Raw genomic sequence first — 57,671 nt, forward strand, 5'->3', positions numbered from 1 at the left:
GCAGCGACAGCACCACCGTGTCACTGCCCTCCAGCTCCGGGACGTAGATCCGGCCCAGCGCGCCGTACACCGCCGGCAGCAGGTAGAAGGCACCGAGCAGCGACAGGACCACCAGCGTCGTACGGCGCGCCGCCCGGCCGTCGGGGTTGGTGTAGAAGCGCACCAGCACGTGCGGCAACCCCATGGTGCCCAGGAACGTGGCCAGGATCAGCGAGTAGGTCGAGTAGAGGCCGTACTCCCTGCCGCTCGCCAGCGGCAGCGCCCACGTGGCCGCGTCCAGCGCGCTCAGCCCCGGGGCGCCGCCGTCACGCCACGCCAGCAGCAGGAACACCAGCGGCACGGCCAGCGCGGTGAGCTTCAGCCAGTACTGGAAGGCCTGCACGAACGTGATCGACCGCATGCCGCCCGACATCACGTTCACCGCGACCACGGCCGCCACCAGCAGGCCCCCCGCCCACTCGGGGGCCCCGGTGATGGCCCGCAGGACCAGGCCCGCGCTCTGGAACTGCGGCATCAGGTACAGCCAGCCGATCAGCACGACCAGCACCCCCGCCATCCGCCGCACCGCCATCGACTCCAGCCGCGCCTCGGCGAAGTCGGGCAGCGTGTACGCGCCCGAGCGGCGCAGCGGCGCGGAGACCAGCACGAGCAGCACCAGATAGCCGCCCGTCCAGCCGACCGGCAGCCACAGCATGTCGGCCCCGTAGGTGAGGATCAGCCCCGCGATGCCCAGGAAACTCGCGGCCGACAGATACTCCCCGCCGATGGCGGAGGCGTTCCACAGCGGGGAGACCGTGCGGGAGGCGACGTAGAAGTCGGAGGTGGTCCGCGACAGCCTGATCCCGAACGCCCCGATCAGCACCGCCGCCAGCACCACCAGCACGACCGCCGTCACACCGTACGCGGTGCTCATCCGACGCCTCCCCCGACGCCTTCCATGCCGTCCCCCGTGACGTCTTTTCCGAGCTCTCCCGCCGTGGGGACCTCGGGCTCCGGCCCCGGGACGGTCCGTCGCCCGGTCAACGGGCCCTGTCCACCAGCTCGGCGAAGTGACGCTCGTTGCGTTCCGCCTGCCGGACGTAAAGCCAGGCGCCGACCACGAACGCCGGGTAGATCAGACCCCCCAGCACCGCCCAGGGCAGCGGGATCCCCAGCACGTGGACCGCGCGCAGCTCCGGCATCAGCAGGAACAACAGGGGCAGCCCCACGACCACACAACCCAGCACCGTGCAGACGAACAGGGCCAGGCGGAACTGGGTGCGAACCAGCGAGCGCATGTAGACCTCGCCCAGACGGGTCTGCTCGTCGATCTCGCGGGTGACCGGATAACGGGGATGGCGAGGGGCCATCGTGCGAGGACTCGTCACCACCTCGCGCCGCGGACGCTCATCCCTGCGCGGCCGCTCGGCCTCCCTGCGCGACCGGTCGACGTCCTTACGCGGCCTCTCGGCGTCCCTGCGCGACCGGTCGGCGTCCTTGTCCCTGCGCGGCCGCTCCGCATCCCTGCGCGAACGGTCAGCCTCCCTGCGCGGCCGCTCGGTCTCCCTGCGCGACCGGTCGGCGATCCACCGGCGCGGCTCGGCCCCCTCCCCGGCCCCGGCGTCACGGCTCATTCGGACCTGCCCCGACGCGCCCTGCGGACCAGCAGGTCGCGCAGCTCGCGGGTGTGACGGCGGCTCACCGGGATCTCGGTCTCGCCGATGCGGACCACACACCGGCCCGAGTCGATGTGTAGCTCGTCGATGTGCTTGACCGCGACCAGATGGCTGCGATGCACCCGCACGAACCCCGCCGAGGACCAGCGCTCCTCCAACGTGGCCAGCGAGATGCGCACGAGATGGCTGCCACCCGCGGTGTGCAGGCGGGCGTAGTCGCCCTGCGCCTCCACGTACCGGACCTCGGTACTGGCCACGAACCGGGTCACACCGCCGAGCTCCACCGGAATGGTGTCGGGGTCGGCCCGGCCTGGACCCTCGATCTCCGGCAGCTCCGCGGAGACGAACACCCTGCGGATCGCCTCGGCCAGCCGCTCCGGCCGTACCGGCTTGAGCAGATAGTCCTCGGCCTTGATCTCGAAGGCGTCGACCGCGTGCTCCTCGTAGGCCGTCACGAAGACCACCCGGGGCGGGTTCGCGAACTGCGAGAGCAACCGGCCGAGCACCACGCCGTCCAGGCCGCGCATCCGGATGTCGAGGAAGACCGCGTCGATCGGCCGCCCGTCGGCGATCGCCCGATCCAGGACACGCAACGCGGCGGCCCCGTCCCTGGCCAGGAAGACCTCTCCGATGCGAGGGTCGTCCCGGAGCAGATAGGCCAGGTCCTCCAGCGCGGGAAGCTCGTCGTCCACCGCAAGGACGCGCAGGCCGGTCACGGTCACTCCTCCAGATCGTTCACGAGGGAATTTCTAGAGGGTGATGAATCAGACATCGCCTGTCAACTTTTCGGTAGGGGGAAGGTCCGGCTCAGGCGCGGGCTCAACGGGCGGAGACACCCGGATGGTACTTGGGCAGACGGACGCTGACCTTCGTTCCCGCCCCCTTGGCCGTCTCCGCCACCAGGCCGTACTCGTCACCGTAGACCTGGCGCAACCGCTCGTCCACGTTGACCAGCCCCACTCCCCCGGCCCCCGAACGCTCGTCGGCGTCACCGGCCAGGATGCGGCGCAGGCGCTCGGGCTCCATGCCCACGCCGTCGTCCTCCACGCTGATCCGGCACTCGGCCCCGGCGTCCTCGGCGACGATCGAGATCCGCCCGACCCCGGGCTTGCTCTCCAGCCCGTGCTGGACCGCGTTCTCCACCAGGGGCTGCAGGCACAGGAACGGCACCGCGACCGCGAGCACCTCCGGAGCGATGCGCAACGTCACCTGGAGCTGGTCGCCGAAGCGGGCCCGCTCCAGCGTGAGGTAGCGGTCGATGGACCGCAGCTCCTCGGCCAGCGTGGTGAACTCCCCGTGCCGCCGGAAGGAGTAACGGGTGAAGTCGGCGAACTCCAGCAGCAGCTCACGGGACCGGTCGGGGTCGGAACGGACGAAGCTCGCGATGGTCGTCAACGAGTTGTAGATGAAGTGCGGGGAGATCTGCGCGCGCAGCGCCCGGACCTCGGCCTCCATCAGCCGCGTTCGCGACCGGTCCAGCTCGGCCAGCTCCAGCTGCGAGTCGACCCAGTTCGCGACCTCGTGGGCGGCCCTGACCAGACCGGCGGAGGCGTGCCCGCCGTACGAGGCGAGGGAGCCCACCACCCTGCCGTCGGTGGTGAGCGGCACCACCACGGCGAACCTGATCGGGCACTCGGGAAGGTCGCACGAGACCACCTCGGGACCCAGGACCCGGGTCCGGCCCCCGGAGAGCGTCTTGGCGGCGTGGGCGAACGCCTCGCGGGCGTGGTGGTCGCCCTCGCCGTCGTAGACCAGCAGCCGCTCCTCGTCGGTGATCGCCAGCGCAGGGGAGCCCAGCAGCTCCCGGAGGTACCGCGACGCCTTCTGCGCCCCCGCCTCCGTCAGCCCCGCCCGCAGCGGCGGCGCGGCCAGCGACGCGGTGTGCAGGGTCTCGAACGTGGCCCGCTCCGCGGGACTGCTGCCCAGCTCCCTGCGTCCGCGCAGCACCCGCCACAGCACCAGGGCGGGTACGCCGACCAGGGCGGCGACCAGCAACACGGCAACGAGGGGTTCCACGCTCCGGACCTTATACGCCCGGCCACGCCCGTGCCTCGTCCATGGAGATCGCGCGAGATCACATCGGTGTGTTCACCCCGAAACCACCGGTCACACGTGCGGATCGGCGGCCGGTTCGCCGGAGTCCTTCCGGAACGTGAACGTCGACCGGCCCGGCGCTTTTACAATGTAGATCAAAAGCGGTCCGCGAGGGACGGCCGGCTGTCTCAGAGGGCTTCGCGGACGCGGCGGGCGTAGGACTCGGCCTCGGCGGGGTCCTCGTACTTCGTACGGGGCCAGAAGAAACCACGCAGGCCGTCCTTGCGGTTGCGGGGGACGACGTGGGTGTGCAGGTGCGGAACGCTCTGACTGATCCGGTTGTTCATCGCGACGAACGTACCGGCCGCCTCCAGGCCCCGCTCGACGGCGACGGAGAGGGCGCGGACGCGCTCGAAGAACGGGCCGATCATCGGCGTCGGCAGGTCCGCGAGCGTCTCGACATGGACCGGCGGGACCACGAGGACGTGGCCCTTGAAGACCGGCCGCGTGTCCAGGAAGGCGACGGCCACATCGTCGGCGAGGACGACGTGGGCCGGCCGCTCCCCCGCCGCGATGGCACAGAACAGACAGTCCTCACCTGGCACCCCATCAGAAACCGGCACCGCACCAGGATAGGAGGCGCCGGGCGGGCCGTACGCCCCCTCGGCGGCACGGGAGCGGGCCGCGCCACCGGGGGCGCGTCATTGGAGGCGCGTCATTTGGAAGGCGTCATTGGGGCGCGTCACTGGGGGCGCGTCACCAGCCGAGTTTGGCCGCGCCCGAGATGAGGGACCTCGCGATCACCATCCGCTGGATGTCGTTGGTGCCCTCGCCGATGGCCATCAGGGGCGCGTCCCGGTAGAGGCGTTCGAGGACGAACTCCTGCGAGTAGCCGTAGCCGCCGTGGATCCGCATCGCCTCCGTGGTGGCGCGCAACGCGACCTCGGAGGCGAAGTACTTGGCCATCGCGGCCTCGGAGTTCACCGCGCCGCCCTCGGAGCGGACCGCCGCCCAGTAGGTCAGCAGCCGGGCCGCCTGGATGTCGGTGGCCATGTCGGCGAGCTTGAGCTGGATGGCCTGGAAGTCCGCGATGGGCTGCCCGAAGGCGTGGCGCTCGCGCGAGTAGCTCAGCGCGGCGTCGTAGGCGCACTGGGACAGGCCGACCGCGCGGGCGGCGATGTTGATCCGGCCGAGCTCCAGGGCCGACAGGGCCTGCTGCATGCCCCGTCCCTCGGTCCCGCCGAGCAGCGCCGACACCGGGACGCGCACGTCCTGCAGCACGATCTCGCAGGTCTCCGGACCCTTGTAGCCGAGCTTGGGCAGGTCGCGGCTCACGGTGTACCCGGGGGTCCCGGCCTCGACGAGGAGCAGGGACATGCCGCGGTGCGCGGGGTCGGTGACGGAGGTCTTGACCAGGACGGGCATCGGGTCGGCGTGCCGGGCGTTGGTGATCCACGTCTTGGTGCCGTTGATCACGTAGTGGTCGCCGTCGCGGACGGCCCGCGTCTGGATGCCCTGAAGGTCGGTGCCCGCCGCGGGCTCGGTCAGCGCGATGCCGGTACGGCGGGCGCCGGTGGCCAGGTCCGGCAGGTAGGCGTCCTTCTGCTCCTCGGTGCCGTACCTGGCGATCATCCAGGCGGCCAGGGAGTGCGAGCCGAGCACTCCGGCCACGCCCATCCACCCGCGCGCGATCTCCTCGAAGACCAGGGCGAACGACACCCGGTCCAGGGCGAGGCCGCCGTACTCCTCGGGGATCGTGATCCCGAACAGCCCCATCTCCTTGAAGCCCTCGACGATCTCCGTGGGGTAGCGGCCGGCCCGCTCCCACTCGGAGGCGACCGGCACGATCTCCTTGTCGACGAACTCCCGCAGGGTCCGGCGGAACAGCTGCTGCTCCTCGTTGAGCTCGAAGTCCATCGCGAGGTCCTTTCCGCGAAACGGCCGTCAGGGGGTGGGCGGGCCGGTCCCGGCCCGCGGGGAGGAGGCGGCCCTCAAGGGGTGAGCGGGCCGGTTTTGGCCCGCGGGAAGTAGTTCTTGTCCTGTGGCGCGTCGCGGCGGTAGACCATCACCGCGCGGCGCCAGGACATGACCTCGTCGCCGTCCTGGTTGAGGCCGCGGGTCTTGCAGGTGACGATCCCGGCGTAGGGCCGCGACCGCGACTCCCGCTTGTCCAGCACGATCGACTCCGCGTACAGGGTGTCGCCCAGGAAGACCGGGTGGGTCAGCCTGATCTCGTCCCAGCCGAGGTTCATCAGGGCGGTCTGGCTGACGTCGATCACCGAGATGCCGAGCACGATCGCCACGGACAGGCCGGAGTTGACGATGATCTTCCCGACCGGGGCGCGCTCGGCGAAGTGGGCGTTGAAGTGGTTCTGGTTGGTGTTCATCGTCAGCAGGGTGAACCAGGTGTTGTCGGCCTCGCTGATCGTGCGGCCGAGCGGGTGCTGGTAGACGTCGCCGACGACGAAGTCCTCGTAGTACCGGCCGAGGCCGGGTTCGTGCACGGTCACGGTCTCTCCCCTGGACGCCGGGACCCCGACGCTAATCGTCCGGTGTTTAGGCGGTCAATGATCCGCTCCCCCGATCTGCTCCGCCGATCCGCTCCCCCGATCCGCTCCCCCGATCCGCGACGGCGCGACGGCGCGGATCGGCGGCGGGTGCCCGGTGGGCGGTCGCCCGGTGATCGTGAAAAGCCGCCCGGTGATCGTGGAGGAACGCCTCCGCCGGGGCGGGAACCCGGCCGTCACGGGGGAACGCCGCCGGGGCCGGAGCCCGGTGACCGCGAGGGAAGACCACCGTCAGGGCGGGCGACCGGCGATCGCGGGCGAAGGCCACCGTCAGGGCAGGCGCCCGCGCAGGAACGCCGCCGCGACCTCCACCACCCGCCTGGCCTGGAAGGCCATCGCCTCCAGCTGTACGTCGCCGGGCGGGATCGTGCCGCTGTCGGAGGTGTGGCTGGTGCCGTACGGGTTGCCGGAGCGGAACTGGACGGGGTCCGCGTAGCCGGGCGGCACGATGATCGCACCCCAGTGGTAGAAGGTGTTGTTCATCGCGAGGATCGTGCTCTCCTGCCCGCCGTGGGCCGTCGAGCTCGCGGTGAAGGACGACACGACCTTGTCTACCAGCAGGCCCCTGGCCCACAGCGGGCCGGTGGTGTCGATGAACTGCCTCATCTGGGCGGTGGGGTTGCCGTAGCGGGTGGGCGTGCCGAACAGGAGCACGTCGGCCCACTCCAGGTCCTTCAGCGAGGCCTCCACGACGTACTGGGTGGCCGCGGCGTGGGCGGCCCAGCCCTCGCTGGACGCGATGGCCTCGGTCGGCGCGAGTTCCCTGACCTTGCGCAGGCGGACCTCGGCACCGGCTTTCTCCGCGGCGGCCGCGGCCGCCTTGGCCAGCGCGAAGACCGTTCCCGTGGCCGAGTAGTAGACGACGACGGCGTTGACGACGGGTTCGGTCACGTCCTCCTGGTTCACGGCTTCCTGGGTGACGGCCTCCTGGCTCACGACCTCACATCCCTCCGGGTGCCCTTTCGGGATCGTCCTGCCGGAACGTGCCCGACGATCCCCAGAAGAACCCGTCCTGACCTGCAAAGTCTCCTTGACCTGGACGATCACGGGATGCGCGGGACCACCGCGCGCCGGGACGGCGGGGCTAGCATTCACGCTGATCGAGAAGCCCGGAACCCCAGAAGCCCGAACAACCCAGAAACCCGGACAGCCGAGATGCCCGGATCGCGAGGAGAGGCCCCGTGGAGCAGATCCCCTATGACGAGTGGCGCGCGAGTGCCGTCGATCCCGCCTTCAGCGAGTGGATGCGCTCGCTGAGCGAGCCGGAGTGGACGGCGGTGGTGAACCACCCGTTCGCCGCGTCGATCACCCGGGGTGACGTCCCCGACGACGACATGCGCCGCTACCTGATCCAGGACTTCCAGTTCGTCGACTCCTTCACCGCCCTGCTCGGGGCGGCCGTGGCCTGCGCGGACAGCTTCGAGTCGCGGGTGCCGTTCGGCCAGTTCCTGGGTGAGATCGCCACCACCGAGGAGCTGACCTACTTCCACCGGGCCCTCGCCGCCCTCGGCGCCACCCCCGCCGACATGACCTCCCCCGAGCTGGAGCCGGTCACGGCGGACTTCCGCGCCCTGATGGACGAGGCGAGGACCAGCCTGGACTACCCGCTCGTCCTGGCGGTGCTGTGCGTGGCCGAGTGGTCCTACCTGGGCTGGGCCTCCCGCGCCGAGGAGCCGCTTCCCGACAACTTCGTGTACCGCGAGTGGGTCGAGCTGCACGAGGGTCCGGCCTTCCGCGCCTGGGTGCACTTCCTGCGCGACGAGCTGGACCGGCTGGGCCCCGCGATGGACGAGGAGGGGCGGGCGCGCGTGCTCGACTTCTTCCGCCGCGCCGTACGGCTGGAGCTGCGCTTCTTCGACATGGCCGCCGGTTCCTGACCCCTCGCGCCCCCGGCCGGGAACGTCGGGCGACCGCCCCGGCGGGAGAGGGACCTCCCGGTCCTGGTCCCGCCCGAGGGGCGGGGGCCTGGCCTGGGCGGACGCCCCAGTCCCGATCCCGCCCAGGGCTGGGGCTCGGACCCGCTGGACGGCCGCAGTCCCGATCCCGCCCGAGGGCGGGGGCTCGGTGAACGGCCTCGGCCCCGATCGCCCGGGAGCGGAGGCTCAGGGCCCGGTGAACGGCCTCAGTCCTGGTCCCGCCCAGGGGCGGGCTCGCGCCCGGTGGACGACGGCCTCAGTCCCGATCCCGCCCGGGGGCGGGGGCGGGCTCCGGGGCCTGGCCCTGGTAGACGCCTCCGGAGCCCACCTGGGCGGCGTGGACCTCCTCGTCCGGGGCGTACAGGCGGATCTGGACGCCGTCGGGGTCGGTGAAGCCCATCGCGTGGCCCGCGGAGGCCCGGAAGACCGGGCCGTGCGGGACGCCGAGACCGTCGAGACGGGCGACCCAGGCGTCGAGCCCCTCACGGGTGACCTGGAGCGCGAAGGGGTCGGCGTCGAAGAGCGCCCTGGCCAGGTCGGGGTTCTCGCGCAGCGCGATCTGGAAGGCCGCGCCGGGGACCGTGAAGCTCATGCCCCTGACCACGCCGTCCTCGTCCTGGAAGCTGGTGTGGTGCTCCAGCCCAAGGACCCGTTCGTACCAGGAGCGGCTCCGCTCCAGGTCGCTCACCCAGATCTTGAGGTGGTGCACACCGGTCAGTACGGCGTTCAACTCGTCTCCTCAGGGGGCCAGGGGCCTATGGGGCCTGCGTCGTCGTGACGGTCGTGGTGAAACGGTGCTCGCAGAATCCCTCCCGCGCCTGCGTCCGGCTGAGGCGGCGCGCGGACTCCTCCCGGTCGAGCCCTTCGAAGCTGTCGAAGCCGAGCCTGGCCGCGGTCCTGGCCTCGGTGCCGGGCGCGAGGCGGGCCGTGAAGACGACCCTCCCCCGGTGCGGGACGTGGCTTCCGGCGGCGCACCAGACGCCGTCGGAGTGCTCGCGGCAGCGCAGGACGGCGACCCGCTCGCCGGCGTCGTCGAGCAGCACCGCCCGGGCGGGGCCCCGCGCGCCCTTGGGGAAGCGGCCTCCCACCCAGAAGGCGCCCCAGTAGGGGGCGAAGGAGGGCGTCCAGGTCATGGAGTAGTCGAGGGTGTAGGAGATCCGGCCCTTCGAGTCCGGGCTGGGCACGGCCCCGCCCTTCACCTCGATGCCGATCAGCGGGGCGCCCTGGCACTTCCTGGCGGCGGTGACGCAACTGGCCTGGGCCTGCGGCAGCGGTGACAGGGCGGCCGCGATGAGGGCGAGGCCCGCGGTGATCCCGAGAACACGGCGCATGAGACCTCCTGTGTGTCCTTGCCCCGAGAATCGTGTCCTGCCCGAGAACATCGTGTCCTGCCGAAGAACGCTACATGCGCCCGGCTCTCCGCGCGCCCGAGATCAGCATAGTTCGCCGTTCCGAGCCGCAAACGGGCACCTGACGGGACATCGGGCACGGGAGGGCACGGGAAGGCCCGGGCGGGCGGAGAGGAGGGGGTCCGCCGCCCACCCGGAAACGGTCAGATTACCCCGACAGACATGAGTTTGGCTCGCTTGCGCGCGCGGGTCTGGGTCGGAGGTGTTCCGCCGGGGGCCCGGGTCAGCGTTCGCCGGGACCGGGCAGGGGGCCGTCCTCGTCCTTCGCCTCGTCCCTGGCCTCGGCATACGGCTCGCTCTCGGGCGGATGGCCCGCGGCGATCCGGCGTTCCCGCATGAGTTCGGCGTCGAACTCCGCGCCCAGCAGGATGGCCATGTTGGACAGCCACAGCCAGACCAGGAACACCACGGCGGCGCCCAGCGTGCCGTAGGTCTTGTCGTAGGAGCCGAAATTGGCGACGTAGGCCGCGAACCCCGCGGAGACGACGACCCAGAGCAGCACCGCCAGCAGCCCGCCGGGGCTGATCCAGCGGAATCCCGGCTGGCGGACGTTGGGCGCGGCCCAGTAGAGGAGCATCACCAGGCCCGCGGCGATCAGCACCAGGACCGGCCACTTGGCGTACCCCCAGACGGTGACCGCGGTCTGCCCGACTCCCAGGGCCTCGCCCGCCAGCTCGGCGAGCCTTCCCGTGAAGGTGACGGCCACCGCGGCGGCGGCCATCAGGACGACGAACACCAGCGTCAGCCCGATCCGGAGCGGGGTCAGCTTCCACAGGGGGCGCCCCTCCCGGATGTCGTAGATCGCGTTCCCGGCCCTGACGAAGGCGGCGATGTAGCCGGAGGCCGACCAGAGCGCCACCAGCAGACCGGCGATCGCGAGGAAACCCCGCGCGCTGCCGCTGCCGCGTACCTGGTTGACCTGGTCCTCCACCAGCTTCGTGACGTCGCCGGGAGCGAGTGCCGCGACCTGGGACAGGATGGTGGAGATCACGTCCTGGCCGACCAGGCCGAGCACGGACACCAGCACGATCAGGCCGGGGAAGATCGACAGCACCGCGTAGTAGGTGAGGGCCGCGGCCCAGTCGGGCAGGCCGTCCCGCTGGAACTCCAGGACGGTCCTCCTGAGGACCCCCCACCAGGCTCGCCGAGACAGTTGCGAGGGGGTGTCGGGGACAAGGGCGAGCCGCCCCCGCGAATCGCCGGGGGCGGCCCTGTCGATGCTGCCGGGCATCTACTTCTTCTTGCCTCGCCGCAGGACACGCAGGACGACGAGGGCGATCGCGGCGACGACCGCGATCGTCGCGACGGGTCGCTTGCCCGCCTCGGTGGTGACCCGGCCCGCCGCGTCCTTGATCTCGACGGGGGTCGCCTCCTTGACCCTGCCGACGACCTCGGGAGCCGCCTCCTTGACCCGCCCGACCATCTCAGGTGCGGCGACCTTGACCCGCTCCACCATCTCGGTGGCCGTGGTGGCGGTCGCCGCCCCCACCTTGCGCAGGTCGTCGCCCACCTGAGCGGCGGTCTCCTGCAAACGGCCCTTGACGTCGGTCTTGTGCACCAGTGCCTCCACTGTGTCGCCCAGTTCGCGGCGGGCGTCCTCGATGTCCCGCCGCACGGTCTCCGTGTCCTTCCCGTCGTCTCCGACGGTCTTGCCGTCCCCCGTCACGCCGCCGACGGTGGCGCCGGTGTTGGCGTACGGGGTGGTCGCCGCCGTGGTGTCCGGGACGGCGGCGAGTGCCGCGTCTCCCGGGAGCCGGGGCGTGCCGTCGCGCTCGGACTCGGCGACGCCGAGGTCCTCGCGGGGCGTGCCGTCCGGCTGGTTCGGCGGGATGTTCAGCGATCCGCTCTCGTCCGGCGTGACGGGCTCGTCGACGCCCTTCCTGCGGGATCCGGTGGTTCCGGCCACGGCCCGGGGCCGCTCGGCTCCGCCCGGGTCAGTCTCAGTCATCGGTGCGCCCTCTCTTTCACCGCGTCGATGTCGTCCTTGACGCTCTCGATGGTCCGTTCGGGGGTCGGCGGGCCGGCCTCGGCGACCTGGCGCTTGCCGAAGAACCCCAGCGCGCCGGCCACGACCAACAGCACCCCGCCCACGAGCGCGGCGGCCGCCCACGGGGGCATGACCTGCGCGAGGAACAGGATCACCGCGGCGACCAGGGCGCCGCCCCCGAACAGGGCCACCACTCCCGCTCCGCCGAACAACCCCACGCCGATTCCCGCGTGCCTGCCCTTCTCCGTCAGCTCCGCCCTGGCCAGGCGCAGCTCGTCCTTGACGAGCCGCGAGACCTGCTCGGACATCTGCCTGATCAGCTCGGACGTCGGCAGTGATTCCTTGGTATTGATCATGGGCTGCCTCCTCCCCTACAGGAAAGGACGTCTACCCTCCCCTCCCCAGGCAAACATGCGCCGGGCTGCGATGATCACTCGGGGTACGGGGACGACACCGTGCCGTGCCGCACGGCAAACTACTCCCCGGCCCGCGTTTTTCCGCGCGCTCGGCGCCGGGAGGCTCACGACCGGCCACCGGGCGTTCCGCGCCGGCCCGTCCCCGGCCACCGTCCCACCGACCACTCGCGAGGCGACCATGACGAACATCGTGCTCACCGGCGGCACCCGGGGCATCGGCCTCGGCATGGCCAGGGCCTTCCTGGAGCGCGGTCACCGCGTCGCGCTGTGCGGCAGCCGCGCCGACTCGGTGGAGAGGGCCCTGTCAGAACTGTCCGGCCTGGCCGGACCAGCCAAATCAGCCGAACCGGCCGAAACAGCCGGATCAGCCGGATCAGCCGGATCAGCCGGGCGGGACGTCCTGGCGATGGTCGCCGACGTCGCCGACCGGAGCCAGGTCCAGGCGTTGTGGGACGCGGCGGCCGGGAGGTTCGGGCGGGTGGACGTGTGGATCAACAACGCGGGGGTCTCCCACCGCAGGCAGCCGCTGTGGAGACTGCCGGAGGACGAGGTCAGGACGGTCGTCGACGTGAACCTGGCCGGTGCGCTGAACGGCACGGCGGTGGCGGTGACCGGGATGGCCGTCCAGGGCTCCGGGCACGTGTGGAACATGGAGGGGCTGGGCAGCGACGGCCGTACGGTCCCCGGGCTGGGCGTCTACGGCGCGACCAAGCGGGCGCTCACCTACCTGACGCGAGCGGCGGCCAAGGAGATGCCCCCGGGCGTGTCGATCGGGCTGCTCAGCCCGGGGATGGTGGTGACCGACCTGCTCACCCACGACTACGACCCGCAGGAACTGCGGCGGGCGAGGAAGACGTTCAACATCCTGGCCGACCGGGTGGAGACGGTCGCCCCCTGGCTGGCCGAGCGGGCCGTGTCCCGGGCCCGCAACGGCGCCCACGTCCGATGGCTGACGACCGGCAAGATCCTGCACCGGTTCGCCACGGCGCCGTTCAGCGGGAGGGACGTGTTCGGCGAGAGCTGAGCCCACGCCCCGTACGGGCGCGGACCCCGTGCCTTCCACACGGGCTCCGTGCCTTCGCGAGCCTCCGCGCGCGCCTCCTCGGAGGCGAGTACGCCCGCGGTCCCCGGCGAGGGACACTCGCGACTCTGGCGAGGACGCTCACGACCCTGGCGAGGGCGGGGCGATCGTCGTGGACCGGCCGCAGCCCCCGTCCGCCTCGACCGGGCGACCGGCCGAGGCCGCGCCGCCCCCGTGTGTCCGGCGTGCCGGGGAAGTCGATCACTCTCACGGCCGGGATACGTCATGATCATAGGGAGGCTCGCGTGTCCAGTGGTGGAAAAGTAGAGGTACGGGCGAAGATGAGCCTCTTGGGATACTGCGTGGCACGATGAGCGCGATCAGGAAGGCGGCACGCTAGAGATGGCACAGATCGTCGGCGGCGGAAGCCCGGTCAACGACGCCGAGCGACGGGTCATCGCGCACCTGCGGGACAACGCGCCGGACGACTGGCTGCTGCTGCACAACATCGAGGTGCCCCGCGGAGACGACACCTTCGAGGTGGACGTGATCGTCCTGACCGGCCACTCGCTCTGCGTCATCGACGTCAAGGGCACCCGCGGCCGGATCGAGGTCGCCGGAACCCGCTGGTTCCCGCAGCGGCGGGAGGCGTTCGGCTCCCCCGTCGCCAAGCTGCGCGGCAACGGCCGCGCGCTCAAGGGGCTGCTCACCCAGGAGCGCCGCGAGCTGGACCGCGTCTACGTCGACAGCCTCGTGGTGCTCACCGGGACCGACGCGGAGCTGGTCGACCCGGCCGGCCGCGACTCCCGGCACGTCACCGACCTCGCCGGGCTGATCGGCACGCTGAGCGACGTCTCCCGCGTCAGGCGCGGCCACACCACGGACACCGCGCCGTACGGCACCGCGATCATCGAGGCGCTCAACGGGAGCGTGCGGCGCTCCACGGCGCCGCCGCGCTTCGGCAGCTGGGAGGTGGAGGAGCAGCTGGGCGGCGACACCAGGGTCACCGAGTACCGGGCGATCAACGCGACGGTCCCGGGCAGCGAGACGGTCCTGCTGCGCGTCTACCGGGCCGACCCGCTGGCCGAGGAGGAGCCGAGGGCGGCCGAGCGACGGCTGATCACCAACGCCTACCAGGCCCTCACCAGGATTCCCCCGCACCCGTGCGTGGTGCGCGCCCGCGACTTCTTCGCCATCGACGACGAGAGCCGGTTCGTGCTCGTCCTCGACGACGTGCACGGCCAGGCGCTGCACCTGCACCTCACCGCCCCCATGTCCACGCTCTCCGCCGCCGCCCGGCTGGACGTGGTGGAGGACATGCTGCTGGGTCTCGCCCACGTGCACGCCAACAACGTGATCCACCGGGCGCTCAGCCCCGCGTGCGTGCTGGTGACGGAGGAGGGCCGGGCCATGCTCACCGGGTTCGACTACGCCAAGCCGGGACCCCGCGCGCACACCGTGGCCAACGAGCTGCCCAACGTCCTCGACACCCATTACGCGGCTCCCGAGTGCCAGGCCATGCCGGAGCGGATGACGGCCGCCTCCGACGTGTACGCGGCCGGGGTGATCGCCTTCCAGCTGCTGACCGGGAAGCTCCCCCCGGCCACCCCCGACGCCGAGCCCGCCCCCGGCGGGGCGCCCGTGGAGGTGATGGACCTGCTGCGGCGGATGCGCGACCACGCGACGGGCAAGCGTCCCGGCGCGGCCGAGGCCCTGGAGGAGCTGCGGCGCGCCCGGCGGCCCCGCCCCCCGGATCCCGCCACGCGGCACTCCGGCGTACCGGATCCCCGTCCCCAGGACCTTCGTTCCCCCGACGCCCCGCCCCACGACGCCCCGCCTCACAACGCCTCGGCCCAGGATTTCCGCCCCCAGAGGATCAACCCCCCTTCGGCCCGGGCCCTCGGGGACCCCGTCCCCGAGCCTCCCGGCGCGGCGGGTGCGGCCGATGTCGAGCGGCCGGAGGAGCGCGGGCCGGAACACCACCCGCGGGACGCCCGCGTCCAGGCGCCCTCGCAGCATGGGGACGAGCCCCACGAGGGCCTGCCGGCGCAGGAGCCGCTGTTCGAAAGGCTCAGGACGAGGTTCCGGCGTATCACCGGAAAGCAGCCGTAGAGCCGTAGGGCTACAGAGCCGCGGAAGCGGATCGCCCGCGCGCCGGGGCCGGGACGTGACCCGTACGAGAGCCGGGCCCGGGCTACCGGCCGGGGCCCGGACTCCCCGCCGGGCGGGCGGGGTCAGCGGCGGGTGTGACCGCCCCGGAAGCGGTCGAGGAGCCCGCGCAGCTTCTGCTGGTTGCGCGGGTCGCGGGCCATCGCCTTGGCCTTCTCCATGTTCCGCTGCCCCTGCGGGGTGCGCAGGTAGCTTCGGACCCGGTCGATCAGCGATGCCATGGTTTCCTCCATCTGTCGGAAACCTCCGACTACCCGGTGAGGCGGGTTCCAATCACCAGCCGCACCGGGCTCCACCACGCTCCATGAGGCTCTCTGAGACCCTATGAGCCTCCAGAGACCCGGTAAGCCCTGTGGGGGCGCCGCCGGGCTCAGGAGTCGACGAAGTCGTCGGGGACCATCACCCGCAGGCCGTTGGGGACGGTCCGGATCATGATGGGGGTCATCAGGCGGACCTCGCCGTCGACGTCGGCGGCCATCGGCGGGTCGGTCTCCAGATACATCTCGCGGCCCACCACGAAGGGACCTCCCGCCAGGCTGCGCCAGCGGCCGCTGCCGGCGCGGACCATGGTCTCCAGCAGCAGGCGCAGGCGCTTGCCCGAGCCGAGCTGGTACGCGACCAGGCGGCCGTTGTCGATGCTGATGTCCCTGGCGACCTGCCAGCCGCCGTGGAAGCGGCCGTTGGCGATGTTGAGCTGGTGGGTGAGCAGCTCGTGGCGGCGCCCGTCCACGGTGAGGAAGGCCCGGAACGGCTGGTGGCGCGGGAGGATCGTCAGGGCCGTGAGCGGGTAGGCCGCGCGGCCCAGGAGGCGCTTCACCCCGTGCCGCACCTTGCCCGCCACCTCCACGGAGACCCCGAAACTGGCCAGGTTGGCGAACTCGCGGTCACCGGCGACGCCCAGGTCGATGTCGGCGACCTTCCCGGTGCGCAGGACCCGGATGGCCCCGGCGAGGTCGAGGGGGACGCCGAGGCTGCGGACGAAGTTGTTGGTGGTGCCCAGGGGCAGCACGCCGAGGGCGACGTCGCGGTGGGCGACGTGCTTGACGGCGGCGCTGAGCGTGCCGTCGCCGCCGCCCACGACGAGCAGGTCGGGCTCGTCGGCCAGGGCCTCCTCCAGGGTGGCGCGCAGGCGTTTGGGGTCGACCACCGGGAGGAAGCGGATCGAGTCGAACCCCTCGGCCCGCAGCGCGCGGACCACCGCCGGGTAGTGGCGCCGGCCGCGGCGCGAGCGCGTGTTCACGACCACGCAGACCCTGCCCTTGGTCCGGATGGCCTCGGTGTGCTCGGCCTTGCTTCGAAGCTCTCCCACGCTGCCCCTATCCGATCGGGTGAGTGCCCGTTCAAATGGTAGGGCCCCGCCGTCGGTGACGGCGGGGCCCCGGTGCCCATGGGCGTTCGTTCGCCCGTCGGGCGAGACGATCTGTTTCTCAGGCGGGGTGACTACTGCTTGGGCGGGGTGACCTGCACGATCGCGCCGAGGTTGCCCGGGAACGGGGTGATCAGCTTGAGCTTCACGCCCAGCGCCTTGCCCTCGTCACCGGGGTTGCCGGAGCCGAGGACGTGGCCGTTGCCCATGTCGGTCCCGTACAGCGCGGTGGCCGGGGTGCCGTCGGCGTTGACGATCCGGGTGCTGTAGAGCTGGTCGCCCTTGGAGGGGACGACCGTCGAGGCGTCGAAGTCGCGGTAGAACAGGCTGGTGCCGCGGGCCTCGAAGCCCGGGTACCACGTCTTGGCGTCGGTGAACTCCGAGACGCCCTTCTGCGCGGCCACCTTGGTGCAGTACTCGCTGAAGGGCTCGCCCGGCCCCTCGAAGCACTCGGTGAAGGGGTAGGTCTTGTCGAAGGAGAAGGCGGCGTTCGAGGTCTGGACGCGGCCGTTCATGTTCTTGAGCGTGGTGGTGTCCTTCGCGGCCGCCTCGCCGGTCCGCCGCAGCGGGTCGAAGTGGGAGTCGACGAGGAGCAGGCTGCCCTTGGAACCGATGCTCGGCGCCAGTTCGAGGTTGTTGGCCACCGAGTTGTTGGTGTAGTTCGAGTCGCGGAACCAGACGAGCAGGCCGGGGGCGTTGTACTTGACCTTCTCCACCTTCCACGCGCCCTCACGCGAGTAGTTGGTGGTGTAGGTGTACTGCAGGCCCTTGTCGAACCCGTCGAAGTTGCGCCACTCGGCCAGGTAGAACCGGGAGACCTCGCGCTTGCCGTCGTTGAGGACCCAGCCCTGGCCGTGGGTGCCGTTGAAGGTGCCGCCGGTGGCCGTCCAGCCGTTGAGCCCGGCCTCCAGGTCGTCGCTCCAGACGGTCTGGGTGCCGTTGGTGAGCGAGAAGTCGTCGGCGTGCCAGCCGCGCGGGGTGAAGGCCGCGTCGGTGTTGTACGTCAGGCGCACCTTGATCGTCTTACCGGCGAAGGGGGTGAGGTCGACGTAGTCGTGACGCCAGCCGTCGGTGTTGCCGGTGAGGCCGTACTTCTTGCCGCCGAACGCCGCGAGGTTCTTGTTGGGGTCGGCGTAGCCGTCGTCGGTCGAGACCAGGGCGCCGCCCTCGGTGTAGACCTTCTGCTGGGTCCAGGTGGTGCCGCCGTCGACGGAGGTCTCGATGAAGCCGAAGTCCCAGTCCTCCTCGATCTCGTAGTTGTTCCAGACCCAGAACTTCAGGTCGGTCCCGGCGGGCACCTGCACGTCGCGGGCGACCTTGACGTTGGCCCACTCCTGGTCGAAGTTCGACCAGAGCGTCTTGGTGCCGCTGTGCGGCTCGACCATCGTGACCGGGGGGCTGGTCAGGTTGACGCGGACGCCGTCCTGGGTGAGCTTGGGCGTGCGCGAGGCCTGGCCGATCGTCACCAGGTCGGTGCGGTCACCGGGGTTGAAGACCTTCGGGTTGGCCCAGCCGAGGATCCACTTGCTCCAGATGCTCATGTGGGCGGGCAGCGACTGGAAGATCGGGCCGCTGTGCGAGCCGCTGGACATGAGGTCCCAGAAGTCGACGGCCGAGGAGGCCTGGCCGCTGGTGTCGTAGAGGTCCGGCAGGCCCAGGTCGTGGCCGTACTCGTGCGCGAAGACACCGACGCCGGAGTCCTCGGGCTGCACGATGTAGTTGGAGATCTTCACGTTCTTGCCGGGCACCTGGTAGCCGCCGGCCACCGCGCTGGAGTGCGCCCAGATCGCGTAGGTGCCCTCGGCGCCGCCGTCGGAGGACTTGTCCTTGCCCGCGTGGACCAGGACCAGGTGGTCGACCACGCCGTCGGGCTCGGCGAAGTTGCCGTCGCCGTCGGCGTCACCGACGTCCTCGATGTCGTAGTCGGCCCAGGGGAAGTTCGGGTCGCTCGCGACCAGGGCGTCGACCGCGTCGATGGCGAGCTGGCCGGCCCCGCGGGGGTTGTCCGGGTGGCCGCTCATGTCCTGCACCGGCTGGCCGCAGGCGCGCGCGCCGTAGTAGGCCTCGGAGTGCGGGACCTTGATCCACGGGCTCGCCTGCCCGGTGACCGTGTAGGCGCCCTTGGACATCTCCTCGTACATGTTCTTCATGGTGGAGCCGGAGATGTCGATGCCCTTGCGGCCGTCCCGGGGGTCGGTCAGGTCGGTGCGGACGCGCTGGGTGATGCCCTGCTTGGTGTAGAGCATCTTGTTGAAGTGGTCAGGGCTGAAGTCGGGCACCCAGAAGCTGTTGTTGTCCTTGTGGGACAGCGTGGCCGGGTTGGGGATCTTGTTGTGCAGCGGGCCGTTGAGCAGGGTGCCCGCCGGCTCGGTGACGCACTCGGCCGGGTCCTCGCTGTCGACGTCCAGGGGCCGGGAGAAGCCGGAGAAGTCGTCGTTGGCCTTGTCGTTGAACTCCACCAGCAGCGTGAGGAGCTTCGCCGTCTTGACGGTCTTCGACTTCTTGAAGATGAAGTCCGCGGGGTTGGTCCGCGTCCTGATCGCCTGGGCCTCACGGTCGGCCAGCACCCGCGCGGCGACGGGGTTGCCCGCGGAGTACTTCTCGGCGAGCTTCTTGGACGGGCTGACCTTGCGCGCCTTCGCCGACGGCACGGCCGGGTCGTCGACCTCGGGCTCGTCCCTGGGGGGCGCGTAGTTGATGTAGTAGTCGGCCGCGGTCGGCTGGTACCGCGCGACCGAGGTGTCGCTCTCGGCCGACGCACCGCCCACAGCCAGTCCCGCGACGGCCAGGCCGAGCACGGGGACTATCGCGAGGAGGCGCCGGGGAGCGCCTCCGCTGCTGACTCTGCCGGACAACGTGTCCCCTTTCCCTGCGTCCGGGTTGACCGGACGCGTCCATCACCGGCCCGCCGTATGAGCGCGCCGACGGGGAGATTAGACGAGAAGGTAAAGTTAGAGTCAAGCCGCCAAATGATGTTGCGAAAATGCAATAAAGCACGTTTTGTCCGGAGGGGGCATGTTGGTACAGGCCGTAAAGTCCAACGTGTGACCGTTATCTCCGAACTCGTCGCGGCGCTCGCACCGGAGAAGGTGCTGACCGATCCCGACGTGACCGACTCCTACGCGCGGGACCGGACCTTCCTGGAGCCGGGGAGACCGCTCGCCGTGGTGCTGGCGCACACCAGGGACGACGTGGTCGCCGTGATGAGGTGGGCCACCGAGCACCGGGTGCCGGTGGTGCCCAGGGGCGCCGGGACCGGCCTGGCGGGCGGGGCGACCGCCGTCGAGGGATGCGTCGTGCTGGCGCTGCACAAGATGACGGCCATCAGGGAGCTGTCCCCCGCCGACGAGACGGCCGTGGTCGAGCCGGGCGTCATCACCGCCGACCTGGACCGGGCCGCCCGCGAGCACGGGCTCATGTACGCCCCCGACCCCTCCTCGTACGAGATCTCCACCATCGGCGGCAACCTCGCCACCAACGCGGGCGGGCTGCGGTGCGTGAAGTACGGGGTGACCCGCGACTCGGCGATGGGCCTGGAGGTCGTGCTCGCGGACGGACGGGTGATCAACACCGGCAGGCGCACCGTGAAGGGCGTGACGGGCTACGACCTGACCGGGCTGTTCGTCGGCTCCGAGGGGACGCTCGGGGTCATCACCGCGGCGACGGTGCGCCTGCGCAGGGCCCCGTCGGTCTACCCGGCGACGATCGCGGCCGAGTTCACCTCCCTAAGGGATGCCGCCTCCGCCGTCTCGGCGATCATCGCGGCCGGCTGCCAGCCGTCGCTGATGGAGATGCTCGACCGCAACACGCTCAAGGCCATCGACGACTGGCGCAACATCGGGCTGGAGGACTCGACCCGGGCGATGCTGATCGCGCAGTCGGACGCGGTGGACGGCCCCGCGGTCTCCGAGCGGATGGCCGAGCTCTGCACCGCCAACGGCGCGGCCTTCGTCGCGGTGTCGTCGTCGGCGCAGGAGGCCGAGGAGCTGATCGGGGTCCGGCGGATGGCCTACCAGGCCAAGGAGCGGCTGGGCAAGTGCCTGGTGGAGGACGTGTGCGTGCCGCGTTCCCTGCTGCCGGACATGATCGAGAAGATCGAGGCGATCGCGGTCAAGTACGACGTGCTGATCACCACGGTCGCCCACGCGGGCGACGGCAACCTGCACCCGGTCTTCATCTTCGACCACGCCCTGACCGAGCCGCCGCCGCAGGTGTGGGCGGCGGCCGACGAGCTCTTCAGGGAGACCCTGAGGATGGGCGGCACGCTCACCGGCGAGCACGGCGTCGGGCTGCTGAAGCGGCGCTGGCTGGCGCTGGAGACCGGCCCGGTCACCGAGGAGATCCACCACGGGATCAAGCGGGTCTTCGACCCTCTCGGCATCCTCAACCCGGGCAAGGCCATCTGAACGGGTTTTCACACCGCCCCTCCCGGACTTTCCGGACTTTCCGCCCTTCCTGGCCTTCCTGGCCTTCCAGGTACGAGATCACGAGGACCTGGGGACGCGACGTCACAGGATCCCGGAACATCCGGAGCAGGAGTCGCACCGGAGCGAATCTTCATCCCCGCTCACGCTGGTAGCGTTCTGCCCCACATAAAGTATTTTTCGGGGTTTGTTCGGGGGAACTTCATGACAGAGCCGCTCACCGGGGAGGATCCACCGCGGCTGGGCGCGTTCGAGCTGGTCGGGCGGCTCGGCGAGGGAGGCCAGGGGATCGTCTACCTCGGGCGGGGGCCCGGGGGCGAGCAGGTCGCCGTCAAGCTCCTCCATCACGGGCTGGCCGGGGATCCCGAGGCCAGGGCCCGCTTCCTGCGCGAGGTGTCGGTCGCGCAGCGGGTGGCCAGGTTCTGCACCGCGGCCGTGCTGCACGCCGACCTCGCCGGCAGCCGCCCGTACATCGTGAGCGAGTACGTCCCCGGGCCGTCCCTGCGCCTGCTGGTCGACCGGGAGGGGCCCCGGCGCGGCGCCTCCCTGGAACGCCTCGCCGTCAGCACGGCCACCGCGCTGTCGGCGATCCACCGCGCGGGCATCCTGCACCGCGACTTCAAGCCCGCCAACGTGCTGATGGGCCCCGAGGGCCCGGTGGTGATCGACTTCGGCATCGCCAGGGCGCTGGACTCGCCGGGGATGACGGCGACCGGGGTGGCGATGGGGACCCCGTCCTACCTCGCGCCCGAGCAGCTCGGCTCCGGCGAGGTGACACCCGCGGCCGACGTGTTCGCCTGGGGCGTCACGATGGTCTTCGCCGCGACCGGTACGCCCGCGTTCGGCCAGGACTCCATCGCCGTCGTGATCAACCGGATCCTGAACGCGCAGCCGGAGCTGGGCGCGCTGGAGGGGCCGCTGCGCGACCTGATCGCGGCCTGCCTGTCCAAGGACCCGGCCCTGCGCCCCACCGCCGAGCAACTCGTCAGCCACCTGATGGGCGCGGCCCCCACCACCCCGGTCCCCCGCCCGGCCGTCTCCCCCACTCCCGGCCCCATGGCCGCCCCCGGGCCCGTACCCGGGATGACCACGGGGCAGGCCGGACCACCGGCGGCCGGGCACGGTGCGCAGGGGCGGCCCGGACCGTGGCAGGGCGGCCCTGAGCAGAACGGGCCAGGACGGGACAAGCCGGAACCGGACCCGAGAAAGGCGCCTCGGCCCGTGGGGCTCCTGCTCGCCGGGGTGGCGGTCGTGGCCGCGCTCGGCGCGACCGCCGGGGCCGTGGCGTTCCTCCAGGACGACGGGAAGGCGGCGACGACACGACCGGCGGCGACCCCCACCGTGTCGAAGAGCGTGGAGCAGAAGCCGACGCTCGTCCCCGAGGTCCCGAAGAAGTCTCCCAAGTCAAAGGAGACGGCTTCGGAGCCGCCCTGGGAGCCGGAGGAGGAATCGGAGCCCTCCTGGGAGCCGGAGGAGGACTGGGAGCCGCCTTCGGAGCCGCCCTGGGAACCGGAGGAGAACACCGAGGAGGCGACCTCCGCCGCGGAGAAGCCGACACGGAAGCCCAGCAGATCCCCCTCGCCGGCTGCTCCCAAGCCGACGGCCTCGCCGCGGCCGAGTGGAACTCCCAAGCCCTCGTCGTCCCCCAAGCCGACGGCCGGGCCCACCACCGCGAAACCGACGGTGAAGCCCACCGTCACCGTCACCGTCAAGCCGAGCCCGAAGCCCACCCCCCAGAAGCCCAACCCCTACACGGCGACCGGCGTCTGCGGGAGCGGCTACAAGGTGGTCGACTCCAGGGCCCTGGGCAGTGCGGCGACCGTCTATCTCCTCTACAACACCGCCCAGGGCAGGAACTGCGTCGTCACCATGTCCAGGTACGTCTTCCCCTCCAAGATCGCGATGAACGCGATCCTCCAGGTGAAGGGCGGCGCAGCCGCGAGCAACCCCGGCAGGTTCACCGTCTACGCGGGCCCCGTACGCCTGCCCGCCGCCAAGAAGTGCGTCATCTGGGGCGGCTCGCACGGGTCACTGTCCTGGAAGAGCGGCTGGAGCCACTGCGGCTGAGCAGAGGACGACCAGTTGCGCTCCGCCAGAAACGCCTCGCATCCGGCGATCCTTGTACCGCAACTCACGAAGGAAAGCCGCTGTTCAGGACGAAATGGCTCTTATCGTGTCGGCGGGTGCTGCGAGCATGACGGGATGACCACAGCTCCTGACGACTACTCCTGGTTTTCCCCGGAGCGCTTCCCCGGCCTGGCGGACGCCTACTGCTTCACCTACGTCCGCGGCCTGACGCTTGAGGAAGTGGTGACTCGGCTCGGCGTCCGGGTCGAAGACTGCTCTCGCGTGACGCTTGAAAAGCTGATCCGGTGGCAGACCTTCGGTGCCGTCGCCGTCGGAGACTGGGTACTCCTCGTCGAGGCCTGCAGCGGGCTTGGCATCACCGAAGAGATCATCATGCCGCTGTCGGCGGGCACCCGTCTCGTCTCCCACTTCTACCTCGACGTCGACGGCATGGACTACTTCTACTGGATCGACGACGGAAAGATCCGGTTCGAGTTCGCGTACCAGGAAGGCTATTCCCACTGGATCGAAGACGGGAAGATCCAGTTCATGTTCAGGCCTCATGAAAGCTACTCGGAGGAGATGCCGGACGAGCTCGCAGAGACCATGAAGCGGATCGGCTCCACCTACCCACCGCACACCGATCCCCACAAAGGGCCGGCGTTCCTCATGGCCGAGCGCCTCACCGGGATCACGATGACGCCGCGGCTGCTGGAGGAGTCCACCTATCTGGGCGGAGTCGTTCCCGGATCGAGGTGAGCGGAACCCGCCGTCCACGGCCCCCGCGGGTTGGCCGCGGACGGTGGATCACTTCGCCGCGCGTTCCCGCGGTATAGAAGAGCGACTGGAGCCGTTGCGGCTGAGCACAGAGGAACTGCGTGTTTCGCAGGTTCTCCTCGGCACCGTCGCTGTTTCGGCGTCCGGTGCGGCAGCGACGGAACCAAGGAAGTACCCCGCGCTGCCGGCGACCGAGCCGGTCCCCGGCTCCCTCACCCCGCTCCTCGACTGGATAACCGCCAATCTCGACCGGCCGCTGCCCCGGAGGACATGGCGGCCCGGTCGGGGATGTCGGCGCGTACCCAGCCGCCCCTGCCTGCCCCTGTCCAGGATTCGCTGTCATGTTCCCGCCCGCACACCGGAGACCGGATCGATCTCGTCGGCCGGCGGGCTCGATCCGGTCGCCTTGGCTGGTCGCCCGGAACGTTCCGTCAAGCGCTCGGCCAACGTGGCTACGGCGTTCGCCAGGTCAGCAGGTTCCTGGTCGAGGTCCAGGACGTGTACGTGCACCCTGATATCCGAGTTCTCGATCTGGTACGGCTCCGCTGACGGCGTCCCGGAGGCGTACACGAGGTGCCCCTCGGTGAGACCGAGAGCGGTGCAGTAGGAGATCAGTTGAAACAGATGTCCGGTCGGCGGAACACCGTCCAGCGTCCGGTATTTCGCGTCGACGACCGCTTGGGGCCGCCCGTCACGATGGACGAGGATGTCGGGCCGGAAGAGCACTCGCTTCTGCCGGTCCAGCCGGTGCCCCTGCTGGGCGGCACAGCGCAAGCCGTACGGCGGGAGCGCGGTGGTGAGTTCCCGGGTGAGGAAGCGTTCGAAGATCTGGGCCATGTTCAGGACGAACCCGTCGATCTGTATCGCCCGCGTCCCCTCCTGCTGAAGTGAGGCTCCGGAAAGGAGGAGTTCGGCCAGCCGGAGCGCGGGGACATATCGCTCGTTGAGCCGGGTCGGTCGCCACGGCGGCAGCGGTGCTCCGGGGCGGACGGGGGCGACGCCGACCAGCCGCGCGCTCAGATGTCGCAGCAGCGCGCGAGTGGTGCCCGCGACGTCAGGCAAGGCTTGGGCGAGTTCGATCGCGCCGAGCAGGATCCGGTTTTCGGGGATGTCGGCCAGGTAGTCGTCGTAGGCGACCTCGATCGCGGTGGGCAGCCCCATTCGGCGGCTCAGTTGAGCGCTGGTACGTATCCGGCCTCGCACGACGGTGAGAGCGTCCTCGCGGTGGACATAACCGTGCAGAACCCCGCCGCGAAGCACGCGCTCCGTGGCACGGGCGAACACGGTGGTCAGCGCGGGGACGAGTAGGTCGTCGGTGGCGGCGGTGATCTGGCGGTTCTGCCAGATGTCGTCGTGTTCGAGCAGGCCGAGCAGCCGCCGAACAGGCAGTTTCGGCCGGACGCGCATCTCGACGGCTCCGTCGCCGTGGCCCAGCCGTACGGTCCCGACCCGCTGGCGTCCGGCGAGTCGCCACAGCCCACCCCCGGTCGGGGTGATGGTGACCAGGTCGGGAACTGTGGCCAGCGTGGCGACCTGCGCCGGAGTCAAGGCGCGGGGCGGCTCGACCGTGGCCTCTTCGAGGTGGAGACGCAAAGTCACGGCAGGGTGTGGCCGAGCGCGGCGAGCAGGACCGGCAGGCCGTACTCGGTCTCGATGTCGTCGATCTTGCCGTAGAGCTGGTCCTCCAGCAGGGGCAGGATCTCAGCCGCCCAGATGAGCTCCAGTCCGCGCCGGGTGGCCACGTTCGGCGTCATCAGGTAGGAGGGGCCGACGGCGCGGTCCGGGTCGTTCAGGCGGCGGTTGACCTCCTCCAGCAAGAGCGCGGGCAGGACGGGGAGGCGCTCGCGTTCCAGCCAGCGGCGTAGCAGCCCGTCGACCGGGGGCCGGTCAGGGGTCAGGGCTCGGAAGACGAACCGACGGCGCATCGCCGCGTCGATCAGCGCCACCGAGCGGTCGACGGTGTTCATCGTGCCGATGACGAAGACGTTCTTGGGCAGTTTGAACGGCTCGTCCGGCGAGTACTGCAGGGTGATCTCGTGGTTCCGGTATTCCAGCAAGAAGTACAGCTCGCCGAACACCTTGGCCAGGTTGGCGCGGTTGATCTCATCGATGACCAGGACGTACGGCCGATCCGGCTCCTTCTCGGCGGCCTCCACGGCGTTCTTGAACGGGCCGGGCACCAGGTCGAAGCCGATCGTGCCGTTCTCGCCGAGCCGGGGGCGGAAGCCTTCGATGAAGTCCTCGTACCCGTAGGAAGGATGGAACTGCACCAGGCTGGTGCGATCAGGACCGGCCAGAGCCTCGCCGAGCTTGGTGGCCAGGTAGGTCTTGCCGGTGCCGGGCGGGCCGTACAGGATCATCTGTCGTTTGGTGGTCAGCAGGTCGGCGGTCTCCCGCAGCCAGCCGAGCGGCATGAGCAGGTCGTCGGCGAACATCCGGGTGAGTGCCGGGACGATCAGGTCGCGGGTCTCGTCCCGGGCCAGCACCTCGTCGGTGAGCTGTTCCTCCAGTCCGGCGCCGGTGGCCAACGCCGCGATCACGCTGGTCAGCTCGCAGATCGTCATCGTGGTCTTGAGCTTGGCCTGGGCTTCCTCGGGGAGGGCCTGGCGGCTCAGGGCGACGGGGTTCCACTCGACCGCGCGGCGGCGAGCCAGGCCACGGTCGGCGGATTCGTCGTAATAAGCGTCACCGGTGACGGTACCGACATAGACGGCGTCACCGTCGACGGTCGCGACGAGATCACCAGGTTGGAAGCCGCTGAGGAAACGCCACAGCTGCCCGGTCGCGGCATCCTTCGCGCCTTGTTTGGCGTCGGGTAGTCCGGCGGCGACAGCCTCCTTGACCTGCTGCCGGGACGCACCGGCCGGTAGTCGTTCGATGTCCGCGAAGCTGACCGAGCAGAAGCCCTCACTCAACCACAGCGGGATCGCGTTGACGCCGTCGACGTTGGCCCCGCGCACCAGCCAGCCCTTCTGCGGCCGTGGTGGCGAAGGCGGCTCCCAGCGAGACCGCCAGGGCTCCTCGTAGAAGCTGAACTGTCCGCCGTGTTCCGCTTCGATCCGCTGGCGAATGGCGTAGATGTCTCGGTCGAGATCCCCGGTCGGCTCGGCAAGCCGGTCGGTGAAGGCGTCACGGATGAGTTGCTTGTTGCGCTCGACCGAGACGGGGGCGAACACATCGGGGAACAGCAGGAACAGCAGCACGTGGAACTGGGCGCGAGCCCGCGACTTGCCGTCGTAGTCGGTGAGCACCGATTCGGCCAGTTCCCGGAAGCGCCACGGATCCCGCAGAGCAGATTCCCGTTCCTCGGGCGGTAGCTTCACCAGCAGCCGCGTGAGGCGGATGAGGAACGCGAACTGGGCCCAGCGGTAGTTGAGGAACGCCTGGCCCCCCTTCATGTAACCCGGTGAGGCCGCAGCGGCCAGCTCCTCGGGCACCCTCACCGGGAAGGACGCCCACGAAAGCACGCTGCCCAGGATCTCGAATTTACGATTGACACCGATCGTGGCCGGGCTCAGCGGCATGACGTTGAGATAGAGCAGTTCGGCGGCGAGCACGATCGCCTCGTCGCTGCCTTCGGCGATCTGCCGTTCGAGCTTGACCAGGAACTCGTCGGAGGACTCGTCGAAGTTCTCCACGAACCGGCGGAACAACTCGTCCGCCACCTCGGGGGTCCAGGCGCGCAGGCCGGGAGCGAACGACGACTCCCCGGTCAGAACACCGTTGTCGACCACCTGGCGTGCCGCACGGCACACGACCACGCCCTGCTTCCGATCCACATGAGCCCCTTCCGCGTGACCTCGTCCCCTACACATCCTCAGGTGTCCCGCATGACGTTACGCAGAGTTGATCAAAAAGTGTTTTCATCCCCCTCTGCTGCTTTTGGCCAGCGGGCTCTACCTCCACCCGAACCGACCTGACCGGTGGAGATCCTTCCCCTCGACACAACAATCGAACGATTGTGCTAAAACACCACAATTGGGCGTTTCGGCCGAACGCTCGAATATGACGAAATATCATATTCAAAGCTGCGGCACCCATGCCGCAAAGACCAAAATCCCCTTTGCCTCATTTGCTTACTTGGTCGCCAAAAGCCCCCTTACTCCCGTGAGGGATTTCGGCCTGCCGAGTGACGTTAATCCGGCCCATCTCGACAATATTTTCGAATACGTTCGACAGAACCGGCTTTTCAAAAATGTCAGAGTATCTGCATAACGTAGGCGGATACTCTTCGGCGAGTAGCGACTTGTGCCGATCACACACGAGATGGGTGGGACATGGAGCTGGACGACGCGAAGGATTTTCCAGCGGAGGCACGAGCGCGACTGGACCTTTATCGGTACGCGACCGCCGACAAGCACGCCCATGAGTACGTAGCGCTGATGCGGCTCTTCACCAACACCTTGCTCACGGATTTGTCAGCCACGGAGGCCGTCGCGCTGCTGGAGGAAGCCGGGATCACGCTGTCGGCGGACGACGTCGAAGACCGATGCCGACGACTCGAATCATGGGGAAATCTGGTCCGGTCGGTGCGCGACGCCCGGGTGGCGACCGTATCCGAGTGGCTGCGCTCCCGTTCCCGATATCAGATCTCGAAACTCGGCGGCAGGGCACACCGGCAGGTCGAGGAGCTGCTCTCCGCGACCGACGGAGCACGGGAGGTGGCCCGTGAGCTGCTCGGGAGCACAGCCGAGATCCTCGACCACATCTTGGCGCGGCTCTCGGACGGCCGGCGGATGGACGCCGAAGCGCTGGCCGCCGATGTGACCACCGTCTTCAACAACCAGCGATTTTTCACCGAAAGCGTGCGAGATTTCTACGCTTATCTGCATCAGGTCATGTCCCGATATGACCTGGCGGGAGCTGAGTACGCGGCGTTCAAGACCCTGCTCCTCGAATACGTCGACCTCATATCAGCCGATGTCGCCCGGCACGCGCCCGCGGTCGCCGACCGGCTGGACAGAATACTTCCCGATCTTGACCGGCTTCTCGCGGTGCTCGCCGCGCTTCCTGGACTGACCGGTCCTGATGGCAGCCCGGCCGAGCGCTCGCCCGGCCGGACTGCCGCCGAGTGGGTCGAGCTGGCCGCGTGGTACGGCAGGGACGGCCGCTCGGGGCCCGCTCAGCTGCGTGCGGCGGCGGAGCAGGCACTCGGCCAGCTCCTCGCGAACGCGAAGCGCATGCTGGCCGCCGCGGGCACCGGAGTGTCCAGGCGTGCCGATCTCCTTCGTCTCGCGACATGGTTTGCCGAGGCCGATACCAAGGAGGCGCACCGTATCTTCGCGGCGGCGTTCGGCGCTTACCCTTCCCGGCACCTGCTCATGGGCCCTGACGAGGTCGGCGGCCGGGCCACGGCGAGCACTTCGTGGTGGGACGCCGGCCCGGTCGACGTACCGGTATCGCTGCGGGAACGTGGTGATCGCGCGGCGCGGGGGCGCACGGCACGCGTTCCCGACCCGGGTCTCGACCGTGAGCGGCTGTTGGCGGAAGCGGACGAGGAGGTCGCCCGCAAGGCCGGGGCGGCGGCCGAGCTCATCGCCGTGGGAGACCTGAGCGAGGCCAGGATCACCCGTGCGGCCTGCGAGCTGTTGCTGGACAAACTCTCCGATCTGCTGGCCGTCACGCCGGATCTGACCGGTCTGGTCACGTCCGTGGACGCAGACCTGGACCTGGCTCTGGTCGTCGTGCCCCGCCCGGGAGGCATGACCCGCGTGTACTCCGATGACGGCCGGCTCGCCGTTCATGATCTGGGCCTGAGCGTCACCTCGCTCACCGACGTCGCCATGGCCGATGACGACCAGACGGGGACTGAAGGATGACGATCGCAGCCCACGACGCCGACGAGCGACGCATCGCCGCCCGTGCTCTTCTCGCCGACCCCGTACTCACCTCGCATCGGCACCCTGAGCAGCTCGCCCTCGTACGCAAACACTCCGGCGCGCTCAAGTCGACCTTCGCCAGATTGCTGGGCTATGCCCTGGTGGTCGAGACCGGTTTCGCCCGGCTGGTCAAGACACCGCTGACACCCGACGCCCCGGTCCGTCCCGCTCGTCGCCCCTCCGGCAGCGAGTTCACGCCACGGACCTACGCCTATCTCGCCCTGGTCTGTGCCGGCCTGCTGGCGTCGGATGTAGGAGAACAGGTCCTGGTGTCGCAGCTCGTGGAGCAGATCCGGGCGGACGCCGCCGCCACGGGCATCACGATCGACGACACACTCGCCGAACGACGCGACCTCGTCGCCGCGATCGACTTCCTGCTCGCCTGGGGTGTGCTGACGGAAACGGACGGAAGCGTGGTGGCATGGGGTGAGCGCCGCGAAGAGGCGTTGCTGACCGTCAACCGGAGCCTGCTGCCGCACCTGGTCGCGCGCCCCCTCTACCCACTCGCGCGTCCCGAACTCCTGTGGGCCGACGATCCGAACCTGCCCGACCAGCCCCGTCGTTCCCTCCGTCGCAAGCTGGTGGAGAACCCGGTGGTGCATCGCGGGGATCTCAGCGAAGCCGAGCGCGACGTGCTGAGCAGGGAGCGCACCGAACTCACTCGCGTTCTGGACGAGAGTTTCGGCCTGGGTCTCGAAGTCAGAGCGGAGGGCGCCCTCGCGTACGACGCGGACGAACGACTCACCGATGTCGCCTTCCCCGGCACCGGAACCGTGCGGCAGGCCGCGCTGCTTCTCCTCGACGCACTCATCGAGGTCCTCGAACCGAAGACCGCCGGGCAGGTGATCCTCGACGGCCGGACCATGACGGGCGTGCTCGCGCCGTGGCCGGTCGTCGACGACAGACTGAGCGATCTCGCGCTTCGCCACGCTAAAGCATGGCGAAGCGACATCGTGAACGATCCGACCCGCTTCCGGGACGAGGTCGTTCACCTGCTGGCGTCCGTGGGCCTGGCCACCGTCGTGACCGAGGGAGTGGTCGTCCATCCGGCCGCCGCCCGTTACCGGCCCAGCGTACGAGACGTGTCGGCCACGACACGCGCCAGGCGGCGGCTCGGCACCGATCCGCAGGAGACACAGGACCCGTTGTTCACCGACGAGACCGGAGAGACGGCATGACCACCATGGATCGTACGAGTCCGATCTCCGTGATCGACAGGTCCACAGGCCTTGAGCAGACCCCGCCACAACACCATCCGCATCGGTGGCGCCTGCATCGGGCAGGCATGATCAACGTCTGGCACTACTACGAGACCGAATTCGCCTTCTCGGGTGGACGTCTGGTGCTGCGAGGCACCAACGGTTCGGGGAAGTCCAGGGCTCTGGAAATGCTCCTGCCCTTCCTCCTCGACGGTGACCGCCGCAGGATGGACGCGACCGGATCCGGCCGCGTGCGCCTCGAGGACCTGATGCGCGCCGGTGGGCAGGAGCAGCCCAACCGGCTTGGCTACCTCTGGCTGGAACTCATCCGCCACGGAGACGGCGGGGAAACCTCGGACGGGACGACAGAGCCGGAGTACATCACGCTGGGGGCACTTGTCCGGTTCGCGAGATCCACCGGTGAGGCGAAAGCGTGGTACTTCACCACACCATGTCGAGTCGGACACAACCTGATCCTGCTCGGCGACGACCGGGCCCCGCTGTCGCGTGAGGGGCTGGCCGAGGCGATAGGCGCGGACCGCATCGCCGACTCACCGGATGTCCATCGTGAGCGCGTCCGCGCCACGGTCTTCGGGCTGACGGGCGATTCCGGCAAGGAGCGTTTCGCCGGTCTGCTCCAGTTGCTGCGGACACTTCGGGCCCCGGATGTCGGTAATCGGATCGATGAGGGCAGGCTGCCGCAGATCCTGGCCGACGCGTTGCCGCCGCCCAGTGAGGCCGCACTGTCACGAGCGGGCGAGCAACTCGACGGTCTCTCCGAGACGCGCGCCGCTCAGCAGAGACTGGAGGCGGCGTACCGGGTGGTCTCCGGATTCCTCGACATCTATCGACGGTACGCCGTGGGTGTCCTGAGCGAGACCGCCGACGCCGCCCAGGCAGCCGCCACCGCCGTCCGGAAGGTCGAACGGCGTGCTGGAAAGCTGCACGACGAGCATGTGCTTTTGGCCGAGCAGCACATGCAGGCCGAGGCCAAGACGGCGGAGCTGGCGACTGACGAGGAGGAGTTGCGCAGGAGCGCCGAGGGCATCCGCGCCTCGAAGGCGTACGGCACCGTCCGTGATCTCGACGAGCGGGAGCGCAAGGTCCAGGCGCTCGGGAGTACCGCCGAGTTGGCGATCCGGATGGCGACCGCCGCCCGGATCGACGAGGCGGGCAAGGTGGCGGGAGCCGACGAGCGGGCCCGCGAGGCCGTCGAGGCGGCCCGCATCGCCGCGGAGGCCATCGAGGAGACGCGGGATCCGTTGCTGGGCGCCGGTGTACGCGCCACCATGCCCGGTGTCGCCTGCGTCATGACCGACGGCGAAGCGGGTGCCATGGAAATGGTCAGGCTCGGTCTACACACCGAACCCGAGCCGCTCACCCGCCCGGTCCCGGCGCGCCTGGAGACGACCCCCTCGGACCTGGGCGGCGCTGTCGACCAGGTGAACAAGATCTCCCAAACGGCGACACAACGTGGTAAGCACGCGGGCACGCGCCTGGAGCAGGCGCGCCGTCTCGACAAACAGGCACGCGATGTGGAATCGGCCGACAGGAAAGCCTCCGAGGCCGAACAGCGGCTGACCGACGCCGTGACGGAGGCGGAGGGGGAGGAAAGGGCCAGAGACGCCGCCGCGCTCGCTCTCGCGCGTGACTGGACGGCTTGGATAACCGGTGAGCGGACCCGGACGTTGCTGAGCGGCGTCGATTGGGCGGCGACCGCTCTCCGGCCGGTGCTCGACGACACCGGCGCGCTCGTCGGCGACGACACGATGGATCTGCTCACCGCGCTCGACCACGTGGTGAGGCCGGCCGCCGACGCGGTTCACGACCGGCTCTCCCGCGCTCTCGCCATGCTCGACTCCGAGGACCGGGCGGACAGGGAACGACGGCAGGTGCTGGAGGACGAGCGGAAAGGGCTGCTCGCCGCGCGCGATCCGGATCCGCCCCTGCCGCACTGGACGCGCAAGGTGGGCGGCGACGAGGTGCCGTTGTGGCGTGCCGTCGACTTCGCCGCCCACCTGGACGAGGGGCAACGCGCGGGTCTTGAGTGCGCCCTGCTCGCCTCGGGACTGCTGACGGCCACGATCACGGGCAGCGGCCTCGCGGCCCCGGACGGCCGGCTCCTGCTGCGCGCAACCGGCCCCCTCGCCGCGAATCCGCTGAGCGACGCGCTGGTCGTCGAGACCGCGTCCGCGCTTCCGGCGGAACTGGTGCGCGACGTGCTCGACCGCGTCGCGCTGGGCGATCAGGACCACCCCACCTGGGTGGACACCGAGGGTGCCTGGGGCAACGGTCCCCTCACCGGTCGCCACCGGACGGCGACGGCCCGGCATATCGGCGCGGCCGCCAGAGCCGCCGCCCGGGCCGCCCGGCTCACCGAGATCGACATCTCGCTCGCCGCCCTGGCCGGTGCCGCCGAGAACCGGGCCCTTCGGCGGCAGGAGCTGCACGACGAACGCGACGCGCTCGACTCTCACCTGCGCACCGCGCCGACAAGCGAGTCGGTCCGGTCGGCCCACACGCTGACGGCCGCCGCGAGGCAGCGGGTGAAAAAAATCGAGCCGATGTGCCACGAAGCGCGTAAGGTCGCCGTCGACCTCCGCCGGGAGTGGACCGCCGCCCTCGCCGCGCACCGGGCGGCATGTGCTGAATTCGACCTGCCGACCGCCGTTGACGAGCTCTCCGCGGTGCGGGATGGGCTACGGGAGGCCGTACGCCTGTGCAGGACAGCCGGGCAGCGACTGGCGGAGCTGCGGCATCGTGTCGACGTGCATGCGAACGCCGTGGCCGGAGCACGGACATCTCGGCGACCACGGCGCGATGCCGAAGTAACCGCCACCGAGAAGTGGGACACGTGGCACGGGGAGGCCGCGGAGCTGGCCGCGATCAGAGAGAACGTGGGTGCCACGGCCGAGCAGGCACGAGCCGACCTGATCTCCGCTGAGAAAGGGCTGGCGGCGTGCCGTCGTGAACTGGAATCCACCCGCAAGCGCGCCGCCGAGCTTGCCGGGCAGAAGGGCAGGGCTGAGGCCCAGGCGCAGGTGGCCCGGGAGGACGCCCAACGGGAGCGTGCCCGGCTCACCGAGGCGGCGGAGAGGCTTCTCGCCCGGCTGACGCTTCCCGGAGTGGCGGCGGCCGCGACCGGGCAACCTCATTTCCACGTCCCGTTGACGCACATCGATCCTCCCAACGTCGAAGCGGCCGTCGGGGCCGTGATGACCGCACTGGACAGGCGCGGCCAGGTCGCCGACGAGAACGCGCTGATCCGTGCCCAGCAGACGGTGGAACGCGAACTCGCCGGCGGCTTCGACGTCATCCCCACGGTGCGGGACGGCGTCCGGCTGACGGCGATCGCCGACGCGGCCGGCCAGCGTTCTCTGCCGGAGGCCGCCGCCGATCTCCATCACCAGTGCGAAGCGGGGCGGTCAGCGCTGAGTGACCGCGAACGACGCGTCTTCACCGAGTTCATCCTCGGCGGCGTCGCCGAGGAACTCCGGCAGCGACTCAAGCAGGCCAAGGAGTTGATCCAGGCCATGAACGTGAGCCTGGCCGGCATCAGCACCAGCCACGGCATCGGGGTCAGGCTGCGCTGGAACCTCTCCGAGGCCGCGGGCCCCACCGTCGCCAGGATCCGCGCACTCGTCGCCACGGCCGGGGACGTACGCTCCCCCGAGCAGGAGGACGAGCTGACCGAGCTGCTCAACGCCCGTGTCAGCGAGGAGTTCGCCACGGATCCGACCGCGGGGTACGCGACCCACCTGAAGTCGGCGCTGGACTACCGGTCGTGGCACGAGATGGAGGTCGTCATCACCGGCCCCGCGCAGGGACAGGAGCGGAAGATCAGCCGGCGGGCCAAACTGAGCCAGGGGGAGATCCGGTTCGTGTCGTACGTGACGTTGTTCGCCGCGGCCGACGCCTACCTGTCCGGCCTGCCGGACACAGCCCGCGCGCTCCGGCTCATCCTGCTCGACGACGCCTTCGCCAAGGTCGACAACCGCACGATCGGTGAGCTGATGGGCCTGCTCGTCCGGCTCGATCTGGACTTCGCGATGACCGGCCACGCGCTGTGGGGCTTCTACCCGCAGGTTCCCTCACTGGACTGCTACGAGATCCGGCGCGGGGAGGGCACCGCCGCGGTGACCACCCACATCCATTGGGACGGCCACAATCGTCATCTGCGACCCGCTCGGTGAGCCCGCCCGCCGAGCCTCGGCTGCCGGAACGCACCCGGCGCTACCTCGCCGACGCCTGCCTCGCTCCCCTGTGGACGGCCGTACGCGGCAAGCTGGAGCGCGGCAGGCTCGCCGTGGCGGGAACGGTCACCGTGACGCTCGACGAGAACGGCGCCGACCGGCTGTCCGGCCTGCTCGGCAAGCCCGTTGCCGCAGGCCGGATCCGCGTCCCCCTCACCGCGCTCGATGAGGCCCTCCGGTCCTCTGCGGCGGCCGCGGGCCTGGTCACGGTCGTCGCGCAGATCACCGGGGACGGCCTTGTGGATCGAGCCGCGATCAAAGAGAGGGCACACGCCTCATGGGCCGACGTATGGGCACAACTGGACGTCGCGCTGGCGGCTGCCGGAGCCGTGCGGACACATTGGGCCCCGGCGTTCGTCGAAGGCATACGTCGCTCGGGACTGCTGACCCGGGCCGGTATCGACACCGCCGCCGTGGCGGTCGCCCAATTCGCAGCCGTGCTCGCCGAACTCTCGGCATCGGGTGGCTTTGGCGGCCCCATCACGCGAGACCTCGGCTGGGAGATCGCGGAGCTGGCCGGCCGCTGCCTCGGCGACGCGCACGGCCTCGACGACGGCAGGCTCCCCGGTTCGCTCGTGTTGCGTGCGGCCGCCGCCGCGTTCGGCGTCGCCCTACCGGAGACGGCCGAGGAACGGCGTGACCTGTGGGCGCGCCTAGGAGTCGCGACCGACCTGGTGTCGGGCACCGCGCTCGTCTGGTCCCTACGGCCACCGGGGAGCGATCCCTGGTCGGCGATGATGCGGGAACGCGCCGACATGGGGCTGGTCACGCACCTGACACTGCACGAACTCCGCGGCGCGGCGGCGGACGCGCGGCTCGCCGCCCCCGGCACGCAGGTGTTCGCGTGCGAGAATCCACAGGTCCTGCAGGCGGCGGCGAGGGCGCGCGTGGCCGTCCCCATGGTCTGCCCGGCGGGTAATCCGTCCGTCGCGGGCTGGGTGGCGTTGCGGCGGCTCGTGGACGCGGGTGTGACCGTTCGCTATCACGGCGACTTCGACTGGCCCGGGGTCGCGATCGCGGCCCGCATGTTCGCGGCCGGTCTGAAGCCGTGGCGGATGAGCGCCGACGACTACCGGAATGCCGTGGCCACCCTCCCGCCGGACGCGAGGCTCGCCCTGACCGGCTCGCCGAACCCGACACCGTGGGACCCGGTCCTTGAGGACGCGATGCGCCGCCGAAACTTCGCCGTCCATGAGGAGATGCTGCTGCCGACCTTGCTCACCGATCTGCGCGCATACGAGGCGGCTCCATCGGCCCTCCCATCGTGAGCGGCGGTTCCGGTGCGGGGATGACATCACGGCCGGTCACGGTACGGCTCGTGATCGCCCGGTGGACACGACGGGTTGCACAGCACGTCCACCCAGACATCAGTGACGGGCGCGGTGATCCGCTCGACGACGTCGACCGGGATCGCGTCGTCCACGAGGTCTGCCCATTGGCGAATGGGCGTCGTTTCACACCCGCTCGTCCCCGCCCGTCCGTCCGTCACCACGCTGGGGCACGTGAGGACCAGGGCGGGGAGGGCGGACGGTGGCACGATCGCCACGAGGTGGCCCACCCCGGGGTGAGGCCCGCCGACCGGGCCGGGCAGGCGGACGACGGCTTCCGCCGTACCCGGGACCCGGCGGCTCGGTCGCCGGGGTCCCCGCCGGACGGGGCCGGGCGGTCGTCTCACGGATTGCAAGTGGACGTTAACCGGTCCGGGAGACCGTGGTGCCTTCCATCCGGAAGCGACCACGAGGAGACCGACACCGATGGACACACACGAAGCGGCCGTCTCCCCCGCGCAGGGGGGCCGGCCTCGGGTTCCGCCACCCCGGCCGGGCAAGGGGCTGATCGCCGCTCTCGCGGTCTCCGGGATCTGCGTCCTGATCGCCATGGGCATCGTCCTGGCGAACGGGAGCCCCACCGGCTTCGGCGTCTCGTTCGCCCTGGGGCTGGCACCGCTGCCGATCCTGCTCGCCGCCGTGCTCGCGCTCGACCGACTGGAGCCCGAACCCCGGCTGAACCTGCTCTTCGCGTTCGCCTGGGGCGCCGGCATCGCGGTGGTCCTCGGCGTCCTCCTTGAGCTGGGCGGCACGATGGTGCTGGTGCGGGCCTTCGGCGTGGGCGAGCGGGCGGCGGAGACCGCGACCCTGGTGGCGGTGGCCCCCGTGGTCGAGGAGGCACTCAAGGGCGCCGCGCTCCTGTGGCTGATCTGGCGGTGCAGGCGTGAGATCGACGGCCCGACCGATGGCATCATCTACGCCTCCATGGTCGGCCTGGGGTTCGCGGCCGTGGAGAACATGATCTACTACTCCGCAGCGTTCACCGAGACGGGCACGGAGGGAGCGGTGGGCCTCTTCGTGCTGCGGGGGCTGGTCTCGCCGCTCGGGCATCCCCTCTTCACCTCGATGATCGGGCTCGGTGTCGCCTACGCGGTCACCACGCGCCGCAGGGGCGGGTTCCTCGCCGTCCCGCTGGGCTATCTCGGCGCCGTGCTCCTGCACGGTGTGTGGAACGGGACCTCGGCGCTGGAGTCGCTGCCCGCCCTCGGGGCCGCCTATCTTCTGGAACTCGCCGTCATCTGCGCGCTCGTCGTCGTCACCGTACGGGAGCGGCGGCGGCTGGTGGCCCTGATGGGCGTGCACCTGCCCGCCTATCTGGGGACCGGCCTGGTCACGCCGTACGACATCGGCATGCTCGGCTCGCTGAGCACCCGCAGGCAGGCCCGCCGGTGGGCCAGGGGGATCGGGGCGGGCCGCGCGATGTCCGACTACCAGCAGGCCGCGACCGAGCTGGTCATGCTGCACCAGCGCGCCGAGCGCGACGGCACCGGCCCCGGGGAGCTCGCCGCCGAGCGCGACGCCCTGCTGGCGGCCATGGCGCGGGCACGGGAGGGCTTCGTGCCGCGTTCCCCGTCACAGCCCCAGCCCGCGTAGGGCGGCGTACGCGCTCTCCGCCACGGCGCCGGACCCCGCGGTCCTCTCCGCTACACGCTCTCTCCGGTACGCGACGAACCGTCCACGCTCTTTCCGGTGCGCGACGAACCGTCCATGCTCTCTCCGGCACACTCCGGCCGTCCACGCTCCCCCGGTACGCCGACCGTACGCGCTCTTCCGGTACGCGCCCGACATCGCGCGAGCGGACCGGCGCGCGATGTCGGGCGCGGACCGGGGGCGTTCAGCTCTCGCTCTTCTTCCGGCCGGTCGTGAAGGCCACTCCCAGGCCGACGCCGATGGCGATCCCGATAGCGGTGCCCATGGCCAGGTCACCGAGCGCGACTCCCAGCGCGGCGCCGATGGCGACACCGACGGCGACGCCGAGGGAGAGTCCGGTGGCGGCCTTCGACGCGTCGTCCGACTTCTCGTTCATCTCCTGCCGCTTCCCCCGATCTTGCGGAACATGCGCTCGTCCGGGGCGGCGTCTTGGTGTGCCGGCCTTCCTCGGAACCGGCCCCGGTCGCCACGAGGTCACCGGACCGCGGGCGGGGTGAGCGCCTCCCTGGCGGGGGCGCCGGTTGTCGGCTACCGTACTTGACGTGATCGTCAAGTCTGAGACCCTCGGCAGCCGGGGACGGCGCACCCGGGCGGCACTCGTCCAGGCCGGGCGGGAGGCGTTCGAGGAGCGGGGCTACGACGCCGTGCGCGTCGACGACGTCTGCGCCCGCGCCGGGGTCTCGCACGGCACCTTCTACACCTACTTCGGCTCGCGCGAGGAGCTGTTCCGCGAGGTGGCGGCGACCGTGGTGGGCGAGATGTTCACCGCCAGCGTGGTCGGGCCCGCCGCCCCCGGCGACCCGTACGCCCGCATCGAGGCCGCCAACCTGCTCTACCTGCGCGCGTGGGCCGCCAACTCCCGGCTGGTACGGATGCTGGAGCAGGTCGCGGCCACCGACGAGAGCTTCCGCGGCCTCCTGCTGGAGCTGCGCGAGGTCTTCGTACGGCGGGGCGCGGAGGGGTTGCGGCGCCTGCAGGAGCAGGGGCTGGCCGACCCGTCTCTGGACCCCCGGCTCACCGCCGTGATGCTGGGCGGGATGGTCGAGCACTTCGCCCACGTCTGGCTGGACCTCGGCGAGCACGCCGACGAGCGGACCGCCGTCGCGACGCTCTCCACGCTCTGGGCCAGGGCCATCGGCCTGACACCGGCTCCGTCCCGGGATCCGCTACCGGCACCGGCACGAACACCGGAACAGGCACAGGCGCAGAAGAACCGGATCGTCGATGTGACGTCCGTGTCAACCAAGGGAGCGGGTGCATGAGCCGCCTGGACACCTCAGGTGACGACTACCTGGCGCGGCGCGAGGCGATGCTCGCCAAGCTGGCCGAGCTCGACGCCGAGCAGGCCAAGGCGGTGGCGGGCGGCGGCGGGAAGTACGTCGACCGGCACCGCGCGCGGGGCAAGCTCCTGGCCAGGGAGCGGATCGAGCTGCTCGTCGATCCCGACTCGGCGTTCCTGGAGCTCTCGCCGCTGGCGGCCTGGGGCAGCGACTTCCCCGTCGGGGCGAGCGTGGTGACCGGGATCGGGGTGGTCGAGGGCGTCGAGTGCGTGCTCGTCGCCAACGACCCGACCGTGCGGGGCGGCTCGTCCAACCCGTGGACGATGCGCAAGACGCTCAGGGCGGCCGACATCGCGTTCGAGAACCGGCTGCCGCTGATCAACCTGGTGGAGTCGGGCGGGGCGGACCTGCCGACCCAGAAGGAGATCTTCATCCCCGGCGGCCGGATCTTCCGCGACCTGACCCGCCTGTCGGCGGCCGGGATCCCCACGATCGCCCTCGTCTTCGGCAACTCCACGGCCGGTGGGGCGTACGTGCCGGGGATGAGCGACCACGTGGTCATGGTCAAGGAGCGGGCGAAGGTCTTCCTCGGCGGGCCGCCGCTGGTCAAGATGGCCACCGGGGAGGAGGCGGACGACGAGTCGCTGGGCGGCGCCGAGATGCACGCCCGCGTCAGCGGCCTCGCCGACTACCTCGCCGCCGACGAGCACGACGCGCTGCGGATCGGGCGGCGGATCGTGAAGGGGCTGAACCGGCGCGGGTCCGGCGTCTCCCCCGGCGTCGTGCGCGGCCCGCTGTACGACGAGGACGAGCTGCTGGGCATCGTGCCGGAGGACCTGAGGATCCCGTTCGACCCGCGCGAGGTGATCGCGCGGGTGGTGGACGGCAGCGAGTTCGACGAGTTCAAGCCGCTGTACGGCGGGAGCCTGGTGACCGGGTGGGCCCGCCTGCACGGCCATCCGATCGGGATCCTGGCCAACGCCAGGGGCGTGCTGTTCAGCGAGGAGGCGCAGAAGGCGGCGCAGTTCATCCAGCTCGCCAACCAGGTCCGCGTCCCGCTGGTCTTCCTGCAGAACACCACCGGCTACATGGTCGGCAAGGACTACGAGCAGGGCGGCATCATCAAGCACGGCGCCATGATGATCAACGCGGTGGCCAACTCGTCCGTCCCGCACATCACGATCGTGATGGGCGCCTCGTACGGGGCGGGCAACTACGGGATGTGCGGCAGGGCCTACGACCCGCGCTTCCTGTTCACCTGGCCCAGCGCCAAGTCCGCCGTGATGGGGCCCGCCCAGCTCGCCGGGGTGCTGTCCATCGTCGGCCGGGCCGCCGCCCAGGCGCGGGGCCAGGTCTACGACGAGGAGGGCGACGCGGCGATGCGCCAATTGGTCGAGGCGCAGATCGAGGCCGAGTCGCTGCCGTTCTTCCTCTCCGGCCGCCTCTACGACGACGGCGTGATCGACCCCCGCGACACCCGGACGGTCCTGGGCCTGTGCTTATCTGTCGTCGGCAACGCCGCCGTCGGCAACGCCCTCGTCCCGGAGCCCTCGGGCTTCGGCGTCTTCCGGATGTGACCATGCCTCTTTCACCGATCCGCCGCCTGCTCGTCGCCAACCGGGGGGAGATCGCCCGCCGCGTCTTCCGTACCTGCCGCGACCTGGGCATCGAGACCGTCGCGGTCTTCTCCGACGCCGACGCGGACGCGCCGCACGTGGCCGAGGCCGACCACGCCGTACGGCTGGACGGGGTGCGGCCCGCCGACACCTACCTGTCGGTGGAGAAGGTCATCGAGGCGGCCCGCGCGTCGGGAGCGGACGCGGTCCATCCCGGGTACGGCTTCCTGTCGGAGAACGCCGCCTTCGCGCGGGCCGTGCCGGAGGCCGGGCTGACCTGGGTCGGCCCTCCGGCCGAGGCCGTCGCCGCGATGGGCTCCAAGATCGAGGCGAAGGCGCTGATGGCCGAGGCCGGGGTCCCGGTGCTGCCGGGCTTCGTCGCGGGGCCCGGCTACTCGACGGACGACCTGGAAGGCGACCTCGACGCCGTGTTCACCCGGATGAGCGGGACGGCCTCCGGATGGGCCACCCCGTTGCTGGTGAAGGCGTCGGCCGGGGGCGGCGGGCGCGGGATGCGCGTCGTGCGGCTCACCGACGACCTGCCGGAGGCGGTCGAGTCGGCGCGGCGGGAGGCCGCGTCGGCGTTCGGGGACGGCACGGTGTTCGTCGAGCCCCTGCTGGAGGGCGCCCGGCACATCGAGGTGCAGATCCTCGCCGACGGGCACGGGACGGTGTGGGCGCTGGGCGAGCGGGAGTGCTCGATCCAGCGGCGGCACCAGAAGGTGGTCGAGGAGACCCCGTCCCCGGCGATCTCCCCCGCGATGCGGGCGCGGCTCCTCGACGCGGCGGTCACCGCCGCACGGGCCATCGGGTACGTCGGCGCCGGGACCGTCGAGTTCCTCGTCAGGGACGAGACGGTCGCCTTCCTGGAGATGAACACCCGCCTGCAGGTGGAGCACCCGGTGACCGAGTGCGTCCACGGCGTCGACCTCGTCGAGTGGCAGCTGCGGATCGCCGAGGGCGCCCGGCTCCCCGCGTCGCCGCCCGAGCCGTCCGGGCACGCCGTCGAGGTGCGCCTCTACGCCGAGGACCCGGCCCGCGACTGGCTTCCGCAGAGCGGTGTGCTGCACCGCTTCGAGGTTCCCGGGGTGGACTCGCGCTTCGCGCCCGCGCCCGGGGGGCGCCACGGCCTGCGGCTGGACTCCGGCGTCGAGGACGGCTCGGAGATCGGCGTCCACTACGACCCGATGCTCGCCAAGGTCGTCTCGTACGGCGCGAGCCGTCCCGACGCCGTGCGCAGGCTGGCCGCCGCGCTCGCGGGCGCGCGGATCCACGGTCTCGTCACCAACCGGGACCTGCTGGTCGAGGTCCTGCGCCACCCGGCGTTCCTCGCCGGGGACACCCACACCGGCTTCCTTGAGGAGCACGGGCTCACCGGGTCCGGTTTCCCTGAGGAGCACGAGCTCGCCGGGGCCGGGCGGGACTCCCACTCCGGTTTCCCGGAGGAACGCGGGCTCGCCGGGTCCCCGGCCGCTCGCCCAGGACGGCCGGGGCTCGTGCGCCTGTCCGCCCTCGCCGCCGCGCTCGCGGGGGCGGCGGCGAACCGGGCGGCGGCGACCGTGCAGGCGGGACTGCCGAGCGGGTGGCGCAACGTGGTGTCGCAGCCGCAGCGCGCCGCTTTCGCGGAGGCCGAGATCTCCTACCGGATCACCAGGGACGGCCTGCGGGCGGAGGGGTTTCCCGATACGGTCCTGGTCGACGCGACGCCCTCGCTCGTGGTGCTGGAGACCTCGGGCGTACGGCACCGGTTCGCGGTCGCCCGCTACGACGGCGTGACGCACGTGGACTCCCCCCTCGGTTCCGTACGGCTCACCCCGCTGGCCCGCCTGCCGGAACCGGTGGAACACGTGCGGCCGGGCTCCCTGGTGGCGCCCATGCCCGGTACGGTGCTGCGGGTCGACGTCAAGGCCGGCGAGACCGTCGGGGCGGGGCAGGTGGTCGTGGTGCTCGAAGCCATGAAGATGGAGCACCGGATCGCCGCGCCCGCGCCCGGCACGGTGGCGGCGGTGAACGTGACGCCGGGCCGCCAGGTCGAGGCGGGGGCGGTGCTGGCCGTGATCGAGGAGCAGGCGTGACCCTCTCCCAGGGTTCTCCGGGCTCCGCGAGCTCCGCGGGCCCACGGGCCCACAAGCCCACGGGCTCCGCGAGTTCCGCGATGGGCGCGGGCTCCGTGGAGTCCCGGGAGCCGGGAGTGGGTCTCGACGACGAAAGGAACACGATGAAGAGCGACGGGGGCTGGCCGGTGGAACGCCTGGTGCGCAGGGAGGTGTCCGGCGGGGTGGCGACGATCACCCTCGACTCCCCCCGCAACCGCAACGCGCTGTCGGTGCGGCTGCTGGGCGACCTGGAGGACCGGCTCAACTGGGCGCTGGCCGAGGAGAGCGTCCGGGTGATCGTGCTCACCGGGACCGGGCCGGTGTTCTGCGCGGGCGCCGACCTTAAGGAGCAGCGGGTCGCGCCGGGCGACGCGCACGAGGCGCCGGTGACCGCGTCGTTCCCGGAGATCATGAGCCTGATCTGGGAGAGCCCGAAGCCGGTCGTCTGCAGGCTGAACGGCACCGCGCGGGCCGGGGGGCTCGGCCTGGTGGCGGCCTGCGACTTCGCGATCGCCCCGGACTCGGCGTCGTTCGCGTTCAGCGAGGTGCGGCTCGGCGTGGTGCCCGCGATGATCTCGGTGACCGTGCTGCGGCGGCTCGACCCGCGCGCCGCCGCCGAGTACCTGCTCACCGGGGAGACGTTCGACGCCGCCCGCGCCCAGGAGATCGGGCTGCTCACCCGCGCCGTGCCCGAGGAGGAGCTGGACGCGACGGTCGCCCACTACACCGGCATGCTGCTGCGCGGCGGCCCCGAGGCGCTCGCCCTCACCAAGCAGCTGGTGCGGACCGTGCCCGAGCTGAGCGTCGAGGAGGGTATGCGCCAGATGGCCGAGCTGTCCGCGCGGCGCTTCACCTCCGCCGAGGGGCAGGAGGGGATCGCCGCCTTCATGGAGAAGCGGCCCGCGTCGTGGATCCCCGCACCGGAGGCGAGCTGATGCCGTACGGCGCGCCGGAACCGCGCGACCGAACCGCGCCGCGCGGACCGGGGTTCGCGGCGCCCGGCGGCGCGACCGGCACGTCCCGGCCCGAGGAGAGCTGATGCTGCGCGTCGCGAACTGCTCCGGTTTCTACGGTGACCGGTTGTCGGCCGCCAGGGAGATGGTGGAGGGCGGCCCGATCGACGTGCTCACCGGCGACTGGCTCGCCGAGCTGACCATGCTGATCCTGGCCGGGAACCGGCTGAAGGGCCGCCCCGGCTACGCGCCGACCTTCCTGAGGCAGCTGGAGGAGGTCCTCGGGACGTGCCTGGAACGCGGCATCAAGATCGTCTCCAATGCGGGCGGCCTGGATCCCGCCGGGTGCGCCGGGGCGGTGACCGAGCTGGCGGCGCGCCTCGGGTTGCCGGTGCGGGTCGCCCACGTCACCGGCGACGACCTGACCGGCCACGACCTGGGCGGCGCCCCCAACGCGGACACCGGTGAGCCGCTGCCCGCCCCCGCCCTGACGGTCAACGCCTACCTGGGGGGCCGCCCGATCGCCGCCGCCCTGTCGGCCGGGGCGGACGTGGTGGTGACCGGCCGCGTCACGGACGCCGCCCTGGTCACGGGGCCGGGAATCTGGCGGTACGGGTGGGGGCCGGACGACCTCGACGCGCTGGCCGGTTCGGTGGTCGCCGGGCACGTCATCGAGTGCGGCTGCCAGGCGACCGGCGGCAACTACGCGTTCTTCGGCGAGGTGCCCGACCTGGCGCGCTGCGGGTTCCCTCTGGTGGAGCTGGAGGCCGACGGCTCCAGCGTGGTCACCAAGCACCCGGGCACCGGGGGGCTGGTCTCGGTGGGCACGGTCACCGCGCAGCTGCTGTACGAGATCGGGTCGCCCCGTTACCTCGGGCCGGACGTGGTCGCGCGCTTCGACACGATCCGGCTGGAGCAGGAGGGCCCTGACCGGGTCCGCGTCTCGGGGGTGCGCGGCGAGGCGCCTCCGGACACGCTCAAGGTCGCCGTCAACTACCTGGCGGGCTACCGCAACACGATGACGCTCGTCCTGACCGGCCTGGACATCGAGGCGAAGGCCCGGCTCGCCGAGGAGGCCATCTGGTCCCGGGTGCCGAAGGAGTCGTTCGACGAGGTCCACGTGGAGCTCACCCCGCTCGCCGGGACCGCCCTGCTGCGCGTCACCGTGATGGACGCCGACCGGCGGAGGGCGGGACGCGCCTTCTCCTCGGCCGTGGTCGAGACCGGCCTCGCGAGCTATCCCGGCTTCTACGGCCTCACCCCTCCCGGTGACGCCTCGCCGTACGGGGTCTACTGGCCCACGCTCGTCCCGGCCGAGACGGTACGGGCCCGCGTCTGGCTCGACGGCCGCGAGCTCCCCGCCGCACCCGACACGAGTGACGTACCCCGCGCGTCCGGACTCCCGGAGGTGACGAGCACGCGGGGCACGAACGGCGGCGAGCGCGAGGGCGAGGGTGCCCGGCGCGATGGCCGTGGCGAGGACCATGACGAGGACGAGACCGTACGGGTCGCGCTGGGCGCGATCGTGGGCGCCCGCTCGGGGGACAAGGGCGGCAACGCCAACCTGGGGGTCTGGGTCGGTGGCGCGGAGCGGTTCGAGTGGCTGGAGGGTTACCTGACGGTCGAGCGCCTGGCGGAGCTGCTGCCGTTCACCGCGGGCCTGGAGGTCGAGCGCTTCGAGCTGCCCAACCTGCTCGCCCTCAACTTCGTCGTGCACGGCCTCCTCGGCCGGGGCGTGGCCGCGAGTCCCCGTCTCGACGCCCAGGCCAAGGCCCTCGGGGAGGAACTCCGCGCCGGGCTCGCCGACATCCCGCGACGCCTCCTCTGACCTGCCCGTACGACGGCCCGCTCACACGACGGCCGCCCGTACGAGGCCCCCCGTCCTCCTCGTCCGGGCGTGAGGCACCCGAGGGCACCCGGAGAAACCCGGGGAACCCGTCCGGGTGTGAGGAGACGATCCCGTCCCCCGCCGAGGCGAGGGAGGGCGGTCCTACCCGCGCAGCCCCGCCAGGGTCACCGAGAGCAGGTGTTCGGCTCGGCCGAGGCCGCCGGGCAGTTCGCTCGCGGCCAGCGCGACGCCGGTGACGAGCTGGAAGAAGTCCTCGACGTCGATGTCCGGACGTGTCCGGCCCTCCCCCTGTGCCCGCGCCAGCAGACCGGTCGCCGCCGAGCGCATCGCCGCGTGGCAGTCGAAGCCGAGCTCCGCCTCGCCGAGCGTCATCGAGGTGGACAGGCCGCCGTCGGTGAGGGCGTGGGCGAGCACGTCCCGCGACCAGAGGGCCAGCGCCTCGTCCGGTGAGGTGTGGGCGAGCAGATCCTCCGCCTTCGCGCACAGTGTCTCGACCCGGTCCTGGAACACGGCCGCCAGGAGCGCCTGGCGCGTGGGGAAGTGGCGGTAGAGCGTCCCCGGCCCCACCCCGGCCCGGCGCGCGATCTCGTTGAGGGACGCCTCGGGCCCCTGTTCGGCGATCACGGCCTTGGCGGTCGCCAGCAGGTGTTCACGGTTACGACGCGCGTCGACCCGCATCGGTACCCCCAGGTTTCCACGCCGGTTTGCAAACGGAGAACTTCTCCGTATTATACGGTCATATTATCCGGAGACCCTCTCCGGATAATCTCCGGAGAGGGACATCCGAATGAACGACGACACCTCCGACCTCGGACGGGTCGGGCTCTGGACCTTCGCCTTCGACGACCAGCCCGCGCAGCGGGTCCGCGAGGCCGCGGCGGAGATCGAGGAGCTCGGTTACGGCGCCCTGTGGTTCGGCGAGGGGTTCGGCCGCGACAGCGTGAGCCAGGCCTGGCTGCTGCTCTCCGCCACCCGGCGGCTGGTGGTGGGGGCGGGCATCGCCAACATCGCCCTGCGCGACCCCATCACCATGGCGGCGGCCGAGCGCGCGCTCAACGAGGCGCACCCCGGCCGTTACCTCCTCGGCCTCGGCGGGCACCGGGTGTCCGACACGCCCGTCCAGATGGACGGCTACAGCATTCCCAGCCGCGGCCGGGCCGTGCGCACGATGGGCGCCTACCTCGACGCGATGGACGCCATCCCGCTGGGCTCCCCCGCGCCGGCGGCGCCCCCGCGGCGCGTCCTCGCCGCGCTCGGGCCGCGGATGCTGGCCCTGGCCGCCGAGCGGACCCTCGGCGCGCACCCCTACTTCGTGCCCGTGGAGCACACCCACCGGGCGAGGCAGACCATGGGTCCCGGCGCCTTCCTCGCGGTCGAGCAGGCCGTCGTGCTGGACACCGACCTCACGAGGGCCCGCGAGGTCGCCAGAGGACACCTGGGCCCCTACATCGGCCTGGCCGCCCACCAGATCGCGAACCTGCGCAGGCTGGGCTTCGGCGACGACGACCTGACGGACGGCGGGAGCGACCGCCTGGTCGACGCGATCGTCGCCTACGGAGACGCCGACGTCATCGCCGAGCGCGTCCGGGCCCACCTGGACGCGGGCGCGGACCACGTGTGCCTGCAGGTCCTGACCGCCACCCCCGCGACGCTCCCCATGCGCGAATGGCGCGAACTGTCCGCCCTGGCCACGGCCGGCTGACGGCGGCCGGCCGAGCGCGGGTGACGCTTCCGCCGGGGCGGGACACTATTGACCGTCGCGGCCGGGAATCGTAGATTCACCCCACCCAGAACATCATTCGGTCAAGGAGGGCGCATGACGTCCACGCACATCGACGTCACCGCGATCGACTTCGACGTGCTCGGTGCGTGGATGGACGCGCGGGGGCTGCCGGGAGGGGCGTTCGAGCGGGTCGCGCCGGTGACGGGCGGCACGCAGAACGTCATGGTGCGCTTCGAGCGGGGCGGGGCGTCGTACGTGCTGCGCAGGCCGCCGCTGCACCCGCGCGCCAGGAGCAACGAGGTGCTCCGCCGGGAGGCGAGGGTGCTCACGGTCCTGCGTGACACGCCGGTGGCGGCGCCGCGCCTGGTCGCGGCCTGCACCGACGAGAGCGTCATGGGCGCGGTCTTCTACCTGATGGAGCCGGTCCTGGGGTTCAACGCCACCGTCGAGCTGCCCGAGCCGCACGCGGGCGATCCCGCGATCCGGCACCGGATGGGACTGGAGGCGGCCTCGGCTCTGGCCGACCTCGGGCGGGTGGACCACGGCGCGCTCGACGGGTTCGGCCGTCCCGAGGGATTCCTGGAGCGGCAGGTGCCCCGCTGGATGGGCGAGCTGGACGGCTACGGAGCCCTGAGGGGGTATCCGGGGCCCGACATCCCGGGGCTGGCGGAGACCGCGGGCTGGCTGGAGCGCAACCGGCCGAAGGAGTTCACCCCGGGGATCATGCACGGCGACTACCACCTGGCCAACCTCATGTTCGCCTGCGACGGGCCCAGGGTGGCCGCGATCGTCGACTGGGAGATGTGCACGGTGGGAGACCCGCTGCTGGACCTGGGGTGGCTGCTGGCGACCTGGCCGGCCCCCGGCGGCGTGGGGGTGATCTCCGGCGGGGTCACCGGGCTGGCCACGGCGGCCGAGCTCGTCGACTGCTACGCGGCCCTGTCCGACCGGGACCTGTCGGCCGTCGACTGGTACGCGGTGATGGCCTGCTTCAAGCTCGGCATCGTCCTGGAGGGCACGCACGCCCGCGCCTGCGCGGGCAAGGCCCCCAAGGAGATCGGGGACCTGCTCCACGCCACCACGCTGAACCTGTTCGCCCGCGCCCAGACGTTCATGTGACATGCGATGAAATAGGCGAAATATGCGTTAGCCGGTGATTGAAACCTTCATGCAACCTTCCGCATTCCAGGATTGCTCGCAATTGCTTTGCGAACGCGGTTCGGGGAAGGATTCAGTCATGCGCCTCCGGTTTCTTGGCTCCACCTCCGAGGCGGGGGCCTGTCCCTCCCTCTACGAGACCGACCGCGGGACCATCGTGGTCCAGGGGCTCCGGGTGACCGACGCGGCGGCGCTCGCCGATCTGCGCCACGTCCTGGACGGCGAGACCGCCGTCGAGGTACCGCGTGAGCTTCTCGCGGACATCGCGCGCCGAGTACTTTCTGTAAATATTGGTCACGATTAGGAGTGCTCTCTGGCTTGATCCACACGCTCGGGTCTAGCGTCGTGCGCACCATGCGGGAGGTGACGTGAGCAGGCGGGGAGCACAGGCGTACGGCGGCCACGGCACCCGGCCCGCGCGAACGGCCGAGGAGATCGTGTGACCGGGTTCCAGCAGGCGAGAACCGACCTCGGCGTGCGGCTGCGGCACCTGCGGGAGGCCGCGCACCTGTCGGGCAAGGATCTGGCCGAGCGGCTGAGGTGGCAGGCGTCCAAGGTCTCCCGGATCGAGAACGCCCGCCAGACGGCGACCGAGGACGACGTCACCCAGTGGGCGCGGGCCGTGGACGCCTCCCCCGAGGTCGTCGGGGAGCTGGTGGAGCAGGCCGCGGGCCTCCTGGACCGCCAGGACTCCTGGCGGCAGCGGCACCGCAGCGGGCTGGCGGCGCTCCAGGAGGACATCCGCGACGTGGAGGCGCGGACCAACCAGCTGCGGGTGTTCGAGCCCGGCGTGATCATCGGGCTGCTGCAGACCACCGAGTACGCCCGGAGCATCTTCACCCGGATCAAGCGCCTCTACCGGGCGCCCGACGAGATCGACGCGGCCATCCGGGTGCGCATGCAGCGCCAGGACATCCTCTACGACCAGAGCAAGCGGTTCAGGTTCGTCATGCCGGAGGCGGCGCTGCGCCACCGGCTCGCCCCGCTGGACGTGATGCGCGGGCAGCTCGACCGGTTACTGGCGGTGACGGCGCTTCCGAACGTGGAGTTCGGCGTGATCCCCTTCGAGGCGTTCCTGCCCTCGGCACTGCTCAACGGCTTCTGGATGTACGACGAGGACCACGTGGCGGTGCCGACCAGGACGAGGGACCTGCTGCTGCGCGACCCGGAGGACGTCGCCTTCTACGCGCGGACCTTCGAGGAGCTCTGCGAGGTCGCGGCCTTCGGGGAGGATGCCAGATCGGTGATCGTCCGAGTACTCAGCGATTTCTCCGGACAATGAGGGGACTAAACACCGCAATTGCTTGATTAGCATCCCAAGATCGTGCAATTCTCTGTCGAGACGGAGGTGACGCACGATGCTGGACACGCTGTCCTGTCTCGAGAGGCTCGTTGCCGCGATACGGCTGCACGCCGACCTTTCCGTGCAGCGGATCTCGTTCGGCGATCCCGCGTACGTCTACGTCCGCAACCGCTTCAGCAACACCCTGGCCGAGACCGTGACCTGCTCCCCGGACGGCGGCTTCATCACGTCGTGGGGCTACCGGCTCGGCTGCAGCGAGAACATCGACGACGCCGCGGCCCGGCTGGCCTACCTCCTCGCGGCCCTGCCCACCCCCCGGGTCTGAGCCGGACGCGACCCCCTCCCCTCGGACCCGCCAGGCGGGACGGGCGGGTGTGGCGCCGACGTGCCGGTTCGGGTACGTCTGACCGGTTCGGGTGCGCCTGGCCGTGGGATCCCACGCTCGTGGCCACCTCGGCCACCTCGGCCGACCGGCCAGGGCGAACCGGACACCGGACACCGGAACCTCGTCAGACCGGAGACCTCGTCGCCGCCTCGGCAGTGACGAGGCGGTCGGCCCGCCCTAGGGGCTCTCGGCGGGCGCGTCGGGGAAGTCGGAGAGGTCGAGGCCGACCTCGCGGGCGGCGGCGACCCGGGCGTGGTGGAGCATCCGGCTCCGCGACATGTTGCCGGTGTGCAGGGTGTATCGGACCACGAGGCCGTCGAGCATGCCGTCGATCCGCTCGGCCGAGCCCAGGGGGTCGTCGCAGGCGAACTCGCCCGAGGCCACGCCGTCGGAGATGACCTGGCTGAGGACCTCGATCCAGGCGCCCTCAAGTTCGAGCAGGATGGTCCGGACGTGCTCCTCGCGCACCCCGACGGCCCAGGCGTCGACCCAGAGGATCCAGCTCTGGTCGGAGCGGGAGGCCGGGATGTAGAAACGCAGGACGCGGTCGAGAAGCTGGACGGCGGTGCCGGGGCCCGCGACGATCTCCTTCAGCCGCTGGATCTCGGAGTCGCTGGTGCTGCGGAGCATCTCGGTGATGAGATCGTCCTTGGTGGCGAAGTGATAGTGGATCAGCCCGCCGCTCACGTTCGTCGCCCTGGCGATGTCGGCGACGCGGGTGCTGGCCAGCCCACGCTCCAGCACGACCCGCCTGGTGGCTTCAAGGAGCTCCGCTCGGCGCTGGTCGGCCTGGTCGGCGCGGCTGCTGCGCGCTCCTCCTCCGCTGTGCACGGCGCAAGACTACAGCAGCACGGGCCGCCGCCTTACTACTCCTGATTGGCGAACCAGTCAATAGCTCCACCCCGGTCTCGACGACCCTATCCGGTCACCGGGCGGGCGGAGCGCGGTGACCGGACATGGTGACGACCGCCGGGGCCGTCGCCGGCCTCCGGGGGCGCCGCGGCGGGCTCAACCGCAGCGGTAGAGGGACTGGTCGGTGGAGCCGCCGTACTCCGACGCCTCGACGGCGGCGCAGTTGGCCCGCACCCACTCGGTCACCTGGGAGTCGCCCCTGTCGGGCCCGCCCCTGCCGCCCCCGGTCATCACGTACCTGAGCCGCCCCGAGGAGACGAGTCCCTTGAGCCGGTCCACGGTCATGGCCGGGTCGCTGCCCGTGAAGCCGCCCATCGCGATGACGGGCAGCCCCGTCGACAGGATGACCGAGGAGGCGCCCTGCGCGCTGCTCACCGCCACCAGCCAGGTCGCGCCGCCCCGGTTCCTCTTCAGGTAGTCGACCATCCGCTGGTCCATCGCCCCGCCGAAGCCGCCCCGCATCCCGCCGGGGAGGCCGTAGCGCGCGATCGAGGAGCCCTGCCGAGCGTCACCGGCCGTGCCCTGTCCCGGGTCCTGCTCCGGCGTGCCGCCGGGAAGGCCGCCCTGGGTGCCGTTCGGAGGAATGTTCCGAGGGCCGTCGTCGCCGGGGAGTCCTCCTCGCGTACCGCCGGGGAAGCCGCCCCGCATGCCGCCGAAGCCTCCGCTCCCCGCGGGGCCCGCGGTGGGGTTGGTGCCGTTGACGGGCGAGCCGAGGGGGGTGAGCGCGTAGGCGGCCGGCCCGGCGAGGACGGCGACCAGCCCGGCCGTCAGCGCCACCGCGGCGATCCGCGACCTGAGCCGCCGCCCGAGGCGGGCCAGGAGCAACCCGGCGACCGCCACGACGGTCGTACCGGCCACCGCCCAGGCCAGCCAGGGCACGAAGCCCCCGGCGTCCCCGGCGCGCCGGAGCAGGGTGAACGCCCACCCCCCGGTGACCGCGACGCCCGCGGCCAGCACCCACGACCAGGCCCTGGACTCCCGCTGGGCCCGCCACACGAGCACCCCGCCGAGGCCGGTCAGGGCGGCGACGGCCGGGGCCATCGCGGTGGTGTAGTACGGGTGGAAGGTACCGCTGGAGAAGCTGAACACCACGTAGTGGACCGCGAGCCAGCCGCCCCACAGCGTCAGGGCGATCCTGGGGTCGCGGAGCGGGCCGCGTGCGACCAGGACCAGGCCCGCGACGAGGGCGATCACGGAGAGGGGCAGCAGCCAGGAGATCTGCCCGGCCATGATGTCGTTGAACAGGCGCCCGGCCCCCGCCTCGCCGCCGAACCCGCCCCCACCGCCGGGTCCACCGGATCCACCGCCTCCGCCGGGCCCGCCGCTCCCGCCGAAGACCCGGCCGAGGCCGTTGTAGCCGATGACGAGGTCCCAGACGGAGTTGTCGGTGCTGCCTCCGACGTAGGGCCTGCTCGACGCGGGCCACAGGTCCACGACCACCATCCACCAGGCGCTGGAGACCACCAGCGCCGCACCCGCCGCGAGCAGGTGCCCGAGGCGGCGGAGCAGGGGCCCGGGAGCCATGACCAGATAGAGCGGGGCGAAGACCGGGAGCACCAGATACGCCTGGAGCATCTTGGTGTTGAACGCCAGCCCGACGAACACCGCCGAGACGACGAGCGCGCGCATCCGGCCGGCGCGTACCGCCTCCTGGCAGAACCAGGCGGCGAGCACCAGCAGCAGGACGAGGAGGGTGTCGGGGTTGTTGTCCCGGTTGATGGCCACGGTGATCGGGGTCAGCGTCATCACCAGGGCCGCGACCAGCGCGGCGGCGTGACCGTACGTGCCGGGCAGTGCCCTGCGCACGGCCGAGTGGAGTACGGCGACGGCGGCGACCCCGGCGACGGCCTGGGGCAGGAGCATGCTCCAGGTGCCGAACCCGAAGACCCTCGCGGACAGTCCCATCACCCACAGCGCGAGCGGCGGCTTGTCCACGGTGATGAACGACCCGGCGTCCAGTGCCCCGAAGAAGAACGCCTTCCAGCTCTGTGTGCCCGACAGGATCGCGGCGGAGTAGTAGTCGTTGGCGTGGCCGTTCCGCCCGAGCGCCCACACGTACAGGACCGTGGCCAGCGCGAGCACCGCCCACAGGCCGGGCCGCGCCCACCGGGGGTCACCGGGACCGCCGAGGAACACCCGCCGCACGGCGCCGCCGAACCCGCCGTCCCGCACGGCGCGGCCCCGCCCGGGGACCCGCCTCGCACCTGACGCGAACGGCGCTTCCGGCACGTCCGGCACGTCCGGCACGGTCGCCGTACTCGACGCGGACGGCGCGGACGGCGCGGACGACACGGACAGCGTGGTCGGCGCGGACGGCGCCGTCCGTGTCGGTTCGTCGGGGGCGGGGAGCTCCGGCCGGGGGGCGGCGTGCGTCCCCGGTGGCGGGGAGGTCACCGTGCCGGGCGCGGACGCAGAGGACGAGGGTCTCGTGTCCCGCGAGGAGTCGGCGGTCATGAAGTGGTCTCCTTGGCGCGGCGGGGGTTGAAGACCCAGGCGCGGAGCATCAGGAAGCGTACGAGGGTGGCGAGGGCGTTGGCCGCCACGAGCGCGGCGACCTCCGCGGCGGTGGACGCCGCGGGCGCCACGAGGTCGAGCAGGGCCAGGCCGCCGGTGCTCAGCAGCAGGCCGACGAGGAAGGCCAGGCCGCCTTCGAGCTGGTGGCGGAGGGCTCCGGTACGGCCGGTGACGCCGAAGGTGAAGCGCCGGTTGGCCGCGGTGTTGGCGACGGCGGTGACGAGCAGGGCCAGCCCGTTGGCCACGACGGCGGGCATCACCAGGCGCAGGGTCACGAACAGGACCAGGTGCGCCAGGGTGCAGATCGCGCCGATGACGGCGAAGCTGGGCAGCTGGCGGGCCATGCCCCTGGGCAGCCGTGCTCCCCGCACGCGCGGCGGCACCGGGAGCCTCGCCGCCCCCGACAACGTCTTCCGTGCCACCCTGGCCATCCCCCTGAGGTCGTCCACGGCGGTCCTGACGATGTCGACGCGGCTGTCGGGGTCGTCCACCCAGTCGACGGGCACCTCGTGGATGCGCAGCCCGTGCCGCTCCGCGAGGAGCAACAGCTCGGTGTCGAAGAACCACTCCTCGTCCTCGACCGCGGGGAGCAGCACCTGCGCGATCTCGGTGCGGACCGCCTTGAAACCGCACTGCGCGTCGGAGAAGCGCGCCCCCATCGCCGACCGGAGCAGCAGGTTGTACGTCCGCGAGACGAACTCCCGCTTCGGTCCCCGGACGACGTTGGAGCCCCTGGACAGCCGGGTGCCGATGGCCAGGTCGCTGTGGCCGGACAGCAGCGGGGCCACCAGCGGCAGGAAGGCGTCCAGGTCGGTGGAGAGGTCGACGTCCATGTAGCTGACCACGTCGGCGTCGCTCTCCGACCACGCCCGGCGCAGCGCCCGGCCCCGGCCCTTGGCCTCCATGCGCAGGGCGCGCACGTGGGACAGCTCGTGGCCGAGGGCGGTGGCGATCCGCCAGGTGGCGTCGGTGCTGGCGTTGTCGACGATCGTGATGCGGAAGCCGTAGGGGAAGGTTCTCGTGAGGTAGGCGTGCAGGCGGCGGACGCTCTCGCCGAGCACCCGCTGCTCGTTGTGGACGGGGACCACGATCTCGACCAGCCGGGTGCGCGCCGGTGCCATGGCCTGCTTCATGCCGCCCTCCGGGGGCGGGGGCTCGGTTGTCTCATGCCCTCACGGTGGTCGCGTGATCTTGAGTGACCCTGAGGCGGTCATTAACACCGGGTGAGAAAGGGGCGCGGCCGGTCCGGCGGGTGCGGGCGAGCGGCGCGACCGGTCCCGCCGGCGAGCGGCGCGGCCGGTCGCGCGGCGGTTTCCTTCGGCGGGGACGGGCGGTGGGGACGGGCGGCTCACGTACCCGGAGCGGCGGTAAGGAGGGAGGGAGGAGAAACGACGGGCGACGGGGACGGCCGCTCACGTACCCGGAGCGGCGGGCCACGACGGGAGGGGGGACACCTGTTCCCGCGCCGTCGGCAGCCGCTCACGTGCCCGGGGTGACAGGCGACCGGGCAGGGGAACCGGGCAGGTGGACGCGGGCGAGGGTGCCGCCCCCCGAGGCGTTCTCCAGGCTCACCTCTCCCCCGGCGTCGCGTACGGCCTTGGCCACGATGGCCAGCCCCAGTCCCGAGCCGGGCATGCTGCGGGCCGAGGACGACCGCCAGAACCGGTCGAACACGTACGGCAGTTCCTCCCCCGGGATGCCGGGACCGTGGTCCCGCACGGTCAGCTCGCCGCCACGGAGCCGCACGCTCACCGGATCGGCCCCGCCCGGCGAGAACTTCACCGCGTTGTCCAGCAGGTTCACCACGGCCCGCTCCAGGGCGGCCTGGTCGCCCCGCAGGTACCAGGGGCTCAGCTCCACCTCGATCGAGGTGTCGGGGGCGCGCAGCCGCGCCCTGCGCACGGCCGCCTCGACGACGTCGTGGAAGGCGACCTCGACGTGCGGCTCGTGCTCGTCCTCGGAGCGCGAGAGCTGGAGCAGGTCCCCGACGAGCGTGGACATCTCCTCGAACTGGGCCTTGAGGTTGGCCAGCAGCCTGCGCTTGGGCGCGGCGTCGAGGGGGCGTCCGGCGTTCTCGCTGCGCAGCAGCAGGTCGATGTTGGTGCGCAGGCTGGTGAGCGGGGTGCGCAGCTCGTGCCCCGCGTCGGCGATCAGCCTCCGCTGGCGCTCGCGGGACCCGGCCAGCGCGGTGGTCATCGCGTTGAAGGAGACACCGAGCCTGGCGATCTCGTCGGTGCCCTCGACCGGGATCCTGGTGTCGAGGTCCTCGGTCCTGGCGACGTACTCGACGGCCTCGGTCAGGCGGCCGACGGGACGCAGCGCCGTACGGGAGACGAGCAGCCCGGCGGAGGCGGCGCCGAGCACGCCGAGCGCGGTGACCGCCGCGAGGATCCCGGCGAGCGTGGCGAGGGTGGAGTGGACCTCCCCCAGGGACCGTGACTCCATGACCGCGAGACCCGGGCGGATGTTCTTCGTCATCACCCGGACCTCCTCTCCGGTGTCGGTCACGCCGTTCCTGAACTCCCGCCTTCCCGGGGGGCCGTATGTCAGGGCCAGGTCCGCCGGGGTGACCTTGACGGGCGTGGAACCCGCCACGCACCTCCTGCCGTCGGCGTAGATCAGCTGGATGGGCGGGAGGCGGAGCTGCGGCCTGTGATCCATGACCTCTCGCGGAGCCCCCGGCTCTCCCGGACCTCCCGGCCCTCCCGGCTCTCCCTGGCAGTACGGCACGATCCACTCGATGCCCTGCGGCCGTCCGTCCAGCGAGCGCTCCACCTGCCGCAGCAGCTCGGCCCGTACGACGAACCAGCACAGCACCGCGCACACCGCGATCGCGAGCGCCACGGCCGCCGCCACCAGCAGGGTCAGCCGGGAGCGCAGGGACCGGCGACCGTTCACGCGGAGGTCCGCAGCACGTAGCCGACGCCCCGGACGGTGTGGATCAGCCGGGGGCGCCCGCCGATCTCGGTCTTGCGGCGCAGGTACATGACGTAGACGTCGAGGGAGTTGGAGGACGGCTCGAAGTCGAACCCCCACACCTCGCTGAGGATCTGCTCACGGGTGAGCACCTGGCGGGGGTGGACCATGAACAGCTCAAGCAGCAGGTACTCGGTGCGGGTGAGCTCCAGCGGCTCGCCGCCCCGGGTGACCTCGCGGCCGGCGACGTCCATCCGCAGGTCACCGAAGGCCAGGACCGCGTCGTCCTCGGCCGCGGGCGCGCTCAGGGCGCCGCGCCGCAGCAGCGCCCTGACGCGCGCCAGCAGCTCGTCCAGCTCGAACGGCTTGACCAGGTAGTCGTCGGCGCCCGCGTCCAGGCCGGAGACCCGGTCGCCCACGGCGTCGCGGGCGGTGAGCATGAGGACCGGCAGGTGGTTGCCCACCGCCCTGAGCCTGCGGCAGGCGGTCAGGCCGTCCATCCGGGGCATCATGACGTCGAGCAGGACCAGCTCGTACGGCTCCCGATCGATCGCCTCCAGCGCCGCCAGGCCGTCCGAGGCCAGGCCGACCCGGTACCCCTCGAACTCCAGGCTGCTCTGCAGCGCCTCCCTGAGCGCGGGCTCGTCGTCCACGACCAGCACCCGCGCCGCCTCACCCTCAGCCATGGTCTCCACGGTAGACGCCCATCCTGAGAGCCGGATGAACGCCACCACCGGCGGCCATCACCTGAGCCGGCCCCGGCTCAGGTGAGCAGCGCCATGGCGGCGTTGTGGCCGGGGATGCCGCTGACACCACCGCCGCGCCGGGCGCCCGCGCCGCAGAGCAGGA

Annotated in this window: 48 protein-coding genes (2 of these 48 only partly in view); 21 read left to right on the forward strand and 27 right to left on the reverse strand. The window is 71.3% G+C overall.

All coding sequences use genetic code 11. The annotated features are described in order from the left end of the window. From ACFFRH_RS24840 to wrbA, 8 genes are all read right to left on the reverse strand, one after another. Window positions 1–913: the 5' portion of a sodium/solute symporter gene (locus ACFFRH_RS24840; RefSeq protein ID WP_344747553.1), read on the reverse strand. The gene continues 587 nt to the left of window position 1, outside the view; 913 of the gene's 1,500 nt are visible here — the first part of the coding sequence; it begins with the start codon at window positions 911–913; its stop codon lies off the left edge, out of view. A 106-nt stretch (window positions 914–1,019) separates the two neighbouring features. Further along, entirely contained in the window at window positions 1,020–1,613 is a 594-nt protein-coding gene (locus ACFFRH_RS24845; RefSeq protein WP_344747552.1) for a DUF485 domain-containing protein, read from the reverse strand. Continuing rightward, a complete protein-coding gene (locus ACFFRH_RS24850) occupies window positions 1,610–2,371 on the reverse strand; it encodes a LytR/AlgR family response regulator transcription factor (RefSeq protein WP_344747551.1) in 762 nt (253 codons plus the stop codon). The genes ACFFRH_RS24845 and ACFFRH_RS24850 overlap by 4 nt, the downstream gene beginning before the upstream one ends. Before the next feature lie 103 nt (window positions 2,372–2,474). After that, window positions 2,475–3,671, reverse strand: coding sequence for a sensor histidine kinase (locus ACFFRH_RS24855; protein WP_344747550.1), 1,197 nt, complete (start codon window positions 3,669–3,671; stop codon window positions 2,475–2,477). A 206-nt stretch (window positions 3,672–3,877) separates the two neighbouring features. Beyond that, window positions 3,878–4,312: an HIT family protein gene (locus ACFFRH_RS24860; protein WP_386159893.1), complete on the reverse strand. Its 435-nt coding sequence runs from the start codon at window positions 4,310–4,312 to the stop codon at window positions 3,878–3,880. Window positions 4,313–4,445: 133 nt separating this feature from the next. Next, window positions 4,446–5,606 (reverse strand): acyl-CoA dehydrogenase family protein, encoded by a 1,161-nt coding sequence (locus ACFFRH_RS24865; RefSeq protein WP_344747548.1) that lies wholly within the window; start codon window positions 5,604–5,606, stop codon window positions 4,446–4,448. A gap of 74 nt (window positions 5,607–5,680) precedes the next feature. Then, the gene (locus tag ACFFRH_RS24870; RefSeq protein ID WP_344747546.1) at window positions 5,681–6,199 is read right to left on the reverse strand and encodes a MaoC family dehydratase; all 519 of its coding nucleotides are present in this window, start codon (window positions 6,197–6,199) and stop codon (window positions 5,681–5,683) included. A 327-nt stretch (window positions 6,200–6,526) separates the two neighbouring features. Next, entirely contained in the window at window positions 6,527–7,192 is a 666-nt protein-coding gene (gene wrbA, locus ACFFRH_RS24875) for an NAD(P)H:quinone oxidoreductase (RefSeq protein ID WP_386159896.1), read from the reverse strand. 245 nt (window positions 7,193–7,437) lie between these two features. On the opposite strand from wrbA, the gene ACFFRH_RS24880 reads away from it, so the two are divergent. After that, the gene (locus ACFFRH_RS24880) at window positions 7,438–8,133 is read left to right on the forward strand and encodes a TenA family protein (RefSeq protein ID WP_344747545.1); all 696 of its coding nucleotides are present in this window, start codon (window positions 7,438–7,440) and stop codon (window positions 8,131–8,133) included. Window positions 8,134–8,428: 295 nt separating this feature from the next. On the opposite strand, the gene ACFFRH_RS24885 is transcribed toward ACFFRH_RS24880, so the two are convergent. The 5 genes from ACFFRH_RS24885 to ACFFRH_RS24905 form a co-directional block, all read right to left on the reverse strand. Continuing rightward, window positions 8,429–8,902, reverse strand: coding sequence for a VOC family protein (locus tag ACFFRH_RS24885; RefSeq protein WP_344747544.1), 474 nt, complete (start codon window positions 8,900–8,902; stop codon window positions 8,429–8,431). A gap of 25 nt (window positions 8,903–8,927) precedes the next feature. Then, window positions 8,928–9,503 (reverse strand): hypothetical protein, encoded by a 576-nt coding sequence (locus ACFFRH_RS24890; protein WP_344747543.1) that lies wholly within the window; start codon window positions 9,501–9,503, stop codon window positions 8,928–8,930. Window positions 9,504–9,804: 301 nt separating this feature from the next. Continuing rightward, entirely contained in the window at window positions 9,805–10,812 is a 1,008-nt protein-coding gene (locus tag ACFFRH_RS24895; protein WP_344747542.1) for a YihY/virulence factor BrkB family protein, read from the reverse strand. Further along, the gene (locus ACFFRH_RS24900) at window positions 10,813–11,529 is read right to left on the reverse strand and encodes a DUF3618 domain-containing protein (RefSeq protein WP_344747540.1); all 717 of its coding nucleotides are present in this window, start codon (window positions 11,527–11,529) and stop codon (window positions 10,813–10,815) included. Then, window positions 11,526–11,924 (reverse strand): phage holin family protein, encoded by a 399-nt coding sequence (locus ACFFRH_RS24905; protein ID WP_344747539.1) that lies wholly within the window; start codon window positions 11,922–11,924, stop codon window positions 11,526–11,528. The genes ACFFRH_RS24900 and ACFFRH_RS24905 overlap by 4 nt, the downstream gene beginning before the upstream one ends. 238 nt (window positions 11,925–12,162) lie before the next feature. Between ACFFRH_RS24905 and ACFFRH_RS24910 the strand changes: the two genes are divergently transcribed. Further along, window positions 12,163–13,008 carry an SDR family oxidoreductase gene (locus ACFFRH_RS24910; protein ID WP_344747537.1) on the forward strand — a complete coding sequence of 282 codons (846 nt, stop codon included), beginning with the start codon at window positions 12,163–12,165 and terminating at the stop codon, window positions 13,006–13,008. 399 nt (window positions 13,009–13,407) lie between these two features. Continuing rightward, complete coding sequence (gene mads6, locus ACFFRH_RS24915) at window positions 13,408–15,117, forward strand: methylation-associated defense system protein kinase MAD6 (RefSeq protein WP_344747536.1); 1,710 nt, start codon at window positions 13,408–13,410, stop codon at window positions 15,115–15,117. Between the two features lie 122 nt (window positions 15,118–15,239). Here the strand turns inward: mads6 and ACFFRH_RS24920 are convergent, their stop codons facing one another. The 3 genes from ACFFRH_RS24920 to ACFFRH_RS24930 all read right to left on the reverse strand — a co-directional run bounded on the left by ACFFRH_RS24920 (window position 15,240) and on the right by ACFFRH_RS24930 (window position 19,395). Further along, window positions 15,240–15,395, reverse strand: a complete 156-nt coding sequence (locus ACFFRH_RS24920; RefSeq protein ID WP_344747535.1) for a hypothetical protein — start codon at window positions 15,393–15,395, stop codon at window positions 15,240–15,242. A gap of 149 nt (window positions 15,396–15,544) precedes the next feature. Next, window positions 15,545–16,483, reverse strand: coding sequence for a diacylglycerol/lipid kinase family protein (locus tag ACFFRH_RS24925; protein ID WP_344747534.1), 939 nt, complete (start codon window positions 16,481–16,483; stop codon window positions 15,545–15,547). Between the two features lie 131 nt (window positions 16,484–16,614). Beyond that, complete coding sequence (locus ACFFRH_RS24930; RefSeq protein WP_344747533.1) at window positions 16,615–19,395, reverse strand: immune inhibitor A domain-containing protein; 2,781 nt, start codon at window positions 19,393–19,395, stop codon at window positions 16,615–16,617. Window positions 19,396–19,584: 189 nt separating this feature from the next. Here ACFFRH_RS24930 and ACFFRH_RS24935 point away from each other — a divergent pair, with 189 nt between their 5' ends. From ACFFRH_RS24935 to ACFFRH_RS24945, 3 genes are all read left to right on the forward strand, one after another. Continuing rightward, window positions 19,585–20,946 carry an FAD-binding oxidoreductase gene (locus ACFFRH_RS24935; protein ID WP_344747532.1) on the forward strand — a complete coding sequence of 454 codons (1,362 nt, stop codon included), beginning with the start codon at window positions 19,585–19,587 and terminating at the stop codon, window positions 20,944–20,946. 222 nt (window positions 20,947–21,168) lie between these two features. Next, window positions 21,169–23,031 carry a serine/threonine-protein kinase gene (locus tag ACFFRH_RS24940; RefSeq protein ID WP_344747531.1) on the forward strand — a complete coding sequence of 621 codons (1,863 nt, stop codon included), beginning with the start codon at window positions 21,169–21,171 and terminating at the stop codon, window positions 23,029–23,031. Window positions 23,032–23,166: 135 nt separating this feature from the next. Continuing rightward, a complete protein-coding gene (locus tag ACFFRH_RS24945) occupies window positions 23,167–23,790 on the forward strand; it encodes a DUF6461 domain-containing protein (protein WP_344747530.1) in 624 nt (207 codons plus the stop codon). A gap of 357 nt (window positions 23,791–24,147) precedes the next feature. On the opposite strand, the gene ACFFRH_RS24950 is transcribed toward ACFFRH_RS24945, so the two are convergent. Both ACFFRH_RS24950 and ACFFRH_RS24955 read right to left on the reverse strand, forming a co-directional pair. After that, window positions 24,148–25,407, reverse strand: coding sequence for an McrC family protein (locus tag ACFFRH_RS24950; RefSeq protein ID WP_386159902.1), 1,260 nt, complete (start codon window positions 25,405–25,407; stop codon window positions 24,148–24,150). Further along, on the reverse strand, window positions 25,404–27,587 hold the full coding sequence (locus tag ACFFRH_RS24955; RefSeq protein WP_344747528.1) for an McrB family protein: 2,184 nt from the start codon (window positions 27,585–27,587) through the stop codon (window positions 25,404–25,406). Before ACFFRH_RS24955 ends, ACFFRH_RS24950 begins: the two co-directional genes overlap by 4 nt. A 498-nt stretch (window positions 27,588–28,085) precedes the next feature. On the opposite strand from ACFFRH_RS24955, the gene ACFFRH_RS24960 reads away from it, so the two are divergent. Genes ACFFRH_RS24960 through ACFFRH_RS24975 form a run of 4 tightly spaced genes read left to right on the forward strand, consistent with a single transcriptional unit; the run spans window position 28,086 to window position 36,407 of the window. Next, window positions 28,086–29,627, forward strand: coding sequence for a DUF2397 domain-containing protein (locus tag ACFFRH_RS24960; RefSeq protein ID WP_386159905.1), 1,542 nt, complete (start codon window positions 28,086–28,088; stop codon window positions 29,625–29,627). Continuing rightward, window positions 29,624–30,865, forward strand: coding sequence for a TIGR02678 family protein (locus tag ACFFRH_RS24965; RefSeq protein WP_344745069.1), 1,242 nt, complete (start codon window positions 29,624–29,626; stop codon window positions 30,863–30,865). The genes ACFFRH_RS24960 and ACFFRH_RS24965 overlap by 4 nt, the downstream gene beginning before the upstream one ends. A 5-nt stretch (window positions 30,866–30,870) precedes the next feature. Continuing rightward, window positions 30,871–35,079 (forward strand): TIGR02680 family protein, encoded by a 4,209-nt coding sequence (locus tag ACFFRH_RS24970; protein ID WP_386160104.1) that lies wholly within the window; start codon window positions 30,871–30,873, stop codon window positions 35,077–35,079. Further along, the gene (locus ACFFRH_RS24975; RefSeq protein ID WP_344745066.1) at window positions 35,076–36,407 is read left to right on the forward strand and encodes a TIGR02679 family protein; all 1,332 of its coding nucleotides are present in this window, start codon (window positions 35,076–35,078) and stop codon (window positions 36,405–36,407) included. Before ACFFRH_RS24970 ends, ACFFRH_RS24975 begins: the two co-directional genes overlap by 4 nt. Window positions 36,408–36,433: 26 nt before the next feature. On the opposite strand, the gene ACFFRH_RS24980 is transcribed toward ACFFRH_RS24975, so the two are convergent. Continuing rightward, window positions 36,434–36,562 carry a hypothetical protein gene (locus ACFFRH_RS24980; RefSeq protein ID WP_344745065.1) on the reverse strand — a complete coding sequence of 43 codons (129 nt, stop codon included), beginning with the start codon at window positions 36,560–36,562 and terminating at the stop codon, window positions 36,434–36,436. A 331-nt stretch (window positions 36,563–36,893) separates the two neighbouring features. On the opposite strand from ACFFRH_RS24980, the gene ACFFRH_RS24985 reads away from it, so the two are divergent. Next, entirely contained in the window at window positions 36,894–38,060 is a 1,167-nt protein-coding gene (locus ACFFRH_RS24985) for a PrsW family intramembrane metalloprotease (RefSeq protein WP_344745064.1), read from the forward strand. Between the two features lie 241 nt (window positions 38,061–38,301). On the opposite strand, the gene ACFFRH_RS24990 is transcribed toward ACFFRH_RS24985, so the two are convergent. Then, window positions 38,302–38,493, reverse strand: coding sequence for a glycine zipper domain-containing protein (locus ACFFRH_RS24990; protein ID WP_344745063.1), 192 nt, complete (start codon window positions 38,491–38,493; stop codon window positions 38,302–38,304). Between the two features lie 166 nt (window positions 38,494–38,659). On the opposite strand from ACFFRH_RS24990, the gene ACFFRH_RS24995 reads away from it, so the two are divergent. From ACFFRH_RS24995 to ACFFRH_RS25015, 5 genes are all read left to right on the forward strand, one after another. Continuing rightward, window positions 38,660–39,379, forward strand: a complete 720-nt coding sequence (locus ACFFRH_RS24995; protein WP_344745062.1) for a TetR/AcrR family transcriptional regulator — start codon at window positions 38,660–38,662, stop codon at window positions 39,377–39,379. After that, window positions 39,376–40,974: an acyl-CoA carboxylase subunit beta gene (locus ACFFRH_RS25000; protein WP_344745060.1), complete on the forward strand. Its 1,599-nt coding sequence runs from the start codon at window positions 39,376–39,378 to the stop codon at window positions 40,972–40,974. The genes ACFFRH_RS24995 and ACFFRH_RS25000 overlap by 4 nt, the downstream gene beginning before the upstream one ends. A 2-nt stretch (window positions 40,975–40,976) precedes the next feature. Next, window positions 40,977–43,088 (forward strand): acetyl/propionyl/methylcrotonyl-CoA carboxylase subunit alpha, encoded by a 2,112-nt coding sequence (locus ACFFRH_RS25005; protein ID WP_344745059.1) that lies wholly within the window; start codon window positions 40,977–40,979, stop codon window positions 43,086–43,088. 143 nt (window positions 43,089–43,231) lie between these two features. Then, a complete protein-coding gene (locus tag ACFFRH_RS25010) occupies window positions 43,232–44,044 on the forward strand; it encodes an enoyl-CoA hydratase-related protein (RefSeq protein ID WP_386159909.1) in 813 nt (270 codons plus the stop codon). Between the two features lie 103 nt (window positions 44,045–44,147). After that, window positions 44,148–45,890 (forward strand): acyclic terpene utilization AtuA family protein, encoded by a 1,743-nt coding sequence (locus ACFFRH_RS25015; protein ID WP_344745057.1) that lies wholly within the window; start codon window positions 44,148–44,150, stop codon window positions 45,888–45,890. 162 nt (window positions 45,891–46,052) lie between these two features. Here the strand turns inward: ACFFRH_RS25015 and ACFFRH_RS25020 are convergent, their stop codons facing one another. Next, window positions 46,053–46,589: a TetR/AcrR family transcriptional regulator gene (locus ACFFRH_RS25020; protein WP_344745056.1), complete on the reverse strand. Its 537-nt coding sequence runs from the start codon at window positions 46,587–46,589 to the stop codon at window positions 46,053–46,055. 109 nt (window positions 46,590–46,698) lie between these two features. Between ACFFRH_RS25020 and ACFFRH_RS25025 the strand changes: the two genes are divergently transcribed. From ACFFRH_RS25025 to ACFFRH_RS25045, 5 genes are all read left to right on the forward strand, one after another. Further along, window positions 46,699–47,613 carry a TIGR03620 family F420-dependent LLM class oxidoreductase gene (locus ACFFRH_RS25025; protein ID WP_386159912.1) on the forward strand — a complete coding sequence of 305 codons (915 nt, stop codon included), beginning with the start codon at window positions 46,699–46,701 and terminating at the stop codon, window positions 47,611–47,613. 114 nt (window positions 47,614–47,727) lie between these two features. Beyond that, complete coding sequence (locus ACFFRH_RS25030; RefSeq protein WP_344745053.1) at window positions 47,728–48,753, forward strand: phosphotransferase family protein; 1,026 nt, start codon at window positions 47,728–47,730, stop codon at window positions 48,751–48,753. 34 nt (window positions 48,754–48,787) lie between these two features. After that, a complete protein-coding gene (locus ACFFRH_RS25035) occupies window positions 48,788–49,096 on the forward strand; it encodes a hypothetical protein (RefSeq protein ID WP_386159914.1) in 309 nt (102 codons plus the stop codon). Window positions 49,097–49,231: 135 nt separating this feature from the next. Beyond that, window positions 49,232–50,074 carry a helix-turn-helix domain-containing protein gene (locus tag ACFFRH_RS25040; RefSeq protein WP_344745051.1) on the forward strand — a complete coding sequence of 281 codons (843 nt, stop codon included), beginning with the start codon at window positions 49,232–49,234 and terminating at the stop codon, window positions 50,072–50,074. Between the two features lie 76 nt (window positions 50,075–50,150). Then, complete coding sequence (locus tag ACFFRH_RS25045) at window positions 50,151–50,420, forward strand: hypothetical protein (protein WP_344745050.1); 270 nt, start codon at window positions 50,151–50,153, stop codon at window positions 50,418–50,420. Between the two features lie 237 nt (window positions 50,421–50,657). Here the strand turns inward: ACFFRH_RS25045 and ACFFRH_RS25050 are convergent, their stop codons facing one another. From ACFFRH_RS25050 to ACFFRH_RS25075, 6 genes are all read right to left on the reverse strand, one after another. Beyond that, window positions 50,658–51,311, reverse strand: coding sequence for a TetR/AcrR family transcriptional regulator (locus tag ACFFRH_RS25050; protein WP_344745049.1), 654 nt, complete (start codon window positions 51,309–51,311; stop codon window positions 50,658–50,660). A 177-nt stretch (window positions 51,312–51,488) separates the two neighbouring features. After that, window positions 51,489–53,846 (reverse strand): glycosyltransferase family 39 protein, encoded by a 2,358-nt coding sequence (locus ACFFRH_RS25055; RefSeq protein ID WP_344745048.1) that lies wholly within the window; start codon window positions 53,844–53,846, stop codon window positions 51,489–51,491. Continuing rightward, window positions 53,843–55,039: a bifunctional glycosyltransferase family 2/GtrA family protein gene (locus tag ACFFRH_RS25060; RefSeq protein WP_344745047.1), complete on the reverse strand. Its 1,197-nt coding sequence runs from the start codon at window positions 55,037–55,039 to the stop codon at window positions 53,843–53,845. The genes ACFFRH_RS25055 and ACFFRH_RS25060 overlap by 4 nt, the downstream gene beginning before the upstream one ends. Before the next feature lie 346 nt (window positions 55,040–55,385). Further along, window positions 55,386–56,804: a sensor histidine kinase gene (locus ACFFRH_RS25065; RefSeq protein WP_344745046.1), complete on the reverse strand. Its 1,419-nt coding sequence runs from the start codon at window positions 56,802–56,804 to the stop codon at window positions 55,386–55,388. Further along, on the reverse strand, window positions 56,801–57,508 hold the full coding sequence (locus ACFFRH_RS25070) for a response regulator transcription factor (RefSeq protein WP_344745045.1): 708 nt from the start codon (window positions 57,506–57,508) through the stop codon (window positions 56,801–56,803). The genes ACFFRH_RS25065 and ACFFRH_RS25070 overlap by 4 nt, the downstream gene beginning before the upstream one ends. Window positions 57,509–57,585: 77 nt before the next feature. Further along, window positions 57,586–57,671 carry the 3' portion of a phytoene desaturase family protein gene (locus tag ACFFRH_RS25075; RefSeq protein ID WP_386159919.1) on the reverse strand. The gene runs 1,429 nt beyond the window's last position, so only the last 86 of its 1,515 coding nucleotides appear in the window; the start codon falls outside the window, past its right edge; the stop codon is at window positions 57,586–57,588.

Origin of the sequence: Streptosporangium vulgare (genome assembly GCF_042428775.1) — a bacterium.
In the GTDB taxonomy this organism is placed as follows: domain Bacteria; phylum Actinomycetota; class Actinomycetes; order Streptosporangiales; family Streptosporangiaceae; genus Streptosporangium; species Streptosporangium vulgare.

Bases quoted from the DNA above. Each gene is read 5' to 3' on its own strand.
- ACFFRH_RS24845 (WP_344747552.1), bottom strand. From the start codon at position 1,613: ATGAGCCGTGACGCCGGGGCCGGGGAGGGGGCCGAGCCGCGCCGGTGG.
- ACFFRH_RS24865 (WP_344747548.1), bottom strand. From the start codon at position 5,606: ATGGACTTCGAGCTCAACGAGGAGCAGCAGCTGTTCCGCCGGACCCTG.
- ACFFRH_RS24890 (WP_344747543.1), bottom strand. From the start codon at position 9,503: ATGCGCCGTGTTCTCGGGATCACCGCGGGCCTCGCCCTCATCGCGGCC.
- ACFFRH_RS24895 (WP_344747542.1), bottom strand. From the start codon at position 10,812: ATGCCCGGCAGCATCGACAGGGCCGCCCCCGGCGATTCGCGGGGGCGG.
- ACFFRH_RS24900 (WP_344747540.1), bottom strand. From the start codon at position 11,529: ATGACTGAGACTGACCCGGGCGGAGCCGAGCGGCCCCGGGCCGTGGCC.
- ACFFRH_RS24905 (WP_344747539.1), bottom strand. From the start codon at position 11,924: ATGATCAATACCAAGGAATCACTGCCGACGTCCGAGCTGATCAGGCAG.
- ACFFRH_RS24910 (WP_344747537.1), top strand. From the start codon at position 12,163: ATGACGAACATCGTGCTCACCGGCGGCACCCGGGGCATCGGCCTCGGC.
- mads6 (WP_344747536.1), top strand. From the start codon at position 13,408: ATGGCACAGATCGTCGGCGGCGGAAGCCCGGTCAACGACGCCGAGCGA.
- ACFFRH_RS24920 (WP_344747535.1), bottom strand. From the start codon at position 15,395: ATGGCATCGCTGATCGACCGGGTCCGAAGCTACCTGCGCACCCCGCAG.
- ACFFRH_RS24940 (WP_344747531.1), top strand. From the start codon at position 21,169: ATGACAGAGCCGCTCACCGGGGAGGATCCACCGCGGCTGGGCGCGTTC.
- ACFFRH_RS24945 (WP_344747530.1), top strand. From the start codon at position 23,167: ATGACCACAGCTCCTGACGACTACTCCTGGTTTTCCCCGGAGCGCTTC.
- ACFFRH_RS24960 (WP_386159905.1), top strand. From the start codon at position 28,086: ATGGAGCTGGACGACGCGAAGGATTTTCCAGCGGAGGCACGAGCGCGA.
- ACFFRH_RS24965 (WP_344745069.1), top strand. From the start codon at position 29,624: ATGACGATCGCAGCCCACGACGCCGACGAGCGACGCATCGCCGCCCGT.
- ACFFRH_RS24970 (WP_386160104.1), top strand. From the start codon at position 30,871: ATGGATCGTACGAGTCCGATCTCCGTGATCGACAGGTCCACAGGCCTT.
- ACFFRH_RS24985 (WP_344745064.1), top strand. From the start codon at position 36,894: ATGGACACACACGAAGCGGCCGTCTCCCCCGCGCAGGGGGGCCGGCCT.
- ACFFRH_RS24990 (WP_344745063.1), bottom strand. From the start codon at position 38,493: ATGAACGAGAAGTCGGACGACGCGTCGAAGGCCGCCACCGGACTCTCC.
- ACFFRH_RS25000 (WP_344745060.1), top strand. From the start codon at position 39,376: ATGAGCCGCCTGGACACCTCAGGTGACGACTACCTGGCGCGGCGCGAG.
- ACFFRH_RS25005 (WP_344745059.1), top strand. From the start codon at position 40,977: ATGCCTCTTTCACCGATCCGCCGCCTGCTCGTCGCCAACCGGGGGGAG.
- ACFFRH_RS25010 (WP_386159909.1), top strand. From the start codon at position 43,232: ATGAAGAGCGACGGGGGCTGGCCGGTGGAACGCCTGGTGCGCAGGGAG.
- ACFFRH_RS25015 (WP_344745057.1), top strand. From the start codon at position 44,148: ATGCTGCGCGTCGCGAACTGCTCCGGTTTCTACGGTGACCGGTTGTCG.
- ACFFRH_RS25020 (WP_344745056.1), bottom strand. From the start codon at position 46,589: ATGCGGGTCGACGCGCGTCGTAACCGTGAACACCTGCTGGCGACCGCC.
- ACFFRH_RS25025 (WP_386159912.1), top strand. From the start codon at position 46,699: ATGAACGACGACACCTCCGACCTCGGACGGGTCGGGCTCTGGACCTTC.
- ACFFRH_RS25030 (WP_344745053.1), top strand. From the start codon at position 47,728: ATGACGTCCACGCACATCGACGTCACCGCGATCGACTTCGACGTGCTC.
- ACFFRH_RS25045 (WP_344745050.1), top strand. From the start codon at position 50,151: ATGCTGGACACGCTGTCCTGTCTCGAGAGGCTCGTTGCCGCGATACGG.
- ACFFRH_RS25055 (WP_344745048.1), bottom strand. From the start codon at position 53,846: ATGACCGCCGACTCCTCGCGGGACACGAGACCCTCGTCCTCTGCGTCC.
- ACFFRH_RS25060 (WP_344745047.1), bottom strand. From the start codon at position 55,039: ATGAAGCAGGCCATGGCACCGGCGCGCACCCGGCTGGTCGAGATCGTG.
- ACFFRH_RS25070 (WP_344745045.1), bottom strand. From the start codon at position 57,508: ATGGCTGAGGGTGAGGCGGCGCGGGTGCTGGTCGTGGACGACGAGCCC.